The organism is Variovorax sp. Soil_C_17 (genome assembly GCF_057657265.1).
Window position 1 is genome coordinate 1 of record NZ_JBDGIT010000010.1, and the last position, 56,760, is coordinate 56,760.

At 61.1% G+C, this 56,760-nt stretch carries 50 protein-coding genes and 2 pseudogenes (1 of these 52 only partly in view); 29 read left to right on the forward strand and 23 right to left on the reverse strand.

What is annotated here, in order from left to right; all coding sequences use genetic code 11:
* Positions 1–76: 76 nt before the first annotated feature.
* Positions 77–238: pseudogene (locus AC3A6Y_RS29285) on the forward strand (transposase domain-containing protein); the annotation flags it as partial.
* An 88-nt stretch (positions 239–326) separates the two neighbouring features.
* Here AC3A6Y_RS29285 and AC3A6Y_RS29290 read toward each other — a convergent pair.
* From AC3A6Y_RS29290 to AC3A6Y_RS29310, 5 genes are all read right to left on the reverse strand, one after another.
* The gene (locus AC3A6Y_RS29290; protein WP_487871736.1) at positions 327–1,511 is read right to left on the reverse strand and encodes a CaiB/BaiF CoA transferase family protein; all 1,185 of its coding nucleotides are present in this window, start codon (positions 1,509–1,511) and stop codon (positions 327–329) included.
* 550 nt (positions 1,512–2,061) lie between these two features.
* Positions 2,062–3,324, reverse strand: coding sequence for an alpha/beta fold hydrolase (locus AC3A6Y_RS29295; protein WP_487871737.1), 1,263 nt, complete (start codon positions 3,322–3,324; stop codon positions 2,062–2,064).
* A 36-nt stretch (positions 3,325–3,360) separates the two neighbouring features.
* Positions 3,361–4,191, reverse strand: coding sequence for a GntR family transcriptional regulator (locus AC3A6Y_RS29300; RefSeq protein WP_487871738.1), 831 nt, complete (start codon positions 4,189–4,191; stop codon positions 3,361–3,363).
* Positions 4,192–4,230: 39 nt separating this feature from the next.
* Entirely contained in the window at positions 4,231–4,815 is a 585-nt protein-coding gene (locus tag AC3A6Y_RS29305; RefSeq protein ID WP_487871739.1) for an NAD(P)H-dependent oxidoreductase, read from the reverse strand.
* Between the two features lie 21 nt (positions 4,816–4,836).
* Positions 4,837–5,604, reverse strand: a complete 768-nt coding sequence (locus tag AC3A6Y_RS29310) for an SDR family oxidoreductase (protein WP_487871740.1) — start codon at positions 5,602–5,604, stop codon at positions 4,837–4,839.
* Positions 5,605–6,113: 509 nt separating this feature from the next.
* On the opposite strand from AC3A6Y_RS29310, the gene ribB reads away from it, so the two are divergent.
* The 10 genes from ribB to AC3A6Y_RS29360 all read left to right on the forward strand — a co-directional run bounded on the left by ribB (position 6,114) and on the right by AC3A6Y_RS29360 (position 16,571).
* Positions 6,114–6,776: a 3,4-dihydroxy-2-butanone-4-phosphate synthase gene (gene ribB, locus AC3A6Y_RS29315; protein ID WP_487871741.1), complete on the forward strand. Its 663-nt coding sequence runs from the start codon at positions 6,114–6,116 to the stop codon at positions 6,774–6,776.
* A gap of 80 nt (positions 6,777–6,856) precedes the next feature.
* A complete protein-coding gene (locus AC3A6Y_RS29320) occupies positions 6,857–7,267 on the forward strand; it encodes a carboxymuconolactone decarboxylase family protein (RefSeq protein ID WP_487871742.1) in 411 nt (136 codons plus the stop codon).
* A 20-nt stretch (positions 7,268–7,287) separates the two neighbouring features.
* Positions 7,288–8,412: an LLM class flavin-dependent oxidoreductase gene (locus AC3A6Y_RS29325; protein WP_487871743.1), complete on the forward strand. Its 1,125-nt coding sequence runs from the start codon at positions 7,288–7,290 to the stop codon at positions 8,410–8,412.
* Positions 8,413–8,536: 124 nt separating this feature from the next.
* The gene (locus tag AC3A6Y_RS29330) at positions 8,537–9,715 is read left to right on the forward strand and encodes an ABC transporter substrate-binding protein (protein WP_487871744.1); all 1,179 of its coding nucleotides are present in this window, start codon (positions 8,537–8,539) and stop codon (positions 9,713–9,715) included.
* A 75-nt stretch (positions 9,716–9,790) separates the two neighbouring features.
* Complete coding sequence (locus tag AC3A6Y_RS29335) at positions 9,791–11,347, forward strand: sugar ABC transporter ATP-binding protein (RefSeq protein WP_487871745.1); 1,557 nt, start codon at positions 9,791–9,793, stop codon at positions 11,345–11,347.
* Positions 11,344–12,318, forward strand: a complete 975-nt coding sequence (locus tag AC3A6Y_RS29340; RefSeq protein ID WP_487871746.1) for an ABC transporter permease — start codon at positions 11,344–11,346, stop codon at positions 12,316–12,318. The genes AC3A6Y_RS29335 and AC3A6Y_RS29340 overlap by 4 nt, the downstream gene beginning before the upstream one ends.
* A 10-nt stretch (positions 12,319–12,328) precedes the next feature.
* The gene (locus tag AC3A6Y_RS29345) at positions 12,329–13,357 is read left to right on the forward strand and encodes an ABC transporter permease (protein ID WP_487871747.1); all 1,029 of its coding nucleotides are present in this window, start codon (positions 12,329–12,331) and stop codon (positions 13,355–13,357) included.
* A gap of 131 nt (positions 13,358–13,488) precedes the next feature.
* Positions 13,489–13,893, forward strand: coding sequence for a GFA family protein (locus AC3A6Y_RS29350; RefSeq protein WP_487871748.1), 405 nt, complete (start codon positions 13,489–13,491; stop codon positions 13,891–13,893).
* A gap of 103 nt (positions 13,894–13,996) precedes the next feature.
* Positions 13,997–15,388: an NAD-dependent succinate-semialdehyde dehydrogenase gene (locus tag AC3A6Y_RS29355; protein ID WP_487871749.1), complete on the forward strand. Its 1,392-nt coding sequence runs from the start codon at positions 13,997–13,999 to the stop codon at positions 15,386–15,388.
* 55 nt (positions 15,389–15,443) lie between these two features.
* Positions 15,444–16,571 (forward strand): flavin reductase, encoded by a 1,128-nt coding sequence (locus tag AC3A6Y_RS29360; protein WP_487871750.1) that lies wholly within the window; start codon positions 15,444–15,446, stop codon positions 16,569–16,571.
* On the opposite strand, the gene AC3A6Y_RS29365 is transcribed toward AC3A6Y_RS29360, so the two are convergent.
* From AC3A6Y_RS29365 to AC3A6Y_RS29375, 3 genes and pseudogenes are all read right to left on the reverse strand, one after another.
* A complete protein-coding gene (locus AC3A6Y_RS29365; RefSeq protein WP_487871751.1) occupies positions 16,568–16,705 on the reverse strand; it encodes a hypothetical protein in 138 nt (45 codons plus the stop codon). The two genes, AC3A6Y_RS29360 and AC3A6Y_RS29365, sit on opposite strands and share 4 nt — an antisense overlap.
* A gap of 142 nt (positions 16,706–16,847) precedes the next feature.
* Positions 16,848–17,066, reverse strand: a pseudogene (locus tag AC3A6Y_RS29370) (ISKra4-like element ISBusp5 family transposase); the annotation flags it as partial.
* A 231-nt stretch (positions 17,067–17,297) separates the two neighbouring features.
* The gene (locus AC3A6Y_RS29375; RefSeq protein ID WP_487871752.1) at positions 17,298–18,182 is read right to left on the reverse strand and encodes a LysR substrate-binding domain-containing protein; all 885 of its coding nucleotides are present in this window, start codon (positions 18,180–18,182) and stop codon (positions 17,298–17,300) included.
* Positions 18,183–18,341: 159 nt separating this feature from the next.
* Here AC3A6Y_RS29375 and AC3A6Y_RS29380 point away from each other — a divergent pair, with 159 nt between their 5' ends.
* The 7 genes from AC3A6Y_RS29380 to tkt all read left to right on the forward strand — a co-directional run bounded on the left by AC3A6Y_RS29380 (position 18,342) and on the right by tkt (position 27,052).
* Positions 18,342–19,211 carry a transketolase gene (locus tag AC3A6Y_RS29380; protein ID WP_487871753.1) on the forward strand — a complete coding sequence of 290 codons (870 nt, stop codon included), beginning with the start codon at positions 18,342–18,344 and terminating at the stop codon, positions 19,209–19,211.
* On the forward strand, positions 19,208–20,209 hold the full coding sequence (locus tag AC3A6Y_RS29385; RefSeq protein WP_487871754.1) for a transketolase family protein: 1,002 nt from the start codon (positions 19,208–19,210) through the stop codon (positions 20,207–20,209). The genes AC3A6Y_RS29380 and AC3A6Y_RS29385 overlap by 4 nt, the downstream gene beginning before the upstream one ends.
* Positions 20,206–21,084, forward strand: a complete 879-nt coding sequence (locus AC3A6Y_RS29390) for an NAD(P)-dependent oxidoreductase (protein ID WP_487871755.1) — start codon at positions 20,206–20,208, stop codon at positions 21,082–21,084. Before AC3A6Y_RS29385 ends, AC3A6Y_RS29390 begins: the two co-directional genes overlap by 4 nt.
* A gap of 8 nt (positions 21,085–21,092) precedes the next feature.
* Positions 21,093–21,950, forward strand: coding sequence for an alpha/beta fold hydrolase (locus tag AC3A6Y_RS29395; RefSeq protein ID WP_487871756.1), 858 nt, complete (start codon positions 21,093–21,095; stop codon positions 21,948–21,950).
* 42 nt (positions 21,951–21,992) lie between these two features.
* A complete protein-coding gene (locus tag AC3A6Y_RS29400; protein WP_487871757.1) occupies positions 21,993–23,000 on the forward strand; it encodes a TRAP transporter substrate-binding protein in 1,008 nt (335 codons plus the stop codon).
* A gap of 83 nt (positions 23,001–23,083) precedes the next feature.
* Positions 23,084–24,979: a TRAP transporter large permease gene (locus AC3A6Y_RS29405; protein WP_487871758.1), complete on the forward strand. Its 1,896-nt coding sequence runs from the start codon at positions 23,084–23,086 to the stop codon at positions 24,977–24,979.
* 105 nt (positions 24,980–25,084) lie between these two features.
* A complete protein-coding gene (tkt, locus tag AC3A6Y_RS29410; protein ID WP_487871857.1) occupies positions 25,085–27,052 on the forward strand; it encodes a transketolase in 1,968 nt (655 codons plus the stop codon).
* A 107-nt stretch (positions 27,053–27,159) separates the two neighbouring features.
* Here tkt and AC3A6Y_RS29415 read toward each other — a convergent pair whose 3' ends face one another.
* Entirely contained in the window at positions 27,160–28,071 is a 912-nt protein-coding gene (locus tag AC3A6Y_RS29415) for a LysR family transcriptional regulator (RefSeq protein ID WP_487871759.1), read from the reverse strand.
* A gap of 383 nt (positions 28,072–28,454) precedes the next feature.
* Between AC3A6Y_RS29415 and AC3A6Y_RS29420 the strand changes: the two genes are divergently transcribed.
* The 10 genes from AC3A6Y_RS29420 to AC3A6Y_RS29465 all read left to right on the forward strand — a co-directional run bounded on the left by AC3A6Y_RS29420 (position 28,455) and on the right by AC3A6Y_RS29465 (position 40,719).
* Positions 28,455–29,213 carry an SDR family NAD(P)-dependent oxidoreductase gene (locus tag AC3A6Y_RS29420; RefSeq protein WP_487871760.1) on the forward strand — a complete coding sequence of 253 codons (759 nt, stop codon included), beginning with the start codon at positions 28,455–28,457 and terminating at the stop codon, positions 29,211–29,213.
* Positions 29,214–29,276: 63 nt separating this feature from the next.
* Positions 29,277–30,965, forward strand: coding sequence for a DUF1302 domain-containing protein (locus AC3A6Y_RS29425; protein ID WP_487871761.1), 1,689 nt, complete (start codon positions 29,277–29,279; stop codon positions 30,963–30,965).
* A gap of 15 nt (positions 30,966–30,980) precedes the next feature.
* Positions 30,981–32,165, forward strand: coding sequence for an MFS transporter (locus AC3A6Y_RS29430; RefSeq protein ID WP_487871762.1), 1,185 nt, complete (start codon positions 30,981–30,983; stop codon positions 32,163–32,165).
* Between the two features lie 67 nt (positions 32,166–32,232).
* The gene (locus tag AC3A6Y_RS29435; RefSeq protein ID WP_487871763.1) at positions 32,233–33,588 is read left to right on the forward strand and encodes a DUF1329 domain-containing protein; all 1,356 of its coding nucleotides are present in this window, start codon (positions 32,233–32,235) and stop codon (positions 33,586–33,588) included.
* Positions 33,589–34,485: an alpha/beta hydrolase gene (locus tag AC3A6Y_RS29440; protein WP_487871764.1), complete on the forward strand. Its 897-nt coding sequence runs from the start codon at positions 33,589–33,591 to the stop codon at positions 34,483–34,485.
* A 35-nt stretch (positions 34,486–34,520) separates the two neighbouring features.
* Complete coding sequence (locus AC3A6Y_RS29445) at positions 34,521–35,261, forward strand: dienelactone hydrolase family protein (RefSeq protein ID WP_487871765.1); 741 nt, start codon at positions 34,521–34,523, stop codon at positions 35,259–35,261.
* A gap of 31 nt (positions 35,262–35,292) precedes the next feature.
* The gene (locus AC3A6Y_RS29450; RefSeq protein ID WP_487871766.1) at positions 35,293–36,621 is read left to right on the forward strand and encodes an aromatic ring-hydroxylating oxygenase subunit alpha; all 1,329 of its coding nucleotides are present in this window, start codon (positions 35,293–35,295) and stop codon (positions 36,619–36,621) included.
* Positions 36,622–36,645: 24 nt separating this feature from the next.
* Positions 36,646–37,152 carry an aromatic-ring-hydroxylating dioxygenase subunit beta gene (locus tag AC3A6Y_RS29455; protein WP_487871767.1) on the forward strand — a complete coding sequence of 169 codons (507 nt, stop codon included), beginning with the start codon at positions 36,646–36,648 and terminating at the stop codon, positions 37,150–37,152.
* Positions 37,153–37,186: 34 nt separating this feature from the next.
* Entirely contained in the window at positions 37,187–38,266 is a 1,080-nt protein-coding gene (locus AC3A6Y_RS29460; RefSeq protein WP_487871768.1) for a WD40/YVTN/BNR-like repeat-containing protein, read from the forward strand.
* Positions 38,263–40,719: an efflux RND transporter permease subunit gene (locus AC3A6Y_RS29465; protein WP_487871769.1), complete on the forward strand. Its 2,457-nt coding sequence runs from the start codon at positions 38,263–38,265 to the stop codon at positions 40,717–40,719. The genes AC3A6Y_RS29460 and AC3A6Y_RS29465 overlap by 4 nt, the downstream gene beginning before the upstream one ends.
* Before the next feature lie 679 nt (positions 40,720–41,398).
* Here the strand turns inward: AC3A6Y_RS29465 and AC3A6Y_RS29470 are convergent.
* The 14 genes from AC3A6Y_RS29470 to AC3A6Y_RS29535 all read right to left on the reverse strand — a co-directional run bounded on the left by AC3A6Y_RS29470 (position 41,399) and on the right by AC3A6Y_RS29535 (position 56,461).
* Complete coding sequence (locus AC3A6Y_RS29470) at positions 41,399–42,334, reverse strand: branched-chain amino acid ABC transporter permease (protein ID WP_487871858.1); 936 nt, start codon at positions 42,332–42,334, stop codon at positions 41,399–41,401.
* 73 nt (positions 42,335–42,407) lie between these two features.
* On the reverse strand, positions 42,408–43,328 hold the full coding sequence (locus AC3A6Y_RS29475) for a branched-chain amino acid ABC transporter permease (protein WP_487871770.1): 921 nt from the start codon (positions 43,326–43,328) through the stop codon (positions 42,408–42,410).
* A 41-nt stretch (positions 43,329–43,369) separates the two neighbouring features.
* Complete coding sequence (locus tag AC3A6Y_RS29480; protein ID WP_487871771.1) at positions 43,370–44,080, reverse strand: ABC transporter ATP-binding protein; 711 nt, start codon at positions 44,078–44,080, stop codon at positions 43,370–43,372.
* Positions 44,081–44,093: 13 nt separating this feature from the next.
* Entirely contained in the window at positions 44,094–44,858 is a 765-nt protein-coding gene (locus AC3A6Y_RS29485; RefSeq protein WP_487871772.1) for an ABC transporter ATP-binding protein, read from the reverse strand.
* The gene (locus AC3A6Y_RS29490; RefSeq protein ID WP_487871773.1) at positions 44,858–46,312 is read right to left on the reverse strand and encodes an NAD-dependent succinate-semialdehyde dehydrogenase; all 1,455 of its coding nucleotides are present in this window, start codon (positions 46,310–46,312) and stop codon (positions 44,858–44,860) included. The genes AC3A6Y_RS29485 and AC3A6Y_RS29490 overlap by 1 nt, the downstream gene beginning before the upstream one ends.
* A gap of 46 nt (positions 46,313–46,358) precedes the next feature.
* Positions 46,359–47,915: a class I adenylate-forming enzyme family protein gene (locus AC3A6Y_RS29495; protein ID WP_487871774.1), complete on the reverse strand. Its 1,557-nt coding sequence runs from the start codon at positions 47,913–47,915 to the stop codon at positions 46,359–46,361.
* Positions 47,916–47,967: 52 nt separating this feature from the next.
* The gene (locus AC3A6Y_RS29500) at positions 47,968–48,720 is read right to left on the reverse strand and encodes an SDR family NAD(P)-dependent oxidoreductase (protein ID WP_487871775.1); all 753 of its coding nucleotides are present in this window, start codon (positions 48,718–48,720) and stop codon (positions 47,968–47,970) included.
* Positions 48,717–51,128 carry a xanthine dehydrogenase family protein molybdopterin-binding subunit gene (locus AC3A6Y_RS29505; RefSeq protein WP_487871776.1) on the reverse strand — a complete coding sequence of 804 codons (2,412 nt, stop codon included), beginning with the start codon at positions 51,126–51,128 and terminating at the stop codon, positions 48,717–48,719. The genes AC3A6Y_RS29500 and AC3A6Y_RS29505 overlap by 4 nt, the downstream gene beginning before the upstream one ends.
* The gene (locus AC3A6Y_RS29510) at positions 51,121–51,882 is read right to left on the reverse strand and encodes an N-acyl homoserine lactonase family protein (RefSeq protein WP_487871777.1); all 762 of its coding nucleotides are present in this window, start codon (positions 51,880–51,882) and stop codon (positions 51,121–51,123) included. The genes AC3A6Y_RS29505 and AC3A6Y_RS29510 overlap by 8 nt, the downstream gene beginning before the upstream one ends.
* A complete protein-coding gene (locus AC3A6Y_RS29515) occupies positions 51,882–52,412 on the reverse strand; it encodes a (2Fe-2S)-binding protein (RefSeq protein ID WP_487871778.1) in 531 nt (176 codons plus the stop codon). Before AC3A6Y_RS29515 ends, AC3A6Y_RS29510 begins: the two co-directional genes overlap by 1 nt.
* On the reverse strand, positions 52,409–53,284 hold the full coding sequence (locus tag AC3A6Y_RS29520) for an FAD binding domain-containing protein (protein ID WP_487871779.1): 876 nt from the start codon (positions 53,282–53,284) through the stop codon (positions 52,409–52,411). Before AC3A6Y_RS29520 ends, AC3A6Y_RS29515 begins: the two co-directional genes overlap by 4 nt.
* 11 nt (positions 53,285–53,295) lie before the next feature.
* Positions 53,296–54,834 carry an enoyl-CoA hydratase-related protein gene (locus AC3A6Y_RS29525; RefSeq protein WP_487871780.1) on the reverse strand — a complete coding sequence of 513 codons (1,539 nt, stop codon included), beginning with the start codon at positions 54,832–54,834 and terminating at the stop codon, positions 53,296–53,298.
* A 41-nt stretch (positions 54,835–54,875) separates the two neighbouring features.
* Entirely contained in the window at positions 54,876–55,265 is a 390-nt protein-coding gene (locus tag AC3A6Y_RS29530; protein ID WP_487871859.1) for an acyl-CoA thioesterase, read from the reverse strand.
* Between the two features lie 44 nt (positions 55,266–55,309).
* A complete protein-coding gene (locus tag AC3A6Y_RS29535; RefSeq protein ID WP_487871781.1) occupies positions 55,310–56,461 on the reverse strand; it encodes an iron-containing alcohol dehydrogenase in 1,152 nt (383 codons plus the stop codon).
* A 134-nt stretch (positions 56,462–56,595) separates the two neighbouring features.
* On the opposite strand from AC3A6Y_RS29535, the gene AC3A6Y_RS29540 reads away from it, so the two are divergent.
* Positions 56,596–56,760: the beginning of a winged helix-turn-helix transcriptional regulator gene (locus AC3A6Y_RS29540; protein ID WP_487871782.1), read on the forward strand. 858 nt of this gene lie beyond the right edge of the window; the window shows 165 of its 1,023 coding nt (coding positions 1–165); it begins with the start codon at positions 56,596–56,598; its stop codon lies beyond the right edge, outside the window.

The window sequence follows — 56,760 nt, forward strand, 5'->3', positions numbered from 1 at the left end:
TCAATAATGCAATCCTCGTCCTGCCCTGGAGGAATTTGAGTGTCCACGGGTGGGGGAGTTTGAAGTGTCGATCGGGGCCGGGCAGCGCGCCGCGATCGTGATGAGCCTGGTCCAGTCGGCAAAGCTCCAAGGGCACGATCCGTGGGCTTACCTCAACGATGTCCTGACCAGGCTGCCAACGCAGTTGAACAGCCGCATCGACGACCTTCTTCCCCACAACTGGCAATCCACGCGCTGAGGGTCGACTCGCATCGACCATCCGCGGCCGGCGGGGTGGGAGAACGGGACGCTTACTGGCTTGGCTCTGACGTCAAAGTTATCTGGCGTCAAGACGGCAGGTCCTCGAAATCCTGAAGCCAGCGACCGTTGTCTTGACCAAGACTAGGCGCCTCTCTTCGAATCGCCGGACGCTTGCCGTTGATCTTGTAGGGGGGAGCATGGACTGAAACCGAGCGTCCGTCGGGCGTCTCTTGTTTTACTAGCAAACCTGCATTCTGAACAAAAGGGTGCTCAACGAGGTCCGCTATATCGCAAACCGGTCCCGCGGTGATGTCACGCTCGGAGAAGAAGGTCAACGCCTCTTCCAACGAGAGACCCTCAAGGTACTCTTGAATTAGACCATCTAACGCATCCGCATTGCGAAGACGCGCCTCGTGCGTTGAGAACCTTGGATCTGATCGACCCTCGGGATAGCCTATCCCGTCAAAAAGGCGACCAAGGGTTCCTTCCATTGCTGCAGACAAGGCCACCCACTGCCTGTCTTTGGTGCGATAGACGTTCCGGGGCGCGTGTGTCGGCGAACGGCTGCCAGAGCGCTCAACGACGCTACCTGTCAACTCAAACTCGGCCGCTTGAGGCCCCAATATCGAGAATAGAGGCTCGAACAGTGATAGGTCGATCTCTTGCACGGACTTAGTCGAACTTGCACGCTGGCCGTGAAGCATAGCAAGGGCGAGGACGGCCCCATAGATTCCAGCCACAGAGTCGGCCATTGCAAACGGGGGCAGGACCGGAGGCCTATCGCTATACCCATTCATCGCCGCAAAGCCGCTCATAGCTTCAATCAACGAACCATAGCCGCCCTTCTTGGCAAACGCGCCTGTTTGCCCCCAGCCAGATATGCGAACAACGATCAGTCGGGGATTGATCAGTTGCAAGGTCTCTCTGCTTAGCCCCATCGCTTCAAGTGTGCCCGGGCGAAAGTTCTCGACTAGGATGTCCGCGCCCGCCAGTAGTGCGTGCAGTTGACGCATGCACTCAGGTCTTCTCAAATCAAGTTCAATGCTGTCCTTGTTTCTGCTGTAAACCATCCAGTAAGTGCTGATGCCTTCGCATTTCCAGGCTCTCAGTTCGTCTCCCTTGAATGGCGCCTCGACCTTGATGACGGTTGCGCCAAGATCGGAGAGGACGTGAGTCAGCATGTTGCCGGACACTAGCCTGGACAAGTCGATGACCTTGACGTCGCGTAGCGGCGCTCGCGCATCGGTTTCAAAGGGTTCATTTCGGCTCACCTTGCCTCCATTAAGACAGATCTTGTTTGACGCCTTCTTGTACGACACTACGAATCTCAAAAGTTATCGCGGGGCCACTCACGCACGCATAGCGATACTCCGTCGGTGGTCCGTCTCTAGTGTGGTGCGCTCGACTTCATTGCACTCACGCCCGTAGGCAGGTCACCTCCATCTAAGGATCGCTGACCAACGAGTTCGTCCGCACCGCGATGCGTCAAATCGCGCACGCCATTGTGGAGAGGACAGAAAGGCCGGTTTTCGAGACTGGCCCAGATGCATGCACGTATGCACGCAATGACGATCCGAGAATCCTGTCCCAAGGGCACGCTCCGCAGGGTGATCAACATGCCGATTCCATTCCGCACGATGCGACACGGCAGAACCCGTGTGATGTGCTCAAAGGTAGTGAACTCACATACTCGGACATACCAAAACCTCCAGGAAATGCTGCCCGCAACGCGTAACTCGAGTCTTTATCCGGCCGAGAATTGTGTCGGACGCAAAGCTTGATCGACCCGTTGACAAGTACAGAACAAAGTGACGTACTACACTAGCCGCTGATAGAGGTGCTTGACCCGACGCGTGCCGATTCCGACTCGACAAATCTGAGCGCCTGCAGGAGATAACCCCTGAATAGGTCGGGGTTCTCGCACATCGGGAAATGACCGAGCCCATCCATAGTTACAAAAAGGGATCCAGGAACTAGCTCGGAGAGTCTTGCGCCATCTTCCGGCGTAGCTGAGTAGTCGTAGGTGCCGGAAAGAAAAGCCACGGGGGTCTCGGCCGCGTCGATTCTTGGTGCCACCACCTCTCCGTCGAACTCATCGCTATAGAAAGCAAGGTCACCTGGATAGATGCCTGGGGCGCCTTGCGAGTAGATCCAACTAGCACGCCGACGATCGGCTTGCGGGCTTGTTGGGCTCATCAAGCCTCGCACGTAACTCGAATTGTGAAGCGAACCGTGTACTTCGACGTGATTCTGGAAAGGGTTCCGTCGGCCCTTGGACTGATATGGTGGTTCCACCGCAACAATACCGCTCACCAATTCCGGACAGTCTGCCGCTAGGACCATGGCCATTGCGGCGCCCATAGAGCCGCCGACAACGATAGCCTTCTCGCCAATGAGGTCCGTCAGAATTGTTGAACACCAGGCGCGATATATCTCAGTCGTCAATCGGTAGGGCTCTCCAGACCAGCTAAAAGGCGGCATGGAGCGGCCATGAAATGGAAGATCGACTGCAATCAGTCTGTATCGTTTTGCAAGTTCTACATCAGCTAGTTGCCCAAAGTACTGGCGACCGTCCGCTCCCGCCGTGTGGAGGAAAAGGACTGGCGTCCCTTCGCCCGCCTCCTCAAAGTACACGTCGCAATGGTTCCCGTTCATCGTGAGCCGGCGGTATCGCCCAACGATCTGGCCGACGTCCCGAACGTTGCCAGGTGCAGGTGCTGAGGGAGACTGGCACACGAGCTCGAAGAGACGCTCGAGCGCAGGTCGGGCTTGCGCCCAGAGCTTGGGATCACCGAGCAGTTGAAACTCTGGGTTGGCGAGTTGGAACGCAGTGAACGCGTGGTAGCGGGGGGGTGGAGGAACTTCAAGTGTGTTGGCCCAAGTCTCACTAGGCGCGATGAGCCGCAATTCAGCATCTCGGCTGTCGTCAATCCACGCCTTGCCGTCCAGAAATTTCAGTCGGAACTGGTGCGCTCCAACTTGAATGGAGATCGAAAGCGCTAGTCCAGGACAGAGTCTTGCGAGTTCTTTGTCCTCTAGGGCGGATGCGATTCGGCGATGGAGTTCCTTGGCTTGTTTAGACATTCCTCTTCCCTTTGAAGAGTTTCGCCGGATGAAGGGTCAGCGGGCCCTTCTTCCGACGTGGTGGTTATGCTGGTGCGGGTCCGAAGTCACCGCGCTCGTGGTTGGGCCAGCCGGTCGCCTCATCCTGCCGCCGGTGGTCTTCGTACTCTTGCCTTGCTGGGAGCTAGGCTGAAACTCGTTTGATTGACTGTGGCGCAAGAACTCAAGCGCAGTTCTTGACGCCATCTCGATGTGGTATTTGCAGGCGGCAGCCGCTCGCGGGCCGTTTCTTTCTTTGATGGCCGACACAATGTCCCTGACTTCTTGGACGGTGTGCGAGAGGCGCCCCGGTTGGGTCATGGATGTGATCCGCAGCAATGTCGCACGGTTGTGCAGTAGGGTCAGCATCTGACCAACGAACATGTTGCCGCTGCAGCTCATCATGCAGTCATAGAAATGAGTCTTGGCTTCGATCAGCGCAACCTTGTCATTTCTAGCTGCAGCCGATTCAAAGTCCGCCAATGCTGCCTCGAGCGAAGCGATGCCTTCTGGAGAGCCGCGCTCGGCACACTCTTGGCCGGCGAAGCTTTCAAGCAATGCGCGGACTTTGTACAACTGCTCGGCCTCAGAGTACGTAATCACGCTCACAACCGGCCCGCGATGCGGATACGTTGTGATCAATCCTTCGGCTTCCAACTGCCTCAACGCCTCCCGGATAGAAGTTCGACCAACGCCAATCGATTCGCAAAGTTCCCGTTCGACCAGACGTTGCCCAGGGCGAAACATGCCGGAGGCAATTGCTTTCCGGATCTTTTCCTCCACCGCCAAGCGCAACGTTGCGCTTTGCTTTGGAATATGAAGATCGACTTGGCTGGTTGAAGTGGTCATAGCAAATGCCTGTTAAGATCGGACAATCTTACAATGCACCTAAACCCCACCGCAGGGGGTGCCTTTTCCGGGACCTGATGCGACGCAGCTAGCTCCGATGACCAAGCGCAAAACTTCGGCGCTCGCGGCATCGATCTGCTTCAGGATCCTGTCGCCGAAATGCCCATCTGCTGAGTAGTCAGCGTCCGTCACGAACACGCCGGTCGGGACAACATTCGATTGAAAGAAGGCGAAGAGCGGGCGAAGCTGATGGTCGACCATCAAAGCGTGCTGAGGCGCCTTGCCCGTCGCTGCAACGATGACGGGGCGGCCTTTAAGTGCGTTCATGTCCAACACGTCGAACAAGTGCTTCAGAAGCCCTGCGTAGGACGCCTTATACACCGGCGACCCTACGATCAATGCTGAGCTTTGTTCAATCTCACTAAGTACTCGATCGAGTGAGCCTTGCGCATCCGAGCGCGCGTAGGTGCTTCCGAGGGTCGGGCCCGCATCAAGCAGATCGAAGCATGCGTATTGCTGGCCAAGCGCGGCGGCCGTCTTCGCTGCCAAGGCCTCAACCAAGTTAAACGTGCGCGATGGCCCCGTGAAATTGCCACTGATGCCAACGACTCTTGGCGTGCTCATGGGATGTTCCTCCGGGAGATGCTAGGAGACGAGGTGGTTCCCCACCGAGGAGCCGCCGTCGACCGTTAGGACGCTGCCCGTTGCAAAGCTAGATCGAGATGACGCCAGAAAGAGAATTGCCTCAGCAATCTCGACCGCTTCTCCCATTCGGTCCATGGCCGCTCGCGCATTGAATTGCTGCCTCAGGGCGGGGGGATCCGCCGCCTCCTGGAAAATCTTGCTGAAGTAGGGTGAATCGATGGTGCCCGGCGCAACGGCATTGATTCGGATGTTGTCCTTGGCGTGGTCAAGCGCCATCGCTCTTGTGAGGGCGGAGATTCCGCCTTTGGAGGCCACGTAAGCGGTGCGGTTCGCGATGGCAGATGTTGCGGTATAGGAGCTGGTGTTGACGATCGTCCCGCCTCCTTGGCGCTGCATCACCGGAACGACGTACTTGCAGCACAGGTAGACCCCCTTAAGGTTGACTGACATCAGTCGATCCCAGTCCTCCTCTTTAATGGTCACTACGTTGCCGGTGAAGCCGAACCCCGCGTTGTTTATCAGAACGTCTACGCGCCCCCACTTGCCCAGCGTGCTCTCGACCATCTGCGCCACCTGAGTCGATTGGGAAACGTCACAGGCAGCAGCCAAAGTCTTCGGGCCTAGGCGCTCAGCTTCCGCAGCAGCCTTGTCGAAGTTGAAGTCGGCAATAACGACGTTCGCACCATGTCGAACGAAGAGCTCGACCGTAGCGAGGCCAATGCCACTTGCGCCGCCCGTAACGATGCAAGTCTTGTTCAGCAAGTCCATTCCTACACTCCATTCTGGAAGCGACACAAGCAGACAATCTGCCAATACTTCCGGATGCTATTCGCAGCGCTGCTCTCTGTCAATCAGTCAAAGTGCCAGCGGCTTCGAAAGTCCACCTCTGAAGACCTGGTGGCCCATCTGGCAGGCAAAGCGTTCTTGCGAGCTGCTCCAAACCAGGCTTCCAGGCAGCCGCTATCAGTGAAAACCCGCATTAAATTTAGCCCGCTCCGACTTTGACAGTTGAGCAGATTGTCTGATAGCATTGCCACATGAACCTGAGGAGACGACGTGAAACTCAGTCTGGATAGCGGTTGCAGGACCGTGCGGCAAGCGCCGCTTTGGGGTCAAGGCCGGCACGCCCCTTCGATAGGGTCCAGTCAAGCCGGGTCTGGGGCGAACCGGCCATCGGCACTCCGCTGGCCTTGCTTTTCAGGCGGCCCGGACACCATCGGGAGCCCTCCTGATTGCATTGTTCAAACTTTCTGATCAAAGAAAGCGGGGACCGAAGCATGAGGCTTAGCAGCATCCAGGAGGCGGTGGCAACGATTCGCTCGGGCGGAATGGTGATCGTTACCGATAGCGAGAACCGCGAGAACGAGGGCGACATCGTCCTTGCAGCTCAGTTCGCTACACCGGAGAAGATTGCCTTCATCACGCGCCACTGCACGGGGATCATCTGTGCGCCCATGCCCGCGAATATTGCCGAAAGACTTGAGCTGCCCCTTATGGTGGAGAAGAACAGCGAGGCGATGAGGACTGCATTCACCGTCACGGTTGATGTTCTACAAGGAACCACAACTGGTGTTTCGGCGCACGATAGGGCGGCAACGCTCAGGGCCCTCGCCGATCCATCAACAACTTCGAAAGAGCTTGCCAGACCCGGACACATCTTTCCGCTGCGCGCTAGGAAGGGCGGCGTGCTCGAGCGAGCGGGTCACACCGAAGCATCAGTCGATCTATGCAAGCTCGCTGAGGTTTACCCAGTGGCGGTGATTTGCGAACTGGTCAACGAAGACGGAACGATGTCCCGTCTAGTAGACATCGATCTCGTCGCGCGTGCGTACGGGTTGCCCGTCATAACGATCGATGCATTGATCGCCTACCGAAAGCTGAAGTTATCCGTTTCCTCAACTCTTCAAGCGGAGCTTCAACAAGAACGTTGCGAAGCTTGAACTCAGTCTGCAAGTTTGCAATTGCAAGCACTTGCATTCCCAATCCCGCCGCTGTGCGGCACAACTCAAGGACTAACCACATGAGTGCCCAGATGAATACTGCTAACGACCGACCGCTGACAGAGAAGTTCAAGCGAGGTCTCGATACCCGTCGAGAGGTTCTTGGAACAGCTTATGTCAACGAGTCGATTCGCAAGGCGACGGATTTCAACTGGCCAATGCAGCAACTCGTGACCGAGTACTGCTGGGACGAAATCTGGAATAGGCCAGGACTCGAGAGAAAGCAGCGATCCGTCCTGAATCTTGGAATGATCACCGCCCTCAACCGCCCGCACGAGCTGAAGTTGCACGTTCGCGGAGCGATCAACAACGGGCTTACGAAGGAAGAGATTCGCGAAGTCTTCCTGCAGGCTGCGATCTACTGCGGGGTCCCGGCCGCAATCGACGCATTCCGCATCGCGCAGGAAGTTTTTGACGACATGAAGGTCTGACCACCAAGCAGGAGATGACGATGACCACAGTTGAAGCCTTCCGAGAAGCCGGCAATCCCATGTTCAACGACAACAAGCTGAAGCTGGGCGTATTTGGTACGAACTGCTCGAACGCATGTGCCATTACAACGGCCGAGTCAACGTTCGAGCCAACGTTCGAACACAACGTCAAGATCGCGCAGCAGCTCGAAGCGGCGGGATGGGAGTGCATGGTTCCGATCGCCCGCTGGCGCGGGTTTGGTGGCGAGACGAACTTTAATGGCGTGAACATGGATACGTTCACATGGGCTGCCGCACTCGCCGCGGTGACCTCCAAGCTGCAGTTCTTCTCCACAACGCACATCCCTACGCTGCACCCCATCGTTGCCACCAAGATGGCGACGACCATCGACCGGATCTCCAAGGGTCGCTATGGCCTAAATCTGGTGACCGGCTGGTTCACACCGGAGATGGAAATGTTCGGTCGTGAAATGATGGAACACGATACTCGCTACGACTACGCCGACGAGTGGCTAAATATCGTGAGCCAGCTGTGGCAGCGCAACGGCGTGAACTTCGACGGGAACTTCCTGAAGGTGAAGGACGCCTTCAGTGAGCCCAAACCATACAACAGTCAGGCTGGGCGCCCGGTGCTGATCTGCGCCGGGTCGTCGGGCAAGGGTTTGGAGTTCACGGCCAAGTACTGCGACTTCAACTTCGGATTCATGCAAGACATGGAGTCAGGCGCCGCATGGGTAAAGAAGGCGAAAAACCTCGCGCGAAATGAGTTCAAGCGCGAGCTCGGAACCTTTACTTCTTGCCCTGTGGTTGTCCGCGAGACCGAGAAAGAAGCGCTCGAGTACTACGACTACTTCGTCAAGCAGCGTGGAGACTGGATCGCATGCGAGAACATCTGCCAGGTTCTGCAAGTTCAGTCGCAGAACCATTCGGACGAAATGTACAAGAAATTCAAGGAGCGCTTTATCGCCGGCTGGGGTGGATGGCCGATCGTTGGGACGCCTGAACAGGTGACCGACAAGCTCGTTGAGCTGAGCAAAACCGGCGTTGACGGGGCGCTGCTGACGATGGTCGACTACAACGAGGAACTGCCGTTCTTCAATGAACGCGTAATGCCACTGCTCAAGCAAGAGGGGCTTCGCCGCTAATCAGCCTAGTCCGACGGCTATAGGAGTCGGTTCAAGCAATTCACCCATCTTGCGCGATGAGGCTCTGTCGAGAGCCGTGTCATCGCTGGGATGACTGTTGTCAGGGTTTTAAGAGGAGACAATCGTGAAAGTTTCGAAGTTCGTTGCATTTTTCTCGGCCTGCGTCTGCGGCTTGTTCGCTGTTTCCGCCTTCGGGCAAAGCGCGAGCGCTGTCAAGGATCTATCTGCGGACCAGCAGGCCGTGTACAAGATGGTTGACCCGCAGTTGCCTCTGGGGCCGAGCCAGTTAAAGGATTTCAAGCCAAAGAAGGGGCCGCCGTGGAAGATCGGCTACGCCTCGACGTACGCAGGAAACACGTGGCGCGCGGCGATTCTCGATGAGATGACGAAGGTGCTGCTGCCGAAGTACAAGCAGGCTGGTCTTATCTCCGAGTTGGTCGTCACTCAGTCCGACTTGAAGGACGCTGTCCAGATTCAGCAGATGCGCCAGATGATCGATGACGGTGTCGATGCGATCATCATCTGCTGCTCGAATGTCACAGCTATCAACAAGACGGTTGAGTATGCGCATTCAAAGGGCGTCGCTGTGTTTTCATTCTCGGGGTACGTCACTTCGCCGTACGCCATCAACGCGACAGAGAACAACATGCAGGGTGGCTACGAAACGGCGAAGTGGCTGGCAAAAGAAATGGGAGAAAAGGGCAATGCGCTTCTCGTATCTGGCATCCCGGGCTTTGCTTCGTCAGACAGCTTTGACGTCGGCGCCAAGGCCGCGTTGAAGGAGTATCCGAACATCAAGCTCGTTGGCAATGTCGCCGGCAAGTGGACGGACCAGGTTGCTCAAGTGGAAGTGCAGAAGTTCCTGGCAACAAATCCGGGAGCGATCAACGGCATCATCGTGCAGTCAGCGGCCGAGAACGGTGTTGTTAAGGCGGTTCAGCAATCGGGCCGCGAGATGATGCCCATCGTCCTCGGCGGCGAAGCTTCTGCTGCTTGCTACTGGCGCAAGAACCCGAAGTTCGTGAGTGCAAGTTTTCATATCTGGCCGCCCCGTTCGGAAGCTCGCTTCGTTTGGGACGTGATGATGCGCACATTGGAAGGGCAGGGCCCGAAGATCCAGTCGATTCTGCGTCCGGTAATTCCATACACGATCAGCGACGTGAATGCATCGCTCAAAGAGGACTGCGACGTGAATTCCGCCGACTGGTTGGAGCCAGCGAACAATGGCTGGTGGCCTACGCCGGTCGCTGACAGCTATTTCCATCGCCCGGCAGATCCACTCACTTGGCGCCCGGCCAAGTAGACGGCATACACATCCGGCCGGCATCCATGCTGCAGGCTGGAAAGTCCTCCGAAAAATGCTGAACGAGGGGTCGTCATGAGCTCACTCACATCCGTCACCATCAGGCTGAACAACGTCTCGAAGTCGTTTGGCGAGACCCGAGCGCTGACCTCGGTCAATTTCGAGGCCGTGGCCGGCGAGGTGCATGCCATCGTCGGCGAGAACGGCTGCGGTAAGAGCACGCTAGTCAAGATTATGTCTGGGGTGCTCTTGCCGGACGAGGGAAAGGTGACTGTTCTCGATACGACTCCGGGCAACCCGATCGAGTCGCGCGCAGTCGGAGTGGCGACCATCTTTCAAGAGGTTCTGGTGGCCGATGATGCTTCGGTCCTGGACAACTTGTATGTTGGTTGTGATCCGCTTCTCGGGCTGGCTCGGGCGAGCTCATCAAGATCGGTTGAGGCCGCCGTCCTTTTGGAGCGCTTCGTTGGCGCACCAGTCGACCTCGACGCGACCGTTGGCACCTTGCCGCTCAACATCAAGCAGTGGATTGTCATTGCGAGAGCTATTCTCCGGCGCCCCAAGATCCTGATTCTGGATGAGTCTTCCGCGGCTTTGGATCTGGATGCAACCAAACGCCTTCACACCGCAATTGACGAACTTCGAAGTGAGGGCTGCACGATTCTTATCGTCACACATCGGATCGCTGAGCTGGTGCGCATCGCGGATCGAGCCACAATTCTCCGCGATGGCCAGGTGGTGGGACTCCTCGACAAGAGAAACATCACTGAGGAAAAGCTTCTCGAGATGATGACTCCAGCCGACCGCAGTGTGGCGGCTGCTCCGACGATCGAACGAAGAAAGCGAAGCGCCAACATGCGGCCCATCGTGCAAGCGTATGGCATTCGCCTCGATGGTCAGTCCCGTGCATTCTCCTTCTCCCTTGAGACCGGGCAGATTGTGGGCGTCACAGGACTCGACGGGCAGGGACAGGATGACTTTGTGCGCGTGCTGGCTGGGCTCAAGGTGGCGCAAGGCGGTACGCCCAAAGTGAGCACCCATTCAGGCATACACGTGCTTGACGGATTGTCCTCCGCGGAGCGATTGGGCATTGCATATGTCTCGGGCGATCGCAAGCGCGAGGGCATCTTTCCCGATCAAAGCATTTTCGAGAACCTCGCCATTGGTATCTATTCACGCAATCTTCTGCCGTTTGGCGTGATCCGACGAGCTGGCTTGACTGAAGCGTTCCAGCGGGAGGTCGCTCGCTTGCGGACCAAAATCGGCAGGCCTTCGAACAAGATCACTTCGCTGTCCGGTGGAAATCAGCAGAAGGTGTTGATCGGACGCGCCTTTGCCCGAGATCCCGCAGTGATTGTGCTGAATGATCCGGCGCGAGGTGTAGACCTGGGAACAAAGCGCGACCTCTATGCTGAACTGCGCAACTTTGCAGATCACGGAGGGGCCGTCGTGTACCTCTCCAGTGAGATCGAAGAGTTTCGCGGTTTCGCGGATCGCGTCGACGTATTCGTGGGGCAGTCGCTCTTCAGATCTCTGGCCGGTCGCGACATCAACGAGGACAGCATGCTTGCTGCCATGTTCGGTCAGGACCAGAAGAATCAACTATCGTTCGATGAGGCGGTGGCGGCATGAAAAACCTCAGCTTGCTCGCAAGGTTAGCGAATCAGAGCCACTTGGCAGTACCAATCGTTTTGTTCGTCGTACTCGTTGCCCTGGCTGTCGCACGCAGCCCGACCCTCTTTAGCCAGACAGGTCTGGCGGGGGCGCTCAGCGTCGTGGCACCTCTCGTTCTGTGCACGCTGGCCCTGACCCCCATCGTCATGGTTGGTCGAGGATCGGTTGATCTCTCGATCGGGCCGCTGATGGGGTTGATCAACGTCACGTTGGTTGCTTGGCTGACCGATGGTGGTTTCACGAACCCACTGGCGATCTTCGGCTGGGCGATCACTCTCGGTGCTGGCTATCAATTCTTGCAAGCAATGGTGATCTTGTACGTGCGAGTGGCACCCATCATCGTCACTCTTTCCGGGTTTCTGGTGCTGACAGGCGTCAATCTCTTGATCATGCCGCGGGCAGGCGGGCTGGCGCCAGATTGGATGATGGCTTGGAGGACCGGGCAGGATCTTCTCTCGCCCGTCACATTCATTGTGTTGGCTGCCTTGGTGCTCTGGGCTTTTCTTTGGAGGAGTACGTTCTTCACGCACCTCCGGCTTACCGGGGCGGATGAGCGGATGGCCTACACATCCGGTGTTCATACGGTGAAGGTCCGAATCATCGCCCACGTCCTCGGCGGTGCTTTCGCCGGCCTTGCGGGTATCTGCTACACCGCTCTTGTTTCGTCCGGGGATCCGACGCAGGGCAGTACATACACGTTACAGGCCGTGACCGCGCTTGTTCTTGGCGGCGCAAGCTTGGCTGGAGGGCGAGGCGGCGCGGCAGGCTCAGTCCTCGGTGCTCTCAACATGTATCTCATCGCCAACCTGCTGGCTACATTCAATTTCGAGGCTAGCTCAGGAGCTGCGACCAAGCTCGCCTTCGGCGTCATTCTCATGGCGTCTCTGTTGGTCAACGTATTAACTGCCCGCCGCCCGGCGGGCAAGTAGGAGGACCGAAATGCTGGCAACCCAAACTTTGCCCAATTCCTCCGTGACGACGTCTGCATCGTTGCGGGACCTCATGCGCGAGAACCGATCCTTGACGGTCGGCGGGTCATTGCTGATTACCCTCCTGCTGGTTGGAGCTGCAACGGTGAGCGGCTTCCTGTCGGTGCAGAACGCGCGTTCCATACTGCTTCTAGCAGCTTTCCTCGGCCTGGCTTCAGTTGGCCAGACCTTGGTCGCTTTGCTGGGGGGTTTGGATCTTTCTATCCCGTTCGTCATTGGCTCGGCAAACATCCTGCTTCCCAGATTGATGAATGACGGCATTGCACCAGGCGTTGCGGTTCTCATCATTGTTGCGCTCGGTGTTGTTGCGGGAGGTGCCAATGGGCTGCTGAGCTTCCGACTGCAAGCACAGGCGTTGATCATGTCTCTCGGGGTCGGCTTTGCGCTGCAGGGGGCAGCGGAGATCTACACGTCGTTGGGCTCTTCGTTCGGCGGCACCAGCTTTGCTCCGGTGCCTGAGTGGCTGACGAACCTGGCCGCTTTCAATGGCCAGACTTTCGGGGTGCCCATCCCTCCTGTAGTCATCATCTGGCTGCTGTTGAGCGTGGTGCTTGGCTGGATCATTCGAAACACCTGGTTCGGACGGGGTATATACGCACTGGGAGGCAATCGTGTGGCCGCCTCCAGGCTGCGCATCTCCGAGAAGCGTACTTGGGTCGCGGTGCACGGCATATCGGGGGGGATGTCTGCTTTGACTGGCTGCCTGCTCCTGGGCTTCTCTGGTGGCGGCTTTGTCGGTGTCGGCGATCCCTACCTGTTTAGCACCGTAGCGGCAGTTGTAATTGGTGGAACTTCGCTGTTGGGTGGCTCGGGCGGCTATGGGCTGACTGTCCTTGGATCGCTCGTTCTCACCGTGCTTACCTCACTGCTGGTCGGGCTGGGGTTGAGCTTCGCCGGGCAACAGGCAGTCATCGGGCTCATCATTGTTCCGATGGTTGCCGTGTACGCGCGGATTTCACATATCCGATACCAGATATGAACTTAGCATTGCACGGCAAAGACGCGCGGCCTTTGGATGTTGGAGTGGCATCAAGGCTCCGTTAAGCGGCACGCTTCTGATTTTCGTCTCTGCTGGAACGAAGTCTGTTGATTAACTTGGAGGAAAGCGCGATGCTGACCGGTAGCTGTCATTGTGGGTCGGTTCAATATAAGGTGAAGGCCGTCGACGGAAATCTCTGGCATTGCTACTGCCAGACGTGTCGGAAGACGCATGCGGCGCAGCGAAATACTGCGGCGCGCGTGAATCGAGAGGACTTTGAGCTCTCCGCAGGCGCAGACAACCTCACTTCATATCAGTCCTGTCCTGGCAAGTTTCGACATTTTTGCTCCACCTGTGGCTCACACATCTATGCCGAGTATCCGGAACGTCCCTTTGTCGTACTGCGGACGGCCACGCTGGACAGCGATCCAGGCGTTCGCGCAGCAATGAGCGTTTGGATGTCTCACAACCTTCCTTGGCTAGACGACGAAGCGAACACGCCGCACTATGAAGAAGGTCCGCCGCCGGCTGCTTAGTCGCACCATTTCAGATTTGGCACGTGCCGCGCTCGACCGGCCAGAGAACCTTGAGTCAGGCGGTGAAGTGCCGCCCCGTTGCAACCTGTGAATGAGATCCTCCATGAACTCCAACTCGACCATCGCGGATAGCGCTCAGTCGATCAATCCGGCTACAGGCGAGCTGATCGCCCGATATCGTTTCGAGACAGCTGATGGGCTTGACCGGCTTCTTCAGAACGCTGCACAGGGCTTTAAGTTCTGGTCCGACATGCCAGTGCCTGCCCGGCTGAAGGTCCTCAAGAATATGGGAGCAGTCCTGCGGCGAGAGGCTCACGTGTTTGCAGAGACGGCAACAATCGAGATGGGCAAGCCTATTAGCCAAGCGCGTGCTGAAGTGGAAAAGTGCGCCACTCTGTGCGATTGGTATGCCGACCACGGTGCCGAGATGTTGGGCGATCGCGCAACTGCTGTCGGACAACAGGCCTATGTCTCCTACCTTCCGTTGGGCCCGGTTCTGGCGGTGATGCCCTGGAATTTTCCGTACTGGCAGGTCATGCGCGGCGCGGTGCCCATTCTGCTTGGGGGGAACGTGTATGTGCTCAAGCATGCCCCCAACGTATTGGGTTGTGCGTATCACATGCAACGGGCATGGCTGGATGCGGGCCTCCCTGAGGGGGCGTTCACCGTCGCCAATATCAACAACGATCTTGCATCCAGGGCGATACATGACCGAAGAATCGTAGCGGTTGCCGTGACTGGAAGCGTCGGTGCGGGCTCTGCCATCGCAGCGCAGGCCGGTGCGGCGTTGAAGAAAACGGTTCTTGAACTGGGGGGATCTGACCCATTCATTGTGCTAGCTGATGCGGATCTGGACCGAGCGGTGAAGGCTGCCGTGGTCGGTCGTTACCAGAACAATGGGCAAGTCTGCATTGCGGCCAAGCGGATCATTCTCGAAGAGCCGATCGCAGAAGAGTTCACCGACAGATTTGTCGGGGCTGTTTCGGAACTGCGCGTGGGAGATCCGCAAAGTGAGGATACCTACATCGGTCCAATGGCTCGCTACGACCTTCGTGAGGAACTTGACGTGCTGGTGCAAGGTAGCGTCAAGAGTGGCGCCAAAGTCCTGATTGGTGCGTCGAAGATCGATGGCGCCGGCAACTTCTACAGGCCGACGGTATTGGGGGATGTACGGCCGGGGATGTCAGTGTTCGACCGGGAGACATTCGGTCCGGTGGCGTCGTTGACGGTTGCAATGAGCGTAGATGACGCCGTCGACTTGGCGAACAACAGCGACTTTGGCTTGAGCGGTGCGATCTGGACGAAGAATAAGGAAATGGCCAGGCGGCTGGCTCGTCGCGTGGAGACGGGTGGGCTGTTCGTCAACGGATTCTCCGCGTCGGATCCCCGCGTCCCGATTGGAGGGGTGAAGAAGAGCGGATATGGACGAGAACTCTGGCACTACGGCGTCCATGAGTTTATGAACGCACAGACGGTCTGGTTCGATCGAACTTGAAGAAGTTATGACCCATCCCCGGCATGCGCCACCAAATCACTAAAGGAGATTCTTCATGAACGCAGTTCCATCCGAAGGCGAGCAAGTCATTTCCGACTTCAAGAAGGCAATGCGGCGCCTCGCATCGACTGTGACCATTATCAGTACCGCCGACGAAAACGGCCATCGTCATGGGATGACCGCTACCGCGGTAAATTCCCTCACGATGGATCCACCGTCGCTCCTCATCTGTGTGAACCATAGCGCGAGCATCCATGCTCCGCTCCTCGGACGCCAGAGATTCTGCGTGAACGTGTTGACGACGGAGCATGAGGATCTGGTTTCCGCGTTCAGCGGAAGATTGAAGGGAGATGCTCGTTTCGAGGTGGGAAGTTGGGCCACAGAGGACCAAGGCATGCCATATCTCGAGGGTGCTCAATGCAACCTCTTCTGCGATATTGACTCCGTGGTTCCATTCGCCACGCACTCGATCATCATCGGTCGCGTCTCGGCCGTTAGGGTAGAGGAGGGTATTAAGCCCTTGATCTTCGCCGACGGAAAGCTAGGGGCAACACAACTGCTCACTGGACACGTTCGTATCGCGTCGAACCTTTCGACCCTTACCCAATTCCTGCCTTCCGACCTGGCCTCATTCCTGAACAAGCATCCGCTCATCAAAGTCCATCTTGAAGAGAAGGTGAGTACTGAGGTGATCACTGCCGTGGAAGAAAATGCTTGCGATATCGGATTGATTGTGGAGGGTCCGCGGACGGCCGGACTTGAGGTCATTTCCTATCACAGCGACCGACTGGCGCTTGTGGTGCCTGAGGCGCATGCCCTTACAGGTAAAGGCTCGGTCAAGATCGCTGACACGCTGGATTTTGACTATGTCGGTCTCCGGACCGGCAGTCATATCAATCTACAGCTGCAGGCGGCGGCTGCTAAAGCGGACAAAGCCTGGAAGTGCCGAATGCAGGTCCACACGTACGACGCGTTGGCAGCTATGGTGCGCGCCGGCCTTGGCATCGGCATGATGCCGGTTTTTATGGCTCAGACATTTGCAAGGGCGATGGACATCAGGGTTCTTGAGATTGACGAGGAATGGGTCCATCGAAAGCACGCAATCGTCATGCGCTCATATGAGGGGCTGCAATCGGCGGGTAAGCGCCTGGTTGACCATTTAAAGCGTAGTTCCACTGTTTAGTCGATCTGCCATTTGTCATCGTCGGACTCCTCGTGAATTCTCCCGCGATCAATCGGCCGGCCTCCGGTGCGTACCTTGCGGGTCAGCACCTGGGTGCCAGCAAGGCCAACTTCAGAGATGCGAAACTGCGGCATCGTGACCTCATGCGTCAGTGTCACCGGCGATCGCGCCATGCGCGGACGCCGCGCCGGCTATTGCTTGCAATCCGTGGCGGCCCTTGTAGACACATTTGTCTGCTGCGCATGTGCGCATGAGTGATACAGCTGGTTCTTGCTACGCCTGGTGGATCTCTTTGCCCACGGCGATCGTGTGCTTGCGGACCGCCACATGGCTATCGTGGCCAGAGGTCGGAAGCAGCAGGTCCATGACTCTCTTGGCTTGCCGGTGGGGCATGATGGCGCTCAACGCGGCATGCAGCCATCGCAGCTCGCCAGTGCTGGCTTCGACAAGTGGTGCCTTCCGCGTTGACAAGTACGTCAATCTGTCGGCGCCGCAGGTGCGGAGCAACGGCTGTCGTGCAAAGCTGCCAGCCCTTGACACCCTCGAACTCGAGGACGATCGTGCATCGCATGGCAGCTCCAATGACGTACGTGCAAGGCACGATGCGCGATCCGAACGACGTCCGGGAGGGGGTTAACGGCCTCCTCAACAATCGCACTGCGACGTCAAACCACTTCCTAAGCCAAAGGAAAAGGCGGAGAACCCAATGTGGAGCAGCAGACCGGACTAGATTGTCAATACTTGCTGTCGTAACCAACTCGTGAACTTCATGACTCTGTCCCATTGCGCGTGAGCGCGAGGAAACACGAGATGGTGCGCGCGAACTGGCATACCTTTTCGATCTTCAAAGACTGGTACGAGGTCACCTCTTTTGAGGGCGGATTCGGCCGTTCTACTACTGTCCAACGCGATTCCTAAGCCTTGGATCGCTGCGTCCAGAACCATGAAAGTGCGATCAAAGGCAAGACTATAGCCTCGAGGGAACACCGGTACACCATTGGCTGCGAACCAGTGTGGCCACTGCACGAGAGTCAGCTCGGAAAGGATCAGGTCTTGGCCAATCAAATCCTCTGGCGTTCGTATGTTTAGCCTGGCCTTCAGGGTCGGACTGATCATGGGCAGAATTTCCTCCGAGAACAGCGTCTCTACGTGCATATCACGCCCGCGCACTTCTCCGTAGCAGATGTCTACGTCCGCCTCGCCCCGTGCGAAATCGACCTCCCCATGGGAGGCGTCGAGCTGAACGCGCATCTCCGGGTACTTGTCTCGGAACGAAGGAAGCCGCGGCATCAGCCAGAGGCTCGCAAACGTTGGCACGGCGTGGATACGCAATACTTCGGCGATCTCACCCGAGCGCACGTTCTGTGCTGCCGAGGCCAACAGCGTCAAAGCGCCGGTAATGTCGCGTTGGAATCGCTCGCCAAAGATCGTAAGCGTGAGACCGCGAGGCGAGCGGTCGAACAGTTGTCGTTCGACAAAGGATTCGAGGTTCGAGACCTGATGGCTGACGGCGGAAACCGTCAGGTTCAACTCCTCAGCAGCCTTGCTGATACTGCCAAGTCGCGCCACCGCGTCGAACGCAAGGAGCCCTTTGAAGGGGGGGATTTGCATAGGGGAACTACTGATTAGGACATTTTTCAACCCTGTTTGAACTGTACTGGCTTGTTCAGTGAAAGGGCCCCCGAGAAACTCCTAGCCACTACTTCGCAGGAGCTTCAGATGAACCTCATTCGACCCGGCAGGCCTCTTGGGTGCGATAGCCGTTAAGCCATGGACAAGACCAGCAACACCGCGGCGCCGACGCCGCAGCTGTTCAGATTGGAGGCCAGCGCCTACCGAATTCGCCGCTTCGCTCTTCGCATGGGAGAGGTCCAAGGTCAGGGCTACATCGGCCAAGCCTTGGGATGGGCGGACGTACTGGCCGTAGCCTATGCTCACGCCCTCAACTACCGTCCTGACGATCCGGATTGGGATGGCCGGGATCGCTTCCTGCTGTCACACGGCCACTACGCAATCGCGTTCTACGCGGCTCTGCTCGAAGGCGGGATCGTCGATGAAAGCGAGCTTGAGTCCTATGGAAGCGATGATAGCCGCCTCCCGATGTCCGGTATGGCGACCTATACGCCAGGCATGGAGATCTCGGGTGGCTCGTTGGGACACGGGCTGGCTATCGGCGTCGGCATCGCGCTGGCCTTGCGCCACAAGCGCAATGGGGCTTTCGTCTACAACTCCATGTCCGACGGTGAGCTCGACGAAGGATCAACTTGGGAGGCGGCGCTGGGTGCTGCTCATCATGGTCTATCAAATCTGATCTGTTTAGTCGACATCAACAACCAGCAAGCCGATGGACCCTCGAGCAAGGTGCTCGGCTTTGAACCACTATACGAAAAATGGGAAGCGTTCGGCTGGCATGTCCAACGTGTTGACGGCAACGATCTGCATGCCGTGATGAAGGCGTTTGACACCGCGCGCGAGCACACCGAAGCGAAGCCTCGGGCAATTTTGTTCGACACCCTGATGGGCAAGGGCGTACCTTTCCTCGAAGAACGCGAGAAGAACCATTTCATCCGTGTCGACCCACCAGAATGGCAGCAGGCCTTGCAAATTCTGGATCAATCGCAAGAAGGGAACCCTGCATGAACGCCGCTTCCGAGAAGAAGCCGCGTTTGACAACTTCGGCGATGATCGCCTCGATTGCGGGCGAAGGGCAGAAGGTAAAGGCTGCACCCTTTGGCAAGGCGCTTTCGGAGCTCGCTGCTAACAAGCAAGAGATCGTCGGAATGACGGCTGACCTCGCGAAGTACACGGACCTGCACCTCTTCGCACAGGCCTTCCCTGATCGATTCTTTCAGATGGGTATGGCCGAGCAATTGTTGATGGCTGCGGCCGGCGGCTTTGCCAAGGAGGGCTTGATCCCTTTCGCGACCACCTACGCTGCCTTCGGCACACGTCGGGCCTACGATTTCATCCATCAGGTGATCGCCGAAGAGAATTTGAACGTCAAGATTTGCTGCGCGCTGCCTGGCCTCACAACAGGTTACGGTCCAAGCCACGTCGCGACGGAGGACGTGGCAATGATGCGCGGGGTTCCTGGAATGACTGTCATCGATCCATGCGATGCGCTCGATATAGAGCAAGCAGTGCCGCAAATTGCCGCCCACAAGGGCCCGGTGTACATGCGGCTGCTTCGCGGCAACGTTCCGCTGGTGCTTGACGAGTACGACTACAAGTTTGAACTCGGAAAGGCGAAGGTGTTGCGTGGTGGTCGTGACGTGTTGATCATATCGGCCGGCATCATGACCATGCGTGCCCTCGAAGCCGCCAAGAGCCTGCAGAAGGACAGCATCGACGTGGCCGTATTGCACGTCCCCACGATCAAGCCCTTGGACGAGGCAACACTGCTCGAAGAGGGACGCCGGCAGGGACGCCTCGTTGTCGTCGCCGAGAACCATTCCGTCGTCGGAGGATTGGCCGAAGCAGTAGCGAGCGTCTTCCTGCGTTCTGGGCTCACGCCCAAGTTCCGTCAAATTTGCCTGCCAGATAAATTCCTAGATGCAGGCGCATTGCCTACGCTCCACGACCGGTACGGCATCTCCACGACAGCAGTGGTCGCATCTATCAAGGAGTGGCTGGCATGAACTCAAGAACGAAGGTCGGCCTCGTCGGCCTCGGCGCAATGGGAAGAGGCGTGGCAAGCAACATGCTCGCCAAGGGATACGACGTGGTGGGTACGGATGTCCGTGCCGAAGCCCTAGCTTGGCTCGGCGCCCAAGGCGGTACCCCCGCGCAGTCTCTCGCGGATCTGGCACGCCACGTGCAAATAGTCATCTGCTTCGTCGTGAACTCTGAGCAAACTGACGCGGTACTCTTTGGAGAGACCGGATTGGTCGGCCAGCTTCCACGCGGAGCCGTAGTCGTGGCATGCAGCACAATGGATCCGAACTATGTTCGCGAGCTTGCAGCCCGGCTTGAGAAGCACTCGATCGCGCTAGTCGATGCACCGGTGACAGGCGGCGCCGCTGGTGCTGAACGAGGCACACTGACCATTATGGGCTCAGGCCCGCGCAAAGCCTTCGATCTCGCGCTTCCTGTGTTGCAAACGTTCGGATCGCGGGTTCACTACTTGGGCGAAGCGGGCGCTGGCGCACAGATGAAGATTCTGAACCAGCTTCTATGTGGCGTTCACCTAGCCGCTGCTGGCGAAGCGCTGGCATTAGCCGAACGACAGGGTTTGCCGCTCGAACTGACACTTGAGATTCTTTGCAGCGGTGCAGCCGGCTCCTGGATGCTCGCCGATCGCGGCCCGCGCATGGTTTCAGGAGAGTTTGAGAAAGTTAAGTCGGCCGTCGACATTTTCGTCAAAGACATGTCGCTTGTGCTCGATGCAACCCGCGAGTCCCGCTTTCCCGCAGCGCTTGCACACGCTGCATATCTCGCCTTCCTCGGGACCACGGCCCGAGGTCTTGGAACACAGGACGACTCCGCCGTGATGACCCAGTATCAGACGGCATAGAGGATCGCATGAAAAACATTCAAAGCAACTACGCCGATCTCGGCGATGGCATCGTTCACTATCTCACAGCAGGCAAAGGCGAACCTCTTGTACTGCTTCATGGAATTCCGCAGACCTCGTACGAGTGGCGACACGTCATTCCCCTGCTTGCGGATCGCTTTCAGATTGTCGCTCCAGATCTGCGTGGCCTGGGCGACAGCTCCCGTGCCGAGAGTGGTTTCGATAAGAAGACCGTGGCCCACGACGTATGGCGTTTGGTGAACGATCATCTGAAGATTGACAGTTTCTACCTGGTGGGCCATGACTGGGGTGGTCCGACGGCTTTCGCGTTAACCACGGCCCATCAGGAGGCGGTGAGGCGCCTTGCCATCCTCGATGTGGCGATCCCGGGGGATGGAGCGGACTTCTCGCAGGGCGGCCGCCGCTGGCATCACGCGCTGTTCCGCACTCCCCACCTTCCGGAAGCGCTACTTCAAGACCGTGAGCACATCTACTTCGACTGGCTGTTCGACAACTACGGCTATCTGCCTACCAGCGTCACCGAAGCGGACCGCGCGGAGTACCTAAGAACATACCGCAAGCCGGGTGCGATGAGCGCCATGTTCGGCTATTACCGCGCGCTTCCCCAGGATGGGGAGGACAACAAGGCTTTCATCGCGACGAACGGCAAGCTGCGTCTGCCCATTCTCGCACTCGGAGGCGATAAGGCATTCGGTCGCGGAATGGAAACGCTCGAGTCCCTGCAGCGTGTCGCAGAGAACGTGCGTGGCGGCCTCGTACCCAATAGCGGGCACTGGGTCACCGAGGAGCAGCCCGAGTTCGTTGCCAACGAACTGCGCAAGTTCTTCTTGGAAGATCTGCGCTAGTCCTTTCACAACACGCGATCGTCAACGCGAGGAGACAACCAAATGGATCTGAAACGCCGTCAACTAATTAAGGGATGCTTGGCCAGCGGAGCCGGCGTCGCTTTCCCAGCAGCCGTCTTTGGGCAACCGCAGTTCAAGCTCAAGTTCGCCAACATCATGCCGCTCGACCATCCGTTGAATGTGCGCATGCGGGAGGCGAGTGCCACGATCAAAGAGAAGACCAATGGGCAGGTCGACATTCAAGTGTTCCCAGCCAGCCAACTCGGCAGCGATGCCGACATGCTGTCGCAGTTGCGCTCGGGAGGTATCGACTTCTTCGCGAACTCGGGGCTGATCTTGGCATCGCTCGTGCCAGTCGCGGCAATCAATGGCATCGGGTTCGCCTTTCCGGACTATCCCTCCGTCTGGAAGACCATGGATGGCGCGTTGGGCAGACACATCGTTGGAGCCATCGAGAAGGCAAACCTTATCGCCTTTGACCGCATGTGGGACAACGGCTTCCGGCAAACGTTGTCGGCGACGCACCCGATCCGCACACCAGCCGATCTCAAGGGCTTCAAGATTCGCGTTCCGCCGAGCCCGCTGTGGACGGCACTGTTCAAGGATCTCGGCGCATCTCCCGTGACCATTCCCTGGGGCGAAACGTACACGGCACTGCAGACAAAGGTCGCAGACGGCTTGGAGAATCCACTGGCGGGGATCTACTTCGCCAAGATGCAAGAGGTCGGAAAATCGATCTCGAGCACCAATCACATGTGGGATGGCTTCTGGTTCCTCGCCAATCGCAAGACGTTCCAGGCGCTACCGCAGCCCGCACAGGAGATTATTCGACAGACGGTGAATGCCGCGGCGCTCAAGCAGCGAGAAGACGTGGAGCGGCTGAACAAGGAGCTTCAGGCGAGTTTGTCGAAGAACGTGGAGTTCGTAACCGTCGATCCGGCTGCCTTCCGCAAGCGCTTGCTGGAATCGGGCTTCTACGCTGAATGGAAGAAGCGCATGGGCGATGAAGCGTGGGAGTTGCTCGAGTCCACCACGGGCAAGCTGGCCTGAGCGGGTGAAAGCGATTTCGGCTCGCCGATCTTCAGTTCGTCTACCTACTCAACGGGGGCAAATTCGGCCCCGTGGGAGCTATCGTGTCCAGCACTCTGAATACTATCGACGCTGACGCCGACGACGTGATTGGCGATCCAGCAGCCGGGGCGGGAATACACCCTCCGTACAGGGCGTCTCGATGGATGCTTCCGCTAGAGGTTGTCGCCGCATCGCTGATGGCGGGCATCGTTACACTGCTGCTTGTCGCCGTGGTCACACGGTACTTCCTCGCTACGCCTGTTGTCTGGATCGAGGAGGTCGTGGCGACTGCATTCGTGTGGCTTGCCATGCTCGGTGCTGCCATTGCGATGCATCGCCACGAGCACCTTCGACTCACGCTGTTCCTGGGGATGCTGCCCAAGCACCTGCAGACAGTTGTCCATGCTCTCGCTCTGGTTTGCATGGCGGCATTTCTGATCGCCGTGATTGGCCCTGCCTACGAGTACGCGAAGGAAGAGTGGGTTATTCGCACACCAGCATTGGAGATTCCCAGTACATTCCGCGTCTCTGCAATGGTGTTCGGCATTGGGGCGATGCTTGTCATCCTCGTCGCTAACGCGGTGCGGACGGTGCCTTTGCGGCACTTGGCTGCGTCTGCGCTGTTCGTCACTGCCATGGCAGGCATCATGTGGTGGCTTTCACCACAGTTTCAACAGCTGTCAACCGGCGCAAACATTGGGATCTTCCTTGCGATCCTGGTCGCACTATTACTGGCCGCCGGAGTACCTATCGGATTCTGCTTTGGCCTAGGAACTCTTTGCTACTTGGCGTTCTCATCGCACGTACCACTGATGGTGATCGTCTCGCGCATGGATGAAGGCATGTCCAGCATCATTCTGGTCTCCATCCCGGTATTTGTGCTGCTCGGCTGCATACTGGACGCAACCGGAATGGGCAAGGCGATCGTCGAATTTCTCAGCTCGCTTGTCGGACACATCAAGGCAGGCATGTCCTATGTACTATTCGGTTCGCTCTTCATAGTCTCGGGAATCTCAGGGTCAAAGACATCGGATATGGCGACTGTAGCGCCTGCGTTGTTCCCCGAAATGGAGCGCCGCGGCAACAAGCGAAGTGACATGGTGGCAATGCTCGCCACTGGAGCCGCGATGGCAGATACAGTACCGCCCAGCATCGTGCTGATCGTCCTTGGCGCAGTTGCGGGCGTCTCGATCGCTGGGCTGTTTCAGAGTGGCTTCGTGATCGCCATGGTGCTGCTGCTCGCGTTGCTTGTGCTCGCCCGATGGAAGGCGAGAAAGGAAGACATGAGTGGGGTCCGTCGCCCCTCGGCGCGAGTTATCGCAAAGCTGCTCCTGATCTCGGCACCCGCGCTCGTCCTGCCGTTCCTCATCCGAAGCACAGTGGGTGGCGGTGTTGCCACTGCCACGGAAGTGTCTTCCATTGCGGTCTTGTATGCCATGATCATCGGGCATGTGCTCTACGGCGGTGTCAAGGGTCAAAAGATCTACGAGATGCTAGTCGAGACGGCATCGCTGTCCGGGGCAATTCTGCTCATCTTGGGCACTGCCTCGGGTATGGCCTGGGCCGTTACCCGGAGTGGCGTCATCCAAGACCTGACTGCCGTCTTGACCACTATGCCGGGCGGCGCAATCGCCTTCATGGCTGTAACCGTGATCGTCTTCCTTGTCCTGGGCTGTCTTCTGGAGGGGCTGCCTGCTGTGCTGCTCTTGGCGCCAATCATGTACCCCATTGCAAGGAAACTGGGTATTCATGATATTCACTATGGCATGGTCATCGTGGCTGCGATGAATGTCGGATATATGACTCCCCCTATAGGCATCGGACTCTATATCGCGGCGCGAATCGGCGGCGCTTCGCCGGATGAGGTTACCAAGGCCATCTGGCCCTACCTGGCGGCACTGCTTGTTGGGATCGCGGTTATTGCCGGCGTTCCCTGGATCTCGACTGTGGCGCTGTAAAGCCCGAACTGACATAACCCCATGACCAAGTTGACCATGACATCCGCTCACCCTCTCCCGCTCGTGAAGAGAGTAGCGCCGAACACAGCCATTCCCTTGGCGCCAATGGCCAATGCAATTCGCTTCCTTGCCATCGATGCCATCGTAAGTGCTGGCGAGGGGCACCAAGGCGTGCCGTTAGGGATGGCGGAGATCGCAACCGCGCTTTGCACACGGCACCTTAAGTTCGATTCGGCGGACCCGACGTGGCCTGATCGTGACCGTCTCGTACTGTCGAACGGGCACGGCTCGATGCTGCTCTATGCACTGCTCTATCTAACGGGGTACGAGCAAATCGACCTCGATCAGATTCGAAGCTTCAGGCAATTCGGGTCGCGCTGCGAAGGGCATCCCGAACTCGATCCTGCGAGCGGGATCGAAGCGACGACCGGCCCCCTCGGTCAGGGTATCGCAAACGCGCTGGGCATGGCGATCGCTGAGGCGCACCTGAATGCTCGCTTCGGCAGTAGCATCGTCGACCATCGAACGTATGCCTTCGTAGGCGATGGTTGCCTACAGGAAGGAGTTGGGCAGGAGATGATCTCGCTGGCTGGACATCTTCGGCTTGGAAAGCTTACCCTGCTGTGGGATGACAATCACATCACCGATGACGGATCGACTGATCTGTCCATCAGCGAGGATGTCGCCGAACGGTTCCGTGTGGCCGGTTGGCACGTCGCCGAGGTCGATGGACACGATCTGGAGGCTGTAGCGGAGGCGATCGAGGCTGCCAAGGGGGATGCGCGACCGTCTCTTATTGCCTGCCGTACGGTCATCGCTAAGGGCATCGCACGTCTTCAAGGCCAGCGTGGCGGTCACAGCGGAAGGCTGCTTGCAGAAGATGCTGCTGCCGCGCGGGAGCTTCTTGAATGGCCGCATGCGCCTTTCGATGTGCCCGATGACGTGCTCAGCGCATGGCGATCTGCAGGCAGCCGCAACCGCGCCGAGCGGCAAGCCTGGGGCGATCGCGTAGCCGCATTGCACGCCGACGACCGAGCAGAGTTCGAGCGGATCCTGGCCGGCGACTTGCCCACCGGGTGGCGCGAAGTGCTCCTGGAGTACAAGCGCCAAGCGCTTGACCAGCAAACGCTTCCAAGCGGAATATTCATCTCTGCCGAGATCAACGACGCGCTTATCGAGGTCATGCCGGAGCGGATGGTGGCCTGCGCTGACCTTGAAGCACCGACCAACCATAAGCGTAGCCTTACCGCCTTTTCTGCTCAGGAGAGGTCAGGCGCCTACGTGCATTGCGGGGTGCGAGAACACGTGATGGGCGCAATGGCCAACGGTATGGCTGCACATGGCGGCATTGTCCCGCTGACTGTCACCTACCTCGCCTTTTCCGACTACGAGCGTCCCGCGATGCGGATGGCAGCGTTGATGAGACTTCCGGTTAAGTTCGTCTTTAGCCACGATTCGATCGGCATTGGGCGCAATGGTCCGACGCACCAGCCCGTGGAGATCTTGGCATCACTGCGGGCGATGCCGAACATGCTGGTGTTTCGTCCTGCGGATGCCATCGAGGCGGCAGAGTGCTGGGAGATCGCTTACGAACACAGCGAAGGCCCATCGACGCTCGTGTTTGCACGCCAGGCTCTACCACAAGTGCGGCGCACACATACCACTACGAACCTGTCGCGCAGCGGTGCCTATGTACTCATCGAAGCCGAAGGGGGTGCTCGCGCCGTCACCTTGCTGGCCACCGGTTCTGAAGTAGCTCTTGCGGTGGCAGCTCGTAACGTCTTGCAGCAATCCGGAATACCCGCGGCAGTGGTGTCGATGCCAAGTTGGGAGCTCTTCGCCGCTCAAGACGCTGAGTATCGCGCGACCGTGCTGGGAGTTGGCACAGTGCGTGTGGGTTGCGAAGCAGCGATGCGCTTCGGTTGGGATCAATGGCTGGGCGAGCGCGGCGGCTTCGTCGGAATGAAGGGCTTCGGAGCATCGGGATCCGCGGACGTTCTCTACCAGCACTTCGGAATTACAACGGCAGCGATCGTGAACGAAGCACTTCGCCTGCTGAAGATCAACCAGTGAATTGGGAACTCGGTATGCAACGCATCGTCTTCCTGGACCGAGCTTCTCCTGGACCGCAAACCACCCTGCGTCCGCCAGAGTTCGAGCGCCGCGCGTGATTGCGTACGTCAGGTATCGACCGTGCCGAACAGCCGGGCGACTGACTCGCGCAGCCATCGCACGGCGGGGTCCGTATGAAACCTCGGATGCCAGAACTGTCGAATCGGGACTGGTTTGATGCCAATCGGTAGCGCCACGATGCGCAGGTTCTCCAGCCGGGTGTAGTAGTCCGCGATTGATCGGGGCACCGTCGCAATCATGTCCGTTGCGGCAATGATCGACGGCAGCGAGAGGAAGTGAGCCGTCTTCAATTGAACCCTGCGCGTGTAGCCCTTCTCTTTGAGCAGCGCTTCGAAGAGTTCCTGGCTGCGGCCCACCGGATGCACGACGGCATGCGAAAGCTCCAGGAAGCGACGCATGCTGATGCGTGACGACCGCACCGTAGGATGATCCGCTCGCACCACGCATACGATGGTTTGCCTGAGGATCTGCTGCGTGTAGAGCGCAGGCCGCTCCAGATTTGGGAAGAGCCCGAACGCGAGGTCACATCGGCCGTCTTCCAGTGCGGCTTCGACGTCCGCCGTCGCAAACGGTTCGGAGCGAAGATTGCAGTGGGGCGCTTCCCGTTCCAGGTAGGCCATCAGTGGCGGCAGCAGTTGCAGTTCGCCGACGTCGGGCGTGGTGACGACGAAGTCGCGACGTGAGGTGGCTGGATCGAAAGCCGGCTCGTTCTGCGCATGAACGCTGAATTCGGACAACGCCCTGGCTGCGGCGTCGGCCAGCTCGGTGCCACGCGGCGTTGGCAGCATGCCGGTAGGGGACCGCACAAACAGCGGATCGTCGAGCGCCTTGCGCAGCCGACCCAGGGCAAGGCTTGTCGCAGGCTGGCTCAGGTCGAGAGTAGCGGCGGCCTTCTTGACGCTGCGCGTGCGGTGCAGAGCCACCAGCACGCGCAGCAGGTTCAGGTCGAAGTCCTTCATTTGTTCCACATCTCGACTTTAAGGGGCGCCATGTTGCCCGAATGCCAACGGCGTCCAGCGCCGCGAATGCCGGTCGCCAATCGCATTCGAGGGTGCAGGGAAACGAGCAGCTGGTTTGGCGCAGGGTTCACTATTTACGTGGCAAATGTTGATAGTAACCGGTGCTGTATTGCCTAAATTTTGACGCGGATCAATGCTTCGGGTCACGCTGGCTCGATTGAAGCTGCGCTACCTAGAAAAGAACGGAGACAAGACTTGAACATCCTCATCGTTGGCGGGGGCCCTGCGGGCCACTATTTCCCGCACCAGCTCGGCACGTCTTGCAGCGGTGCCGGGTTGCGGCGGGGCCGCAGTATGTCCCCCGCAGGCAGGGCAGCGAACCTATGACAGAAGGTCGTCGGGCCCTCGTCGTCGGCGGTGCCGGTGGCATCGGCAGCGATGTCTGTCGCAAGCTGGCATCGCAGGGCTATCGGGTCGTCGTGGCCGACTTCGATGTGGAAGGTGCGCGCAAAGTCCTGGATGGGCTGCACGGCAGCGGTCACGACATGGTGCGGCTGGACGTAACCCGCGCGGAGTCGGTGCATGCCGCCTTCCTCGGCATCGAGGCGAGAGGTCCCGCCGGCGTCTTGGTGGTCGCGTCGGGCGGGCCTGTGATTCATCTCGGCCAAGAGAGCCATGTCGCGACCTTGGGGATGGACGACTGGGATCGCACCATCGCCCTCAACCTCACCGGTGTGTTCTGTTGCGTCCGAACGTTCGCACAGCTGCGGCTGGCGGCGCCGATCGAGCATTCGCGCATCATCCTCATCGGGTCCGCTGCTGGCGAACTTGCCGGCAACGGCACGGACATCGCCTACGGGACCGCGAAAGCCGCGCTCCTCGGGCTGACGAGGCAGGCGGCATTCGAACTGGCGGCGGCGGGCATCACCGTCAACAACGTGGCCCCGGGGCCCGTCGGCACGCCCGAGTTCTTCCGCAATACCAACGAACAGGTCCGATCGGGCATTGCGTCGCTCGCCGCACTCAAGCGGCTCGCAACGCCGGAAGAGATCAGTGCGGGCGTCGCGTACATCGCCTCGCCCGAAGCGGCATGCATCACAGGTGCAACGCTCGCCATCAACGGAGGCATCCACATGCATTGAGTCCGACGCTGCGGATCGACGCAAGGCAGTCTTGAGAAAAAATGAGGAGACATCACGATGAGAATGGATTCAGCGCGGCATCGCCGCATCGCCGGAGCCCTGACCGCGGCGCTTTCCAGCGCCGGCGCATACGCCGTGGAACTCGACTTGCCCGACTCGGACTGGGCAGTTCGCTTCGACAACACGGTCAAGGGGAGCCTGATGTACCGCACGCAGCGGGCGGCCCCCACACTGGTCGACTCGTTCCGCCCGCTCGTGCCAGGGGTGCCGGCCTCAGCCTTCCCGCAAGCGCTGAACCTCAATGCGGGCAATGACAACTTTCGCGACCGCGGCCTTGTCTCCAAGCGGGTGGACCTGCTCTCCGAACTGGATGTGGTCTACCGCAAGGACTTCGGCTTTCGCCTGAGTGCTGCGTCCTGGTACGACGCAGCCTATGACGGCACGACCCAGGCCATGGATTCAATGAACGGCCAGACCCCGACGAACGAGTTCGCACGCAGCACGCGAAACCTGGCGGGCCGCAAAGCGGAACTGATGGATGCTTTCGTCTTCGGGAACTGGGATCTAGGCTCGGGACGCAAGTTGAGCCTGCGTCTGGGCCAGCACGCCCTGCAATACGGCGAGAGCCTCTTCTTCGGCGAGAACGGCATCGCGCGAGCGCAGGGCCCGATCGACGTCCACAAGCTGCTCAGCTCGCCGAACGCGCAGTTCAAGGAAAGCCTCAGGCCCGTGCCGCAGTTGTCCGGGCAGCTACAGATCACGCCCGAAGTGGCGGTGAGCGGCTACGTGCAGTTCGACTGGGAAGCCGATCGCCTGCCGCCCGCTGGGAGCTACTTCTCGGCGTCCAACCTCGTCTGGGGCAATCCGACGCTACCCCAGTTCCTGGGCATTCCAAGCGTTGGCAACTTCGCGCTGCAGCCCAGCGTGGATCGCAAACCGAGGGATTCCGGGCAGTTCGGCATGCAACTGAAGTGGCGCCTGGAAGACACCGACCTCGGCTTCTACGCAGCCCGCTACCACGACAAGAGCGGCCTGCTCTACTCGCAGTTGGACCCGAGAGGGGCTGCAGGTCAGCGTGGCACGCTGCCGGGCAACTGGTACTACCGGTTCCCCGAAGCGGTCAAGGTCTACGGTGTCAGCGCGACGCAGTCCATCGCAGACTTCAACTTCGCCGCCGAAGGGTCGATCCGCGATGGCATGCCTTTGCGCAGCCCGGGCGTGATCTACGGATTTTTTCCCGGCGAGCCCGAACCGAGATATGCAAAGGGTCGCACGGCGCACCTCAACCTGTCGACATTGGCGTCATTCGGCCCTAGCTTCATTGCACGCGAGTCGACCCTGCTCGCCGAGATCGCGTGGAACCGGGTTCTGCACATGAGCGACCCCGATGGTGCCATCGACAAGGGTCGCACGCGGGACGCCACGGCGCTGCAAGTGGTCTTCACGCCCACCTATCGCCAGATCGCCTCGGGGCTCGACCTGAGTGTTCCGATCGGCCTGCGCTACACGCTCGATGGCCGCTCGGCGGTAACCACCTGGGACGCCCGCGGGAACGGCAATGTGAGCATCGGGCTTGCGGGCAACTATCTCGGGGTGTGGCAGTTCGCACTGACGTACACCCGTTACATCGGCAAGGCCACACCGTTCATCGATTACTCGCCGACCTTGACAGGGGGCAGCCCTCAATTCGGTCAGGGCAATGCGGTCGCCGATCGAGACTTCGTCTCGCTCTCGCTAAGCCGCACATTCTGATCAAGGAGACGGTACATGATCTCGACAGACTCGAAGCGAGGCCGCATCGCGCTTTCGGTAGCGCATTGCGCGGGCATGCTGGACATGGTTGCGCTGCCGGTGTGGGTGGGCACGCTGATCGCAAACTACCGGTTCGACCCCCAGCAGGCCGGCCTGTTGGCTACACTGTTCCTGGTCGGAGCCGTCTCCGCCAGCCTGCTGCTCGCGTCGCGCTTCAATCGCCTGCCCAGGCGCGTCGTGGTGACGCTGTCGTTCCTGGTCAGTGCCATCGGCTTCGGCGTGGCCGCACTGGCGAGCGACTTCAGGACGCTGGCAGGGTTGCACCTGCTGTGCGGCATGGCCACCGGGGCGGCTCTGAGCGTCACGCACGGCACGGTGGCCCTTAGTGCCCATCCGCATCGCCTGTTCGCGACCGTCAACATGGCGCTCGGCGTCATTTCGATCTTCTATCTCGGTGTCGCGCCATGGCTTGTGGCGCAATGGGGCGGGGCGGCCCTCTTCGGCGTCTTCGGCGCTGCGATGGCGCTGGCCGCGCTCGTCTGCCTTTTCAGCTTTCCGCACACCGTGGCCGCCCCGACGGTCGCACCCGAAGCCGTGAAGGCTGATCGCCCCACAGCCGTGCCTGCTCCAGCGCGCTTCTCGGCAGCCGTGTGGTTCGGCATCGTGGGCGTTGCGCTGGTGGCGCTGGTGCAGGCCATGACCACCAGCTTCATCGAGCGCGTCGGCGTCGACCGCGGCTTCGGCCCGCAAGCAGTGGCCGCCGTACTGATTGCGCTGGGCGTGGTCAACCTTGTGCCTGCGCCGCTGGCGGTTCTGCTGCAACGGCACCTGCCGGCGCGCCGTGTGCTGCTGTGCGCGCCGGTCATCCAGGCTGCGCTGGCGATGACGGTGATGAACGCCACGGTCTTTCCCATCTTTGCCAGTTCAACCGCCGTGTTCGTGGCGGTCATCATCTTTTCGCACACCTTCGCCTTCGGGCTGCTCGCGCGTCTTGAGCAGACGGGTCGGGCGCTTGCAGCGACGCCGGCCATGCTGATGATCGGCGCGGCCATCGGCCCCGTGCTCGGCGGCACGCTGGTCAAGTTCCACGGCTACGCCGCGATCGGCGTCGCCGCAGTCGTGCTCGCCGCCTGCGCGTGCTGGTGCTTCTCGCGCCTGCCGGTGCAGACGGCGCCCGCAACACCGGGTATCCCGGCATGAACTCGCCGGCGCGCAGCGCCCCCATCCATACATTTCGTCGGCTTTGACCGACGTACGGAGACCTGCCATGAATCGACAACTCGCTACTGCCGCCGCTTGCCTGGCCGTGCTGATCGCACCCCCCGGGGTATCCGCTGGCGTGAGCGCAGAGGACGCCGCACGATTGAAGACCGAACTCACTCCCCTTGGCGCCGAGAAAGCCGGCAACAAGGACGGCACCATCCCCGCGTGGATCGGTGGCCACACGACACCCATTCCCGGCGACAAGCCGGGAGGCCGTCGCGGCGACCCCTTCAAGGACGAGAAGCCGCTCTACTCGATCACAGCCAAAACGCTCGATCAGTATGCCGACAAGCTGTCGGACGGCACGAAGGCGATGCTGAAGAAATATCCGGGGTCTTTCCGCGTCGACGTCTACAAGACACACCGCACGGCTGCTGCGCCGCAATGGGTGTACGACAACACGTTCAAGAATGCGACCCGGGCCAAGGTCAACGGCGATCAGATCGAAGGCGCTTACGGCGGGATTCCGTTCCCGATTCCGAAATCCGGGGCCGAAGTCATGTGGAATCACATCTTGCGCTGGCGCGGAACGTCCTGGCAGTTCCAGACGAATATGTACCAGCTCACTGCCGATGGAAAGGCCGTGCTGACGACGGAAGGCATCGGCGATTCGGTGGCCCCGTACTATCAGCCCGAGGGACCACCCGACAAGTGGAACGGTGACTTCTGGCTGGTCCGGGTAGTGAACTCGGGCCCTCCGATCCGCGCCGGCGAGGCCATCGTCGGCCGTGAGAACGTCGATTACGCCAAGTCGCAGAGTTGGGTGTACCTGACCGGCCAGCGGCGCGTGCGCAAGCTGCCCAACCCCTGCTGCGACACGCCGGCACCGGTGACGGCGGGCGTGATGTCGCTGGACGAGATCGAGGTCTTCACGGGGCGGCTCGAGCAGTTCGACTGGAAGCTGATCGGCAAGCGGGAGATGATCGTCCCGTACAACACCAACCGCCTGTTGCAGCCCACGACGGACGCCGAAGTGCTGGCGACCCACCATCTGGCACCGAACTTCATGCGCTGGGAACTCCATCGGGTCTGGGTCGTCGAGGCCACGTTGCGCGATGGCAAGCGGCACCAGGCTCGCAAGAGCCGCTACTACTGCGACGAGGACACCTGGACCTGCGTGCTGGGCGACCGCTGGGATGCCAATGGCCAGCTTTGGAAGCAGCTCTGGGCGAACACTTTTGTTGCCCCCGATCTCCCCGGCGTCCTCGTCGGCAGTTTTGGTTTCGATGATCTGCTGGCGGGCACTGCGTTCGTCGCCAATCTGTACAACCAGAAGAAGGCGCACTACTCGATCGTGCCGCAGTTCTCGGACGGCCATTTCACGCCGGATGGCCTGGCCGCTGGTGGGGGTGCACGCTGAATGACCGCGACGTTCAACTCTGATATTCACCGGGATCGCGCGAGCACCCTCGCCGCGACCGTGCGCAACGGGATCGTCTATGCCACGCCCAACGGCAGGGAGTTGCGAGGCGATTTCTACGCGCCCGCAGACCCGGGGCCTTTTCCTGTCGTCGTCGCCCTGCCGGGTGGCGGCTGGCTGGCCAGCGACCCGGGCGGATTGAGGCGCTGGGGCGAGTTCCTGGCGCGGAATGGCCTCGCCACGTTCGCGATCCAGTACCGCGTCTCGGCCACGGACAAGACCTTTCCCGATCCGGTTTGCGATGCCCTCGGTGCCATCCAGTTCGTTCGTGGCAGTGCGGCAGAACTTGGCGTCGACCCACAACGCATCGGCCTGCTCGGTGCGTCGGCCGGGGCGCATGTGGCAGCGCTGGCGGCGCTCGCCTGGGATGCGCCACAGTTCGCGAATCGCCCGCCGGCAAATGCCCATGCAGGTGTCGACGCACGCGTCAAATTGCTGGCGGGGATCTACGGCGTGTACGACATGCTGGCCCACTGGCAGTACGAGATCGCCGATTTCCCTCTTCCGAGCGGGCGCCGCTCCGAGTGCTTCATGGGCGGCTCTCCCTTTGCGGACCGCCAGCTGTACTTCGACGCGTCGCCCATCAGCCATGTTCGCCATGCGATGAACAAGCTGCCCGTCTTCGTCAGCTACGGGACGGCGGATGCGGTCGTGGACCCGCGCTCGCAGTCGGAGCCATTCCTGCGCGCCCTGCGACAAGCCGGGCATGTCGTGCGCGAATGCCCGGTCGAAGGTGCCGGCCACTTCTGGTTCAGCGAGGAGCACCCCGAGGAGCCACCAAGCTTCGCCGGCTTTCTGGCGCCGCACCTGCTGCGCTTCCTGGAGCGGTACCTCTAGAAAACTTTATCAACATGAGCCTGAAGGAGAAATGAATGACTCGAACACTGACTGGATTCGACGAGCAACTTCGTGCCATCACCCGCGAGCAGACCCCGATTGCGGTTGCAGATGGTCAGATGGAGGCTTATAGCGCCGCGCCCAGCAAAGGTGAGGGGGAGGGGCCGGGGGTGATCGTGGTGACGCACGTCTTCGGCATCGACCAGGACATGAAGGATGTCTGCGACGAATTGGCCGCACGCGGCTGCGTTGCGCTGGCGCCGAACTTCTTCTGGCGCGACCAGGATTCGGGCGTACTCGCGGAGGCGACGGATGTGCAGCGCGCCATCGGCCGCGCGATGCGCATCGACTTCCCGAGATCGATGGACGAACTGCGGCGGAGCATCGAGACGCTGAAACGTCACCCCCAATGCAACGGCAAGGTGCTGCTTCTGGGCTACTGCTTTGGCGGCCCCTATGCCTGGCGTGCGGCGTGCGACGGGCTGGGTGTCGATGCGTCGGTGTCTTTCCACGGCACCTTTGTGTCGAAGTACCTGAAGCCCGGCGACAAGCCGAGCTGTCCGGTGGCGTTCCACTACGGCGAGTGCGACCACCTCGCGCCGGCCGACGAGCTCGCCGCGGTGAAGGCGGTAGCCGATGCGAACGGCTGTTCTTTCGTGGTGCACCCGGACGCCGGCCACGCCTACATGATGCCCGCCAATTCGCACTACCACCAAGAAGCTGCGCGCAAGTCGTGGGATGCCGCGCTGCAGCTGATCAAGACCTTTCAAGCGTGATCCGACCACATCCAAGAAGAGAGAACCCCCAATGAGTACTACAACCCTGGATTCATCCTTGCGCCACGGCGCGCCCGCTGACCTCGACTTGGGACGGATGGTGGAAACCGAACGAGTGCATCGCCGCGTGTTCGTCGATTCCGATGTGTTCGAACTGGAGATGGACCGCATCTTCGGTCGGTCGTGGATCTATGTCGGACATGAGAGCCAGGTGCCCAATGCGGGCGACTACTTCACGACGCAGGTCGGTCGTCAGCCGGTGGTCATGACGCGGCATGCCGACGGCACGATCCATGTGCTCGAGAACCGCTGTCCTCACAAGGGAGCGATCGTGTGTCCGGAGCGGTCCGGACACACCAAGCGGCTCGTGTGCATGTACCACGGCTGGAGTTTCGACGCCGACGGCTCGCTCGCCTCGGTGCCGGTCCGCTCGGGCTACGACAACACCTGCTTCGACCCAACGAACCGGGCCAATGGCATGAAGCGCCTGCCGCGCATCGAAAACTACCGCGGATTCGTGTTCGCTTCGCTCGTTGCGGATGGCCCTGATCTCAAGACCTGGGCAGGCGAGGGGATGCGCGGCTTCGACAGCGTGGTCGACCGTGCCCCCGAGGGCCGGATCGAGGTCATCGGTGATTGCTTCCGGACCGTACAGAACAGCAACTGGAAGATCTTCATCGACAACATGAGCGACGGCATGCACACGTCGTTCGTGCACTACCAGACGGCGCGGGCGGCAAAGCGGACGCTCGAAAAGTTCAAGATCGAACACCCTGGAGGCCTGCAGGTGGCCACTTTGCTGGCGGGGGCACCCGACCAGATGGCGAAGACCGATCTCGTCGCCCATCCAAACGGACACTTCGACATGGCGGCCTTCGCCCCTGAGCCAAAGGGGCCGGACGCAGAGAAATACAAGGCGGAGATGATCGGCAGGCACGGTGAGGCGGGCGCACAGGCGATCCTCGGGCGAAACTTCCACAACGCCATGCTCTTCCCGACGGCGCTCATGCAGCCGTCGCTTCAGCAACTGCGGGTCATTCGTCCGCTGGCGGTCGACAAGACCCTGCTGGAAATCTGGGTCTTCCGGCTCAAAGGCGCGCCGGATAGCTTCACGAGCCGCGCCATCACGGCGGCCAACATCGGGAATTCACCTTCGAACCTGGTCGCTGCCGACGACTTCGAAGCCTACTACCGCGTCCATGCCGGGCTGAAGGGACCGGAGTCGGACTGGGTGCGCCTGAGCCGCGAAGCGAACCGCGACATCCCCGTTGGTTCCAGCATGAAAGGATCGTCCGGCAACTCCGAGGTCTGCATGCGCAACATGTACCAGGCGTGGAGTCAGTACATGACCGTCCGGTAAGGCGCATTGACCACGAACGAGACCATGAACATGCAGACCACTGTCCACGAATTGCGCCTCAGCCGAAGTGAAGCCGAGGACTTTCTCTATCGCCAGGCCGAATACATCGACACACGCGATTTCGCGTCGTGGATCGAGCTCTTCACACCCGATGCGACCTACTGGATCCCGGCACGGCCCGAGGACACCGATCCAAAGTCCCAACTGTCATTTCTGTACGACGACGTGCCGAGCATGGCGGCTCGCTGCGAACGTCTGCTTGATGCCGGAACCGGTGGGCAACAGCCGGGAACGCGCTGCAATCACGTCCTCAGCAATGTGCGCGTCGTCCCGGCGGATGCCAACGGTGTATTGGTTGTCAAGTCGCGCTTTCAAGTGACGCAGTTCCGGCGCGATGTCATGAGGTCGTACGTGGGCTCGTACACGCACCATCTCGTTGCGACGGACGACGGCATCAGGATCCGCTCGCAACGGGTGGATCTGATCGATTGCGATGGCATCCACGATGCGATCTTGCAGGTCTATCTGTAGCGGTTGACTAGCAGCACATGATTGGAGTTCAGCCATGATCCGTTGTCCCTTCGACGCGGCCGAACTGCGCCGTGGCGGCATGAAGCGCATGTGCGCTCTGGCCTTCCTGATCGCATGCGCAGCGGCGTCGGGCGCAGAGAAGGTGGGGGCGGCGCTGGAGCGGCCGGCTCTGATGGTTCGTGCGCCTGAGCGAACCGTGCTGCTCGGCGCGGCCCAGGCGGGGTCACGCTTGCTGGCTGTGGGTGAGCGCGGCGTCATCGTGCGATCGGACGACGCGGGCCGGAGCTGGGCGCAGGCTGCAACTCCAGTCAGCGTCACGCTCACCGCTGTCCGCTTCTCCGATGCGCAGCATGGCATCGCAGTAGGACACGGAGGCACGGTGCTCGTCACGGAAGACGGAGGCACCCATTGGGAGCGCCGTCTCGACGGCCGACGCATCCCTGAGCTGATGCTGGCCGATGCCCGCGCGCGCGGTGATGCGGTGGCACAGAAGGCCGCCGAGCAGATGCGCAAGGACGGGCCTGACAAACCGCTGCTCGATGTGCTGGCCCTCGACCCGTTGCACGCGCTGGTCGTCGGTGCCTACGGCATGGCACTTGCGACCGTAGACGGCGGCAAGCGTTGGGTGTCGTGGGGCGCGCGGCTGGACAACCCCGACGCCCTGCACCTGTACGCCGTTCGCCAGCGCGGCAGGCGCATCGTCATCGCCGGCGAACAGGGACTGGTGCTCAAGTCCGACGATGGCGGCCAGACCTTCCAGCGGCTGGCGACGCCATACAAGGGCAGCTTCTTCACGCTCGAACTCCCTAACGAGCACGAGATCGTGCTCGCCGGGCTGCGCGGCAACGTCTGGCGATCGACCGATGGCGGAAGCGCCTGGCAATCACTGCCGACGCCTATGCCGGTCTCCATCGTTGCCAGCCAGATGGCCGGCGACGGCACGCTGCTGCTGGCCAACCAGGCCGGCTTCGTACTGGCGCGCCGGGAGGGTGGTGCGCTCGTGCCGGTGAACCGCGTGCCGCTGCCGCCGCTCAACGGCCTGACCGCGCGTGCCGAAGGCGGGATGCTGGCCGTATCCATCCAGGGCGTGATGCCCGTTGATACCAAGCCATGACGCCTCACGATCTCGATCCAGGTTCCGGCTCGCTCATCGAGCGAGCACTGTTTAACCACCGGCTGGTAGTTGTCCTGCTGTGTGCACTGGTCACCGTGTTGCTCGGCTGGCAGGCCACGCGTCTGCAACTCAATGCCAGCTTCGAGAAGTCGATTCCGGCCGACCATCCCTACATCCACAACTTCCTGCGGTATCAGGACGACCTGAGTGGCCTGGGCAACGCGGTGCGCATCGCCGTCGCAATCCCCGGGCTTGCAGCGCCGGCCCGCCCCAAGCCGGGTGCGAGCCCTTCGGGCGCCGAGCCCGTAGGCGTCACGGGGCAGTCATCAGGCAGCATCTACGACGCGAAGTACCTGGATGCGCTGCGCCGCCTGAGCGACGAAGTCTTCCTGATCCCCGGGGTGGCACGCGTCCAGATGAAGTCGCTGTGGACGCCATCGACGCGCTGGGCCGGCGTCACCGAAGAGGGCCTCGAAGGCGGGACGGTCATCCCCGAGGGCTACGACGGTTCGGCTCAAAGCCTGGAGCAGCTGCGCGCCAACGTGGCGCGCTCGGGCGAGATCGGGCAATTGGTCGCGCTCGACGGCAGGTCCAGCGTGATCTACGTGCCCCTGCTGGCCAAGGATCCACAAGGGCGCCCCCTTGACTACGGTGCCTTGGCCGGGCGCTTGGAAGAGCTGCGCGTCAAGTATGAGCGCGAGGGTCTGGGGGTTCACATCACCGGGTTCACCAAGGTCGTGGGCGATCTCATCGACGGCGTGCGCGAGGTACTGGTGTTCTTCGCCGTCGCGGTGGCCATCGCTGCGGTCGCCGTGTACTGGTTTACGCGCTGCATCCGCTCCACCCTGCTGGTGGTCACCGCCTCTCTGGTGGCGGTGGTCTGGCAGCTCGGGCTGCTGCCCGTGATGGGCTATGCGCTGGACCCGTATTCGATCCTCGTCCCGTTCCTGGTGTTTGCGATCGGCATGAGCCACGGCGCGCAGAAGATGAACGGCATCATGCAGGACATCGGCCGCGGCTGCCCCAAGTTGGTGGCTGCGCGTTTCACGTTTCGCCGGTTGTTCCTGGCCGGGCTGACGGCGCTGCTGGCCGATGCGGTGGGGTTTGCGGTGCTCCTGGTGATCGACGTCCAGGCCATCCGCGAGCTGGCGATCGCGGCGTCCATCGGCGTGGGTGTGCTGATTGTCACCAACCTGATCCTGTTGCCGATCCTGTTGAGCTATACCGGCGTAAGTCCGGCCGCCGCCCGGCGCAGCCTGCGCTCCGAATCGGCCGAGCAGAAGCTGCTCTTGTGGCGCTGGCTGGATCGATTCACGCAGCGGCGTTGGGCTGTCGGCGCCCTCGTCACCGGTCTCCTGCTGGCATCTGCAGGTGTCGTGGTCTCGCAGCACCTTGCCATCGGCGACCTCGACCCGGGCGCGCCTGAGCTGCGCGCGGACAGCCGCTACAACCGCGATGTGGCCTTCATCAACGGTGCCTATGGCGCCTCCAGCGATGTGCTCGCTGTGATGGTCAAGACACCCGATGGCCAATGCTCGCAGTACGACACGCTCAACAAGGTCGACACGCTGGAGTGGCAGTTGCGCCAGCTCGATGGCGTGGAGTCCACCAGCACGTTGGCGCTGTTGAACCGCCGGGTGCTTGCCGGGCTGAACGAGGGCAACCCCAAGTGGTACGAGTTCCTGCCGAACCAGGACATGCTCAACACGGTAACGGCGCGCGCACCTCGCGGGCTGTACAACGAGGCGTGCTCGATGCTCACCGTCTATGTCTATCTGCGCGACCACAAGGCCGACACGCTGACCCGGGTGGTCGATCATGTCGAAGCCTTCGCGAAGGTGAATGACACGGCGGATGCGAAGTTCCTGCTCGCCGCCGGCTCGGCCGGTATCGAGGCGGCGACGAACATCGTCGTCAAGGACGCTTGGCGCACAATGCTGCTGCTGGTCTACGGCGCGGTGGTGGTGCTGAGCTTCATCACCTTCCGCTCGTGGCGTGCAGTGCTGGTGGCGGTGTTGCCGCTGATGCTGACCTCGGTGCTGGCCGAGGCGCTGATGGTCGCACTCGGCATGGGCGTGAAGGTCGCGACGCTGCCGGTGATCGCGCTCGGCGTGGGCATCGGCGTGGACTACGCGCTGTACATCCTGTCGGTCACGCTGGCGCAGTGGCGCGAGGGCAAGAGCCTCTCGGAGAGTTATTACCGCGCGCTGCTGTTCACTGGCAAGGTCGTGCTGTTGACCGGCGTCACGCTGGCCATCGGCGTCATCACCTGGGTTGCCAGCCCCATCAAGTTCCAGGCCGACATGGGCCTGCTGCTAGCCTTCATGTTCCTGTGGAACATGCTCGGTGCGTTAGTGCTAATCCCTGCGCTGGGTCATTTGCTGCTGAAGCCGCGGACGTCGTCGCGCGAAGACTCTGCTGCCTTCCTTGGTGCGATCCGAGCAAACTCCTGATGAAGCTCGAAACGACTTGCCCTTGTCCTGTGAGCGAGGGATTTGCGTGACCGCGTCATCTAAGGCGTTCCCGACCATCGCTGTCGTTGCAATGGCATCTGCATCGGAGCCGCGGCTGGCGCAAGCCCAAGTATGTCGTCTGCCAGCCTGGCATCGCGCGCCTCCATCGCTGGGGCAGTGACGATACGCCTCTGGAAGGTAAACAGCAACGTTAACAAATCAATGGTTCACAACCTCACACCGGCGCCGTTGCTGGCCTTGAGAACCGTCAGTCAGTGCACGGAGAACGAGTGGACTCCGTGTCGAACGACAGTGTCGGCATGTACCTGTGCAGCATGGGATGCATCACCCATATCAACGTCTGGGTCGTGACCTCACAAAGTCCATGCGCGCATTTCACGCGCATGCCGTAAAACCATCGCGTAATGGATTCGCCGCTGCTGGGCCTGTCGCTGCGTGCATCGGCCATTGCCGCACGAAGAAGCGCGTGGATTCCTTCCTCTTCAAGCCCTGTCGTGCGAATGGACTTGATCAACGATTCCAAGTCGCCGGGGCGGACCCATTCGATGCATGAATACCCCGGTAGAGCCGAATGCTCAAACTGCGGCCACGATGATTCCGCATGCGGAGAAGTGCTCATAGAACCTGACTTTCTGGCACTGGAATGTTGGTCGTCGCTTCATCGACGTGCACGCTGCTCGAAATAGGCCTTGATCTCCCCCACGATACCGCGACGGAACGCCAAGACGCAAGCCATGAAGACCAACCCGATGATCACGGTGCTCCACGACCCGGCACCGGACAGATATTTCTGCAACGTCACGACGATACCGGCGCCCACGATCGGCCCAAAGAGCGTTCCCACCCCGCCGAGCAAGGCCATCAGCACCACCTCTCCGGATGCGTGCCAATGCACGTCCGCCAAAGTAGAAACCTGAAAAACAAGTGCCTTTGTGGAGCCCGCAAGACCAGCCAATCCCGAGGAGAGCACGAACGCAACCAGCTTGTAGTGGTTCACTCGATACCCCAGAGACGTGGCTCGTGCTTCGTTATCCCTGATGGCGGTGAGAACCTCGCCGAACGGTGAATTCACGACCCGTTGAACAAGTGCGAACCCCCCACAGGAGATGGCCAGGACCAGGTAGTACATCGCCGCGTCGTTGCTCAGGTCGATGAGACCGAACAAATGGCCACGAGGGATGTTCTGGATGCCGTCCTCGCCGCCGGTGAAGGGCGCCTGCAGTGCGACGAAATAGATCAGCTGCGCCAAAGCAAGCGTGACCATCGCGAAGTAGATTCCTGAGCGACGGATCGCGATTGCTCCCACCACAGTGCCGAGCACGACACCGACCAGTGCACCAACTGCAATTCCGGTCAGTGGCCCGACACCTAGGGTCGTGCAGAGGTAGGCAGTCGCATAGGACGCCCCCCCGAAAAACGCCGCGTGTCCAAAGGAAAGGAGGCCGGCGTAGCCGAGCAGTAGATTGAAGGCGCAGGCAAACAGGGCGTAGCACAGGATCTTCATGATGAAGACCGGGTAGACGACGCTCTGGAACGGAATCGCCAGCGCTAGCAGCAAGAGACACAGCCACCACGCATTGCCGCCACGCAGCATTGCTTGAGAGCCAGTTCTGGGGGCATTGATCGGTTGCGCTGCCGTCAGGGTTGAGTTCTTCATACTGGACCTCTCAGGCTGTCTTGCCGAACAATCCGGCCGGCTTGACCATCAGAACGATGGCCATGATGACAAAAATCGTGATTGCAGAAGCCTGCGGATAGATGACCTTGCTCAGGCCTTCAATGAGGCCGAGCGCCAGGCCGGTCAGGATTGCGCCGCCGATGGAACCCATGCCGCCGATGACGACGACTGCGAAGACGATGATGATGAGGTTTGACCCCATCAGCGGACTGACCTGGAACACGGGTGCAGCCAAGACGCCAGCAAATCCAGCCAGGAACACGCCGTAGCCGTAGGTCAGGGTGATGAGCAATGGAACGTTGACGCCGAAGGCTTTCAGCAGCTTGGGATTCTCGGTTCCTGCACGCATGTATGCGCCAAGTTTCGTCTTCTCGATGGCCAACCAAGTGGCAAAGCAGATGGCAGCGGAAGCTGCCACCACCCATAGGCGGTACTTCGGAAGAACAATCTGGAGCTGCTCGAGTCGCACGGGCCCGGCCAGTGCCGCGGGGACGGCATAGGACTGGCCGGCTGCGCCGTACCAGTGCGTGAACAACCCCTCGAGAACGAGTGCGAGCCCGAAGGTGAACAGGAGCCCGTACAGGTGATCGAGCCGGTACAGGCGCCGCAGCATCGTTCGCTCGATCACCATGCTGAAGGCCGCAACGACGAGAGGCGCGAGACCAAGTGCGAGCCAGTAGTTCACCACGAGGTCAGGCTGCCCGATCCACGGACCCAGTTGCGTCATGCCGATCCAGGCGACGAAGGCGCCGAGCATGTAAAGCGCCCCGTGTGCGAAGTTGATGACGTTCAGCAATCCAAAAATGATCGCCAGTCCTAGGCTCAATACCGCGTAGAACGAGCCGTTGATCAGCCCGATCAGCAGCTGAGCAATCAGCGCCTGAGGGCTCATGTTGAGCAATGCATCCATCGTGCGTGCCTCTTTGTCTCAAAATTTGTAATCGTTGGATCTCAGACGGCCAAAAGTTCGTCGAGAAGTTCTTTTTTGCTGGCGAGCTCGTCGCTTTGAATCGTCGCGATGACCCGGCCTCGCTCGATGACGTAGTGGCGATTCGCCAGCGGCGCAGCGAACCTGAAGTTCTGCTCGACCAAGACGATCGTGTACCCCTTGCTGCGCAATTCGAGGATCACCTCGCCCAGCTTTTGGACGATGACAGGAGCCAGACCTTCCGTGATCTCGTCGAGCAAGAGCAACTTCGCGCCGGTGCGAAGGATCCGTGCCATCGCAAGCATCTGCTGCTCGCCGCCGGATAGGCGTGTTCCGGGGCTTTTGGCGCGCAGCTTCAAGTTCGGAAACATGTCGTAGATCTCGTCGATCGACATCCCGTTCTGGTCCACGAGGGGAAGTAGCTTGAGGTTCTCTTCGGTGCTCAGACCAGCAAAGATCCCTCGCTCCTCTGGGCAATAGCCAACGCCGAGGTGCGCGATGCGGTGATCCGGCAGTCCCATGACGTCCTGACCACGGATCTCGACTTCGCCGATGCGACGGTCGGTCATCCCGAGAATGGCGCGAAGCGTGGTGGTTCGACCCGCTCCGTTGCGGCCTAGAAGGGTGACCACTTCCCCCTCGGCGACCTCGAAATCGATGCCGTGAAGGATGTGGGATTCGCCGTACCAGGCGTTCAGCCCACGTACGCGCAACATGGGGAGACGTTTGTTCATCGTCATCTCCTGATCAGTGGACCGCGGTCCCCATGTAGGCTTCGACGACACGCGGATCCTTCGAAACGTCGCCGTAGCACCCTTCTGCCAGGATGGCGCCTCGCTGAAGCACCGTGATTTGGTCTGCGATCCGGGAGACTACGTTCATGTTGTGCTCCACCATGAGGATGGTCCGATTGGCCGAGACGCGTTTGATCAGGTCGATAACCATGCCGACGTCCTCGTGGCCCATGCCCTGCGTGGGTTCATCCAGGAGCATCAGCTCGGGATCGAGCGCAAGCGTGGTCGCGATCTCCAGCGCACGCTTGCGGCCATAGGGCAGGGAGCTCGTCTGTTCGTTCGCGAACTGGACCAGCCCGACGTCCGACAGCAACGCCAACGCGCGATCGTTCAGCACGTCGAGCGAGCGGCGCGCACGCCAGAAGTGGAACGAATTCTTCAGCTCCCGCTGCAATGCGATCCGAACGTTCTGCAGTACCGTCATGTGGGGAAAGACCGCCGAGATCTGGAACGAGCGAACGATGCCCATTCGGGCCGTCTGCGCAGGGTCAGCCCGGGTGATGTCTCGCCCATTGAAGACGACGGTTCCTGCCGAAGGCGACAGGAACTTCGTCAGCAGGTTGAACATCGTGGTCTTTCCAGCGCCGTTCGGTCCGATCAGGGCGTGGATGTCCCCCCGACGGACCTTCAGCGACACGCCGTCCACTGCGACGAAGCCCTTGAACTCCTTGCGCAGTCCGGACGTCTCCAGCAAGACGTCTCGCGGTTGAGAGCCCATCACATACCTCCCATGCACAGGTACTTAATCTCCAGGTAGTCGTCGATGCCGTATTTGGACCCTTCGCGGCCAAGACCACTTTCCTTGACACCACCGAAGGGCGCGACTTCCGTGGAGATCAGGCCTTCGTTGATCCCGACCATGCCGAATTCGAGCGCCTCGGCCACGCGCCAGACGCGCCCGATGTCGCGGCCGTAGAAGTAGGAGGCCAGCCCGAACTTGGTGTCGTTAGCCAGAGCAATGGCTTCTTCCTCGGTCTTGAATCGAAACAGCGGCGCAACCGGTCCGAACGTCTCTTCCTTGAAGATGAGCATGTCCGGGTTGGCGTCTGCCAGGACGGTGGGGGCGTAGAAGTTGCCGCCCAGGCTTTCGCCGCCAACCAGCACGCGCGCACCACGCTGCTTGGCATCGTTGACGTGCTCTTCGACCTTGGCGACCGCGCCCATGTCGATCAGAGGACCGATGGCCGTGCCCGGCGCCGCGCCGTCACCCACCTGCAGTTCTGCAGCGGCCTTGGCGAGCCTTTGAGCGAAGGCCTCGTACACGCCGTCCTGGACCAGAAATCGATTCGTGCAGACACATGTCTGGCCGGCATTCCGGAACTTGGAGATCAGCGCCCCTTTCACCGCAGCATCAAGGTCGGCGTCGTCGAACACAATGAACGGCGCGTTACCACCCAGCTCCATGGATGTCTTCTTCACGGAAGATGCGCACTGCTGCAGCAGAACCTTGCCCACCTCCGTCGAGCCCGTGAAGCTGAGCTTTCGAACGTGGGGGTTGGAGGTCAGCTCGCCCCCGATGGGGCCGGCTGCTCCCGTCACGCACGACAGCACGCCCCTAGGCACGCCGGCGCGCTCGGCCAGGACGCACAGCGCCAAGGCCGAGAACGGCGTCAGGCTTGCCGGCTTCAGCACCATGGTGCAGCCCGCTGCCAGTGCGGGGGCAGCCTTGCGGGTGATCATGGCCGCCGGGAAGTTCCACGGCGTGATGGCGCCGCAAACGCCGATCGGCTGCTTGATCACCACGATCCGCTTGTCGGGAGCATGCCCGGGAATGGTGTCACCGTAGACGCGCTTGGCTTCCTCGGCGAACCACTCGACGAAGGAAGCGGCGTATGCAATCTCCCCTCGGCTTTCGGTCAGCGGTTTGCCCTGCTCAGCGGTCATCAGAGCAGCCAGATCGTCTTGGTTCTCCATGATGAGTTCGAACCAGCGGCGCAGGATGGCGGCGCGCTCTTTCCCCGTACGCTGGCGCCATCCGATGCCAGCGCTGTGCGCAGCATCGATCGCCCGGGAGGTCTCCTGCGACTTCATCCAGGGTACGGTCCCCAGGCTCGAACCGTCAGACGGGTTCGCGACGACGATAGTCTCGAAGTCGTCTGCGTCAACCCAGGCGCCGTCGATGTAGGCCTGATGTCGCCACAGCGACGGATCTTTCAATTGAAGGACTGTCATGGTGTTCTCGCCAAGTTCGGCTGGATGAATGTTTGGAACAGAGGAATCAGGCAGAGGTCACCGGTCCGATCGCTTCGCGGAGCTTGAATCGAAGGATCTTTCCGGAGCCCGTTCGAGGGATGGCGCTGACCTGGTTCACCGACTGGGGAACCTTGTAGGGAGAGATCAGCCGAGCGCAATGCGCCCGAATGGCCTCTCCATCGATCTCATGTCCTTCTCGTGCAACGACGCAAACGACCGGCACTTCGCCAAGGAACGGATGTGCGATGCCGATGGCGGCGCAGTCCAGGACGTCCGGGTGCGACAGCACTGCCTCTTCCACTTCGGCCGGCGCGATGTTTTGGCCCCCGCGGATGATCAGTTCCTTGAGCCGCCCGGTGATGGTCAGGTAGCCGTTGACATCGCTTCGAGCCAGGTCGCCGGTCTGGTACCAGCCGCTCACGATTGCCGAAGCCGTCTCCTCGGGCTTGTTCAGGTACCCCTGCATGACGTTGGGCCCACGCACGATCAACTGGCCTTCTTCCCCGTATGGAACGTCGACTCCCTGGTGGTCGACGATGCGAACGGCCACGCCAGGCAACGGTACCCCGCAGGAACCCATCATCCGAGGCACCTGGGGCGCGTTCATCGTCACCATCGTCGAGGTCTCGGTGATGCCGTAGCCGTCGAGCAGCGGACGGCCGAACGCCGCTTCGAAATCGCGGTTGAGTGCGGCTGGAAGAATGGCGCCCGCCGAGATGAAGTAACGGACGCCAGGCGCGAACGTCTCGCCTGCGGTACGGCCGCCTTCCAGCAGGTAGTGGAACACCGTCGGGACACCGGGCATGAGCGTGTATCGACCGGTGCGCAGCCTCGCCAGCACGTCCTGGGTCGAGAACTTCTCGAGCAGGAATTCCGTGGCGCCGGTCGCGAGCACTCCGATCACGCACAGGTTGAGTGCGTAGGAGTGGTACAGCGGCAGGGGGGCCAGCAGGACATCGTCGGCGCTGAGCCCTGCAATCGGCGCCCAGCACGCGGCGATGACCCACAGCATGCTGTGCTGCGAGAGCAGCACGCCTTTGGGACGCCCTGTCGTCCCGGAGGTGTAGACGATGAAAGAGGTTGCATGCAGGTCTGTGGGATCACGGGGCTCCGATCGCGCTGCGCTCTGCACGAGCAGCGCCAGCGACAGCTGATCGGTCGGGTCGTCGCTGCCTGCAAGGATGATGAGCCGCAGGTGAGGCAACCTGGGCCGGAGCTGCTCGATCAACGGGAGGTGGCTCGGCGAAACCACGATCGCTTTGCAGCGAGCGTCTTCCAGGCGGTAGTGCACTTCGTTCTCAGCCGCCTCATGGCTAATGGGCACGCTCACGCAGCCCGCTCTCGCGATGGCCACGCAGGAAAGGACCCAGTCCACTGAGTTGGGCAGCATGATCGCTACCGCATCTCCGGGATTGAGTCCGCGATCCTGGAAGTGGCCAGCGGCCGCCGCAGTCTTGGCGGCGAGCTCGCGGTACGTGACCGAGGCGCCATTGGCGTCTTCGAAAGCCAGCTTGGTGGGGCGATCCTGGGCGTGCCGGCGAACCAGCTCACTGATCGGCGCAATCAAATCGGTACGAATCATCTTTGTCTCCTATGCCAGGCCCGGCGCTCGGGGGGTCGCCGGGCAGCCAGGCTTAAACCATGCTGAACCCGCCGCTGATGCTGATGACCTGACCAGTGATCCAGCTCCCCTCGTCGGACGCCAGCAGCACCGCCATGGGCGCGACGTCTTTCGGCTGGCCAAGTCGGCGCAGCGGGTAGAGCTTGGTGAGCTTCTCCCGATTCGCCTTGATGAACTCGGGGTCGTGCGCGGTCTCGATGAGGCCCAAAGCCAGCGTGTTGGCCGTAAGGCCGGCGCGGGTCTCCCTGGCGATCGACTTCATCAACGCGACGTTGGCCGCGCGCGCAGCCGCGCCCAGAGCCAGACCAGACTCGCCAACGCGTGAGGAATCGCCGACGATGGTGATGATCCGGCCTTCACCCTTGCTCTGTTCGAGGTGCGGAAGGGCCGCGTGCGTGCAGTTCAGCGTGCCGTACAGGCACACGTCGATCTGCCGCTGCCATTCTTCCGGGGTGGTGTCGGCGAAGCGCTTGCGGATCACCAGGCCGGCGTTGTTGACCAAGATGTTCAGGCGGCCGAACTCGGCCACGGTCTGCGCCACCATTGCCTTGACTGCGTCCATCTTGGAGATGTCGCAACCGATGGCCAGGGCCTTGCCGCCGCGCTCACGGATCTCGGAGACAACGGATTCCGCAGCGGACTTCGAACCGTTGTAGTTGACGACGACGGCGGCGCCTTCGTTGGCGAGCCCAACAGCGATCTCGCGACCGACGTCTCGCGCACCGCCCGTGATCAGCGCGACCTTGCCTTCGAGTCCTAGTTTCATACATCTTCCTTAAGTTGAGTGAAGTTGGCCCGCGTTATCAGCCGGAATAGGCGTTCCGGCGTGGCGGGAAGTTCAGTAATCCCGACGCCAAGCGGCGCCAGGGCATCAGAGATGGCGTTGGCGATGGCCGCAGGGGCGCCGATCGTTCCTCCCTCACCCATCCCACGGAACCCGCCGAGGGTGTTGGGAGCGACCGCGGGCAGGTGGACAAGCTCCACATCCGGCACTTCGGGTGCCGAGGGGACCAGGTAGTCCACAAGGCTGGCCGTAAGCAACTGGCCGTCTGCGTCGTAGACCATTTCCTCGAGCAACGCAGCGCCAACGCCTTGGGCCAGTGCGCCCCGGGTCTGGCCCGTCACGATCAGTGGGTTGATGATGCGACCGCAATCCTCGGCGATGACGTAGCGCTGGATGTGGACGCCATAGGTCTTCGGATCCACCTCGACCTGGACCATGTGGGTCGCGGAGCTCGTCGTCCCCACCACCGGGTCATAGACGCGTGTGACGCACATCTCCTCACGAACGTCGGCGGGCACGCGGCCCATCTGCGAATACAGAGCTCTGGCGAGCTCGGGGAAGGTTATCCGCGCACCGCTCGACTTGGCACTGATCACCCCCTCAACGATGGTGAGGTCCTCGGGGGTGGTGTCCAGGAGGTGACTCGCCACGCGCAGCATCCGCGCACGCAGCTCACGAGCTGCCAGGATGCCGGCACCGCTGCTGATGACGGCCGTTCGGCTGGCATAGCTTCCGGTGCCATGCGGCACGGCCGCGCTGCTGCCAGTCACCACGCGCAGATCCTCGATGCGCGCGCCGAGTTCGTCGGCGAGCACTTGGCCCAGGGTCGTCTCGTGGCCCTGTCCGTGCGAAGCGCATCCGAAGGAGGCCGTCAACGCTCCGGTGGAGTCGAGTTGAATCACACAAGTGTCTGTACCGGTGTTGATCGGCATGCCCGGCGACGCCGAGATTCGCGAACCGATACCGGACAGCTCGGCGTAGCACGCGAAGCCGATGCCGACCCATCGTCCCTCGGCACGCGCCTGCGCCTGCGCACGGCGCGCCTCGTGGTAGTCGAAGCGCTCCATGGCGGCTTCCAGCCCTTCAATGAACGCAGAACGGTCCCAGACTATCCCCACAGCGGTCTTGTACGGAAACTCTTCCGGTTGGACCAGGTTACGGCGCCGAATCTCGCCCGGGTCGATGCCCAACTTGACGGAAGCCATGTCGAGCAGCCGTTCCATCACGAACGTCGAAGTCGGCCGGCCGACGCCGCGGTAGGGTCCGGTCGGCGCCTTCGGGGTCGTCACGCCCCGAACATGCCCGTGGTAGCACGGCACCTTATAGGGTCCAGGCAGGAAGCTGATGACCTGTACGGGCTCGATGCCCGCGGTCCACGGGTAGATCGAGTACGCGCCCACATCGCCGAGCACTTCGGCGCGAAGTCCCAGAATTTGGCCATCCTCGCTGATGGCCAGAGATGCGTTGACGCGCTCATCGAAAGCCTGGCTCGTGGACATCAGGTCCTCAAGTCGGTCGCCTGTCCACTTGACGGCCTTGCCCGTCTTGCGAGCCAGCACGCAGACCAGCATCTCCTCCTGGTACAGCGAGGTCTTGCCGCCGAAGCCTCCGCCAACGTCCGGTGCGATCACGGTCAGCCGGTTGCCCGGCATGTCCAACAGGTCCGCCAGGCCGTCCCGGATGATCCCGGGCACCTGGCTCGAGGTGTAGAGCGTCAAGGCATCGCGGCCACGCTCGACCTCCGCCATGTAGCATCGGCTCTCCATCGCCAGCGGGGCCTTGCGGTGGAAGCGAAAGCGGGCGCTGATGACGTGCGGGGCGTCGTTGAACGCCTCATCCACCTCGCCACGCACGAATGCCCGCTCGACCAGGACGTTGCTCTTCAGCGATTCATGCAGCAGCGGCGCATCCGGCTGAGCCGCGACCTCAGGGTCGGTGGCGACTGGCAGCGCCGAGTAGTCGACCTCGATGAGCTCTAGCGCATCCTCTGCGATGTAGCGGCTATCGGCGAGCACCGCCACAACCGGCTCGCCTACGAAATGGACAACGCCGTTGGCCAAGGGGTGGATCGGCGTCGGCTGGTAGCCGCTCATGCGGGAGGTAGCCAGGGCGGGCTTGATCAACCCGGCGATGTCCTGCCACACGAAGACCCCGCGCACCCCAGGCACGGCGCGCGCCGCGTCGGTGCGAATGGCTTCGATGCGCGCATGGGCCTGATCGCTTCGAAAAACGGCCATGTGCAAGGCATGCGCTGACGGCCTGTCATCCACGTACCGGCCGAGGCCGGTGAGCAGGCGGGCGTCTTCGACGCGCCGCAGTGGCTTACCGACCAGCTTGCCTTTTTGAAGCGCCCCAAGGTCGGGGGCATTGTCGATGTCGGGCTCACTCATACGAGTCCACCCCTTTGCGCATCGCGCTCCACTGCTGGTCGTCGTGACCGAAGACCACGGTGGCCCCAGCGCGCTCGATCCGCTGAATCTCCCGCAAGGAAACCGACGCCAAGTCGGCGTTCCAAGTGTTGCGTGGAATGATCTCCTGGTCGAGGTTCGCCCGGAGAGCCGCCGCGTCCGACGCCAACAGAAAGGCTCCGTCGCGGTCCAGCGACACGAGCGCTCCGATGGCTCCCGCCGTGTGCCCAGGCAGCGGCAAAAGGACCATGCGGCTGTCGCCGAAGAGATCGTGCTGCGCCTCGATCAGTTGGGTGGGCATGGGGTGCTGCCAATCGGCTGGGATGTAGCCGTTCTTGATCGCATCCGGACCTTGGGCAGCCTCGAGTTCCTTCTGGTGGCACACCAAGGTGGCACGCTTGAAGAACTCGTTGCAGCCGCAGTGGTCGGAGTGAAAATGGGAAGCCACCACCACGTCGATGTCTTGCGGGGTCATGCCCAAGGTCGCCAGCTCCGACACCACGTTGTCGTTCGGACCGCCAATGGGAACCATGGCCTTCGCCATCGGGCCCCACCGGGCTTCCGCGTCGGCCACGGTGCTAGGGTGGCAGCCGGTGTCAAACAGCACATTTCCCTGGGCGTGTCGAAGCAGGACGCTCGAGACCGGGAGCTCGATCGTTTCGCTTCGCTCCGCGTCCGGAAGGTAGACGCTCTTTCGCATCCGAAGACGCCCACCGCACAGAAGATGCATCTTCATCACTTCTCTCCCTGATCCCCGTCGGTGCCCGCAGCCTCGCGAAGCGCATGTTTGGCCGCTGCGCACACGCGGAGTGCTTCAACGATTCCCTGGTATCCGGTGCAGCGACACAGGTTTCCCGAGAGCACATCGCGGATCTCTTCATCGGACGCTAACGGGTACTTCTGAAGCGCATCCGTGCAGGTGGCCAACATTCCCGGCGTGCAGAAGCCGCACTGAAGCCCATGGCACTCTCGGAAAGCTTCCTGGATGGGGCTGAGCTGCTCGACGGTGCCCATGCCCTCCACGGTGGTGATCTCCGAGCCGTTCGCCCTTACAGCGAGCGTCAAGCAGGAGCGCACGCTGTCGCCGTCGACCATGACCGTGCATGCGCCGCAGATGCCGTGCTCGCAGCCCACGTGGGTTCCGGTCAGGCCAAGTGTGTGGCGCAAGAAATCCGAAAGCAGCAGACGAGGTTCAACGTTGCGTTCCTCGACCTGGCCGTTCACCACCATCCAGACGGGGTACAAAGGGATCACGCGCTCGCTCATGAGCTTTCTCCTACTGCGCGCTTCCAGGCCCGGCGCACAACTCGTTCCATCACGGCGCGGGCAAGGTGCCGGCGAAACTCGGGCGACGCCTGAAGGTCTTGACGTGGATCGAGCGAATCGCACGCCGCATCGATCGCATCGCCAAGAGTTCTCTCGTCCAGAGCGTGGCCGATCAGCGCTTCCTCAGCCTCGTGTCGCCGCAACGGCGTATCGCCCACACCCATCATGGCGACGCGTGCGTGGACGATCTCGCGGTCTTGCACGTCCAACATGACGCCGACGGCCGCCAGCGCGAAGTCGCCGGGCCGACGCGAGAACTCTTCGAAGGCCCATCCGTTGTGGTCCACGCCAGGCATCTCGATGCTTACGACGAGCTCGTCGTCCTCCAACGAACTGGTCAGCGGTGCCATGAAGAAGTCCTCGGACTCGATGGATCGTTCCCCGCGCACCGAGCGCGCGACGATCGTTGCGTCCAGAAGCCTGCTGAGCATCGGCAGTTCGGCCGCGGGATCGGCGTGCGAGAGGCTGCCCCCGATCGTGCCGCGGTTGCGGATTGCCAGATGGGCCACGTACTTCATCGTCTCCGGGATGACCGGGAAAACTCGCGCCACTTGTGGGGACGTCTCCATCACGCGGTGCCGCGTTAGAGCACCCACCGTGAGCCCCCCGTCGGCGCGGTCGCGGACATAGTCCAGGTCGATGAGGCGGCTGATGTCCACGATGATCTCTGGCCGAACGACGCGGAAGTTCAGCATCGGCGTCAGGCTCTGGCCACCGGCCATGACCTTGGCGTCGGACCCGCGCTCGGCGAGGATGCTCAAGGCCTCCTCGACCGTATCGGGACAGCAGTAATCGAACGGTGCCGGCTTCACTTTGCCCTCCCTCAGCGGCCCTTGAACTGTGGCGCGCGCTTCTCGCCGAAGGCAGCTCGACCTTCGCGGTAGTCCTCGCTGGCGGCGGCCGCCGCGATCAAGGCCTCGGCATGCACGAGATCGAGCGCCCCTGTTCCCATGGCCATGCCGTTTAGGAGTGCCTTCGCACCGGAGATCGTCAGCGGTGCGTTTTCTGCCAGCGACCGAGCGAAGACACGGGCATCGGCCATCGGATCCCCGACGCTGGAACCGCGCTTCTTGGCGCCTCCAATCAGTCGGTCGAGCCAACCTCTGGAGGTGAGCGCGGAGCCGGAGGCGACGTGGTCGACGAACCCGATCTGAAGCGCCCGTTCTGCGTTGAAGCGTTGCGCGCCGAACAGGATCTTTTTCGCCTCGGGCAAGCCCACCAGGGTCAGGAGCTTGCGGGTTCCTCTGACGCCGTAGATGATCGAAAGACGTGCGGCGGGGATGCCAAAAACGGCTTCTGTCGAGGCATAGCGAAAGTCGCAGGACATGGCCAGGTGGGCGCCGCCACCCAGGCAGTAGCCCTTGAGCACGGCAACGGTCGGCTTGGACACGTTGGCAATGGCGTCGCAGCAGGCATCGACCGCCACTTCGTACTCGGTGGCCTGCGCCGCGTTGCCCCGGACGGCCTCGAACTCAGCGATGTCCGCGCCGGCGCAAAAATCGCTCCCTGCGCCAGTGAGGATGATCGCGCGGACCTCCGGGTTGCGGGCTAGCGCGCCGAAGATGATGGGGATCGCCTGCCACATGGCGTAAGTCATCGCGTTGCGGCTGTCGGGCCGGTTGAGCGTAACCACGGCGATCTGATCGGAGATCCAGACCTTGATCAGTTCGGACGTCAGGACGTCCATTGCAGCGCTCGTGGGTGCCGCAGAAACAGGAGTCGCCATCGCGGCAACAGGAGCCTGTGGGCTGGCGGACTGGACCCTTGGCGCTACGGGAGCCATGGCAGGAACTGGCGCGGGGGGCGCAGGCGGTGGTGGCGATGCCGCAGCGCTCTCCGAGGCGTCAGGCTGGCCCAGGCCGGCCAGCGCCGACAGGTCGACGGCCGCCGGGGTTGCCACAGGGGTGCCGGTGGCCGCGCGCGACGTCACCTGCTTGCTGAACAACTCGAAGAAGTCGTCGGCGGACTTGCGCGCCGCCGCGTCAACCATTCGGGAGCCAAGTTGTGCGAGCTTGCCGCCGACCGTCGCCTTCACGGAGTAGCGCAACAGCGTCAGGTTGGCTTCGAGCGCATCAAGGTTCACCCCGATGTCCGCCTTCGCGAAGCCGGCCGCGCCACCGGAGCCCTCGCCGGTTAGCGTGTAGCTGCGCGGGGGCGCGATGTTGGAAAGAGTCACCTTCCCGGCAAAGCGCGCCTTGATCGGCCCGACTTTGGACACCACGGTCGCGGTCAGGGAGCCGTCGTCGGCCTTTTCCAGGGATTCGCAGCCTGGGATACTGGCCCGCAGGACCTCCGGGTCGTTCAGGGCCTCCCAAACGAGTTCTCGCGTTGCGCCCAGGCGGGCTTCGCCCAACATCTCCATTTTCTATGTCTCCTCTTGCTCTTCAGCTACAGACTTCGCACTTAACCCATCAGGGACTGCAGGACGCCGCGCACGTCTGCCGGGATCGGCGTCGGACGGTTGCTCGCCCGCTCGACATACACATGGACGAACTCGCCAACGGCGGACGCCGTTGCCTCATCGTTGCGGAACAGCGCAATCTCGTAGCGCACGCTGCTGTTGCCGCAATGGACCACCTTCAGGCCGACATCAACGGTGTCGGGAAACCCGATGGAGGAGAAGTAAGTGCAGCGGGTCTCAATGACCAGGCCGATCACCGGGCTGCTCGAAATGTCGAGAACGCCTCGCTCGATGAGGTATCGATTGACGGCGGTGTCGAAGAAGGCGTAGTACACGACGTTGTTGACGTGTCCATACGAGTCGTTGTCACCCCAACGCGTGTCGATTCGCATGAAATAGCGGTAGGCGTCGCGGGTCGTCGGTCGGACTTTTTCGCTCACAGTGCCTCCTCGTACAGGGCCACCGCGTCGGCTTCGGTGAGTTCACGCGGGTTATTGACGAGCAAGCGGGTCTGCTTCATAGCGTCGCTTGCCAGTTGAGGAATGTCGCCCTTGGTGATCCCGACGTCGCGCAGCCTGATCGGAAGGTTCAGCTCGGCCGTCAGCTCGCCCAGGTAGACAGCGAGGGCCGATGCCTTCTGCCGCGCGGTACCGCACACCTCCGGCATGATCACGTCGCAGATCTGCGCGTACTGCTCAGTCGCCGCGTCCAGGTTGAAGCGAATCACAGGCGCGAGGACCAGCGCATTCGACAGGCCGTGGGGCACGTGGAAGCGCGCGCCCACCGGATAGGCCAGTGCGTGCACGGCTGCCACCGGCGAGTTGGCGAAGGCGATGCCCGCCAGGCAGGCGCCCAGGAGCATGTCCTCTCTCGCTTTGACATTCTTCCCCTCACGGCAGGCCAAGTGCAGGCTGCCCGCGAGCAACCGCAACGCGTCGCGCGCGAGGCAGTCGGAGATCGGGTTCTTCAGGCGCCGGCTCGTGTAGGCCTCGATGGCGTGCACCATCGCGTCGATCCCGGTGGCCGCGGTGACATGAGGTGGCAGACCGAAGGTCAGCTCCGCATCGAGCAGAGCCACATCCGGAAGCAAGAGCGGAGAGACCACGCCCTTCTTTTCACCAGGACCCGTGGTCACGATGGAAATGGGGGTGACCTCCGATCCTGTGCCCGCTGTCGTTGGAACCAGGATCAGCGGCAAGCGCGGGCCTTTGGCTTGGTTCACGCCGTAAATCTGCGAAAGAGGCTCCTTGCTGCGGGCGAGCAGCGCCGCCAACTTCGCAGCATCGAGCGAGCTGCCGCCGCCAAAACCGATGACGCATTCGGCGTCGCATGCAGACGCCGCTGCCGCCGCATCGACGATCACCGACTCTGGCGGATCGGCGACGACGTCGGAGAAGACGTGGTGCGCGATACCGCAAGCGGTGAGGCCCCTTAAAGGGCTGTCCAGCATGCCTGCGGCAAGCAGACCCTGGTCCGTCACGACAAGCACGCTCTTGAAGCCCATCGCACGCACGCGTTCGCCGAGGCGCATGGCGCCGCCCCTCATGACGCTCAAGGACCGGGCTGTGTTGAAGTCAAAATCCTGCATGACTTGCATTATTAGACGGACTATTTGGATTTGCAAGAGGAGAATCGAGCGGTACGGGAAAACACTGCCGCGCTTAGACTGCGGCAACGCGGCGAACCCATGCCGACACCCGCTGACCTCCATTCGACCGATCCATGGCCATCCTGTCCGCACAGAGCGCCCGTTCTACATCTGCCCTCAAGCCCCCGCCTCCAGCACGCACAGTGAATGCGAATGGCGTGCCACGCGAGCGCAACTGCTCGGTAGGTCGAACCATCGATGTGATCGGTGACGGATGGAGTTTCATGGTCCTGCGCGAG

What these genes read in the sequence shown, in the direction of transcription:
- AC3A6Y_RS29295 (WP_487871737.1), bottom strand. Translation starts at nt 3,324, where the DNA reads ATGTCTAAACAAGCCAAGGAACTCCATCGCCGAATCGCATCCGCCCTA.
- AC3A6Y_RS29300 (WP_487871738.1), bottom strand. Translation starts at nt 4,191, where the DNA reads ATGACCACTTCAACCAGCCAAGTCGATCTTCATATTCCAAAGCAAAGC.
- AC3A6Y_RS29305 (WP_487871739.1), bottom strand. Translation starts at nt 4,815, where the DNA reads ATGAGCACGCCAAGAGTCGTTGGCATCAGTGGCAATTTCACGGGGCCA.
- AC3A6Y_RS29310 (WP_487871740.1), bottom strand. Translation starts at nt 5,604, where the DNA reads ATGGACTTGCTGAACAAGACTTGCATCGTTACGGGCGGCGCAAGTGGC.
- ribB (WP_487871741.1), top strand. Translation starts at nt 6,114, where the DNA reads ATGAGGCTTAGCAGCATCCAGGAGGCGGTGGCAACGATTCGCTCGGGC.
- AC3A6Y_RS29320 (WP_487871742.1), top strand. Translation starts at nt 6,857, where the DNA reads ATGAGTGCCCAGATGAATACTGCTAACGACCGACCGCTGACAGAGAAG.
- AC3A6Y_RS29325 (WP_487871743.1), top strand. Translation starts at nt 7,288, where the DNA reads ATGACCACAGTTGAAGCCTTCCGAGAAGCCGGCAATCCCATGTTCAAC.
- AC3A6Y_RS29335 (WP_487871745.1), top strand. Translation starts at nt 9,791, where the DNA reads ATGAGCTCACTCACATCCGTCACCATCAGGCTGAACAACGTCTCGAAG.
- AC3A6Y_RS29340 (WP_487871746.1), top strand. Translation starts at nt 11,344, where the DNA reads ATGAAAAACCTCAGCTTGCTCGCAAGGTTAGCGAATCAGAGCCACTTG.
- AC3A6Y_RS29345 (WP_487871747.1), top strand. Translation starts at nt 12,329, where the DNA reads ATGCTGGCAACCCAAACTTTGCCCAATTCCTCCGTGACGACGTCTGCA.
- AC3A6Y_RS29350 (WP_487871748.1), top strand. Translation starts at nt 13,489, where the DNA reads ATGCTGACCGGTAGCTGTCATTGTGGGTCGGTTCAATATAAGGTGAAG.
- AC3A6Y_RS29355 (WP_487871749.1), top strand. Translation starts at nt 13,997, where the DNA reads ATGAACTCCAACTCGACCATCGCGGATAGCGCTCAGTCGATCAATCCG.
- AC3A6Y_RS29360 (WP_487871750.1), top strand. Translation starts at nt 15,444, where the DNA reads ATGAACGCAGTTCCATCCGAAGGCGAGCAAGTCATTTCCGACTTCAAG.
- AC3A6Y_RS29365 (WP_487871751.1), bottom strand. Translation starts at nt 16,705, where the DNA reads ATGCCGCAGTTTCGCATCTCTGAAGTTGGCCTTGCTGGCACCCAGGTG.
- AC3A6Y_RS29375 (WP_487871752.1), bottom strand. Translation starts at nt 18,182, where the DNA reads ATGCAAATCCCCCCCTTCAAAGGGCTCCTTGCGTTCGACGCGGTGGCG.
- AC3A6Y_RS29380 (WP_487871753.1), top strand. Translation starts at nt 18,342, where the DNA reads ATGGACAAGACCAGCAACACCGCGGCGCCGACGCCGCAGCTGTTCAGA.
- AC3A6Y_RS29385 (WP_487871754.1), top strand. Translation starts at nt 19,208, where the DNA reads ATGAACGCCGCTTCCGAGAAGAAGCCGCGTTTGACAACTTCGGCGATG.
- AC3A6Y_RS29390 (WP_487871755.1), top strand. Translation starts at nt 20,206, where the DNA reads ATGAACTCAAGAACGAAGGTCGGCCTCGTCGGCCTCGGCGCAATGGGA.
- AC3A6Y_RS29395 (WP_487871756.1), top strand. Translation starts at nt 21,093, where the DNA reads ATGAAAAACATTCAAAGCAACTACGCCGATCTCGGCGATGGCATCGTT.
- AC3A6Y_RS29400 (WP_487871757.1), top strand. Translation starts at nt 21,993, where the DNA reads ATGGATCTGAAACGCCGTCAACTAATTAAGGGATGCTTGGCCAGCGGA.
- tkt (WP_487871857.1), top strand. Translation starts at nt 25,085, where the DNA reads ATGGCCAATGCAATTCGCTTCCTTGCCATCGATGCCATCGTAAGTGCT.
- AC3A6Y_RS29415 (WP_487871759.1), bottom strand. Translation starts at nt 28,071, where the DNA reads ATGAAGGACTTCGACCTGAACCTGCTGCGCGTGCTGGTGGCTCTGCAC.
- AC3A6Y_RS29420 (WP_487871760.1), top strand. Translation starts at nt 28,455, where the DNA reads ATGACAGAAGGTCGTCGGGCCCTCGTCGTCGGCGGTGCCGGTGGCATC.
- AC3A6Y_RS29425 (WP_487871761.1), top strand. Translation starts at nt 29,277, where the DNA reads ATGGATTCAGCGCGGCATCGCCGCATCGCCGGAGCCCTGACCGCGGCG.
- AC3A6Y_RS29430 (WP_487871762.1), top strand. Translation starts at nt 30,981, where the DNA reads ATGATCTCGACAGACTCGAAGCGAGGCCGCATCGCGCTTTCGGTAGCG.
- AC3A6Y_RS29435 (WP_487871763.1), top strand. Translation starts at nt 32,233, where the DNA reads ATGAATCGACAACTCGCTACTGCCGCCGCTTGCCTGGCCGTGCTGATC.
- AC3A6Y_RS29440 (WP_487871764.1), top strand. Translation starts at nt 33,589, where the DNA reads ATGACCGCGACGTTCAACTCTGATATTCACCGGGATCGCGCGAGCACC.
- AC3A6Y_RS29445 (WP_487871765.1), top strand. Translation starts at nt 34,521, where the DNA reads ATGACTCGAACACTGACTGGATTCGACGAGCAACTTCGTGCCATCACC.
- AC3A6Y_RS29450 (WP_487871766.1), top strand. Translation starts at nt 35,293, where the DNA reads ATGAGTACTACAACCCTGGATTCATCCTTGCGCCACGGCGCGCCCGCT.
- AC3A6Y_RS29455 (WP_487871767.1), top strand. Translation starts at nt 36,646, where the DNA reads ATGAACATGCAGACCACTGTCCACGAATTGCGCCTCAGCCGAAGTGAA.
- AC3A6Y_RS29460 (WP_487871768.1), top strand. Translation starts at nt 37,187, where the DNA reads ATGATCCGTTGTCCCTTCGACGCGGCCGAACTGCGCCGTGGCGGCATG.
- AC3A6Y_RS29465 (WP_487871769.1), top strand. Translation starts at nt 38,263, where the DNA reads ATGACGCCTCACGATCTCGATCCAGGTTCCGGCTCGCTCATCGAGCGA.
- AC3A6Y_RS29470 (WP_487871858.1), bottom strand. Translation starts at nt 42,334, where the DNA reads ATGCTGCGTGGCGGCAATGCGTGGTGGCTGTGTCTCTTGCTGCTAGCG.
- AC3A6Y_RS29475 (WP_487871770.1), bottom strand. Translation starts at nt 43,328, where the DNA reads ATGGATGCATTGCTCAACATGAGCCCTCAGGCGCTGATTGCTCAGCTG.
- AC3A6Y_RS29480 (WP_487871771.1), bottom strand. Translation starts at nt 44,080, where the DNA reads ATGAACAAACGTCTCCCCATGTTGCGCGTACGTGGGCTGAACGCCTGG.
- AC3A6Y_RS29485 (WP_487871772.1), bottom strand. Translation starts at nt 44,858, where the DNA reads ATGGGCTCTCAACCGCGAGACGTCTTGCTGGAGACGTCCGGACTGCGC.
- AC3A6Y_RS29490 (WP_487871773.1), bottom strand. Translation starts at nt 46,312, where the DNA reads ATGACAGTCCTTCAATTGAAAGATCCGTCGCTGTGGCGACATCAGGCC.
- AC3A6Y_RS29495 (WP_487871774.1), bottom strand. Translation starts at nt 47,915, where the DNA reads ATGATTCGTACCGATTTGATTGCGCCGATCAGTGAGCTGGTTCGCCGG.
- AC3A6Y_RS29500 (WP_487871775.1), bottom strand. Translation starts at nt 48,720, where the DNA reads ATGAAACTAGGACTCGAAGGCAAGGTCGCGCTGATCACGGGCGGTGCG.
- AC3A6Y_RS29505 (WP_487871776.1), bottom strand. Translation starts at nt 51,128, where the DNA reads ATGAGTGAGCCCGACATCGACAATGCCCCCGACCTTGGGGCGCTTCAA.
- AC3A6Y_RS29510 (WP_487871777.1), bottom strand. Translation starts at nt 51,882, where the DNA reads ATGAAGATGCATCTTCTGTGCGGTGGGCGTCTTCGGATGCGAAAGAGC.
- AC3A6Y_RS29515 (WP_487871778.1), bottom strand. Translation starts at nt 52,412, where the DNA reads ATGAGCGAGCGCGTGATCCCTTTGTACCCCGTCTGGATGGTGGTGAAC.
- AC3A6Y_RS29525 (WP_487871780.1), bottom strand. Translation starts at nt 54,834, where the DNA reads ATGGAGATGTTGGGCGAAGCCCGCCTGGGCGCAACGCGAGAACTCGTT.
- AC3A6Y_RS29530 (WP_487871859.1), bottom strand. Translation starts at nt 55,265, where the DNA reads ATGCGAATCGACACGCGTTGGGGTGACAACGACTCGTATGGACACGTC.
- AC3A6Y_RS29535 (WP_487871781.1), bottom strand. Translation starts at nt 56,461, where the DNA reads ATGCAGGATTTTGACTTCAACACAGCCCGGTCCTTGAGCGTCATGAGG.